Annotated in this window: 45 protein-coding genes and 3 pseudogenes; 5 read left to right on the forward strand and 43 right to left on the reverse strand. The window is 35.4% G+C overall.

Going from position 1 to position 53,240, the window contains the following annotated elements:
• Nucleotides 1-130: 130 nt before the first annotated feature.
• Nucleotides 131-298 (reverse strand): hypothetical protein, encoded by a 168-nt coding sequence (locus BUA89_RS23020; protein WP_228420667.1) that lies wholly within the window; start codon nucleotides 296-298, stop codon nucleotides 131-133.
• A gap of 393 nt (nucleotides 299-691) precedes the next feature.
• Entirely contained in the window at nucleotides 692-1,237 is a 546-nt protein-coding gene (locus BUA89_RS22025) for a peptidoglycan-binding protein LysM (protein WP_072964085.1), read from the reverse strand.
• An 865-nt stretch (nucleotides 1,238-2,102) separates the two neighbouring features.
• Here BUA89_RS22025 and BUA89_RS22030 point away from each other — a divergent pair.
• A complete protein-coding gene (locus tag BUA89_RS22030) occupies nucleotides 2,103-2,558 on the forward strand; it encodes an Hsp20/alpha crystallin family protein (RefSeq protein WP_072964154.1) in 456 nt (151 codons plus the stop codon).
• A 146-nt stretch (nucleotides 2,559-2,704) separates the two neighbouring features.
• Nucleotides 2,705-3,826, forward strand: coding sequence for a cation:proton antiporter domain-containing protein (locus BUA89_RS22035; RefSeq protein ID WP_394363800.1), 1,122 nt, complete (start codon nucleotides 2,705-2,707; stop codon nucleotides 3,824-3,826).
• Nucleotides 3,827-4,234: 408 nt separating this feature from the next.
• Here BUA89_RS22035 and BUA89_RS22040 read toward each other — a convergent pair whose 3' ends face one another.
• The 32 genes and pseudogenes from BUA89_RS22040 to BUA89_RS23595 form a co-directional block, all read right to left on the reverse strand.
• The gene (locus BUA89_RS22040; protein WP_072964089.1) at nucleotides 4,235-5,272 is read right to left on the reverse strand and encodes an aldo/keto reductase; all 1,038 of its coding nucleotides are present in this window, start codon (nucleotides 5,270-5,272) and stop codon (nucleotides 4,235-4,237) included.
• Between the two features lie 13 nt (nucleotides 5,273-5,285).
• Complete coding sequence (locus BUA89_RS22045; RefSeq protein ID WP_072964091.1) at nucleotides 5,286-5,843, reverse strand: DUF5661 family protein; 558 nt, start codon at nucleotides 5,841-5,843, stop codon at nucleotides 5,286-5,288.
• A gap of 2 nt (nucleotides 5,844-5,845) precedes the next feature.
• On the reverse strand, nucleotides 5,846-6,271 hold the full coding sequence (locus BUA89_RS22050; RefSeq protein WP_083531760.1) for a nuclear transport factor 2 family protein: 426 nt from the start codon (nucleotides 6,269-6,271) through the stop codon (nucleotides 5,846-5,848).
• Nucleotides 6,272-6,273: 2 nt separating this feature from the next.
• On the reverse strand, nucleotides 6,274-7,095 hold the full coding sequence (locus tag BUA89_RS22055; protein ID WP_072964093.1) for an aldo/keto reductase: 822 nt from the start codon (nucleotides 7,093-7,095) through the stop codon (nucleotides 6,274-6,276).
• Between the two features lie 18 nt (nucleotides 7,096-7,113).
• A complete protein-coding gene (locus BUA89_RS22060; RefSeq protein WP_072964158.1) occupies nucleotides 7,114-7,851 on the reverse strand; it encodes a 3-oxoacyl-ACP reductase family protein in 738 nt (245 codons plus the stop codon).
• A gap of 91 nt (nucleotides 7,852-7,942) precedes the next feature.
• Complete coding sequence (locus BUA89_RS22065) at nucleotides 7,943-8,818, reverse strand: AraC family transcriptional regulator (protein ID WP_072964095.1); 876 nt, start codon at nucleotides 8,816-8,818, stop codon at nucleotides 7,943-7,945.
• 952 nt (nucleotides 8,819-9,770) lie between these two features.
• Nucleotides 9,771-9,881: an SDR family oxidoreductase gene (locus BUA89_RS23355; protein WP_317043415.1), complete on the reverse strand. Its 111-nt coding sequence runs from the start codon at nucleotides 9,879-9,881 to the stop codon at nucleotides 9,771-9,773.
• A gap of 14 nt (nucleotides 9,882-9,895) precedes the next feature.
• Nucleotides 9,896-10,213 carry an SDR family NAD(P)-dependent oxidoreductase gene (locus BUA89_RS23360; RefSeq protein WP_228420669.1) on the reverse strand — a complete coding sequence of 106 codons (318 nt, stop codon included), beginning with the start codon at nucleotides 10,211-10,213 and terminating at the stop codon, nucleotides 9,896-9,898.
• An 82-nt stretch (nucleotides 10,214-10,295) separates the two neighbouring features.
• Nucleotides 10,296-11,207, reverse strand: a complete 912-nt coding sequence (locus tag BUA89_RS22075; protein WP_072964097.1) for a helix-turn-helix domain-containing protein — start codon at nucleotides 11,205-11,207, stop codon at nucleotides 10,296-10,298.
• Nucleotides 11,208-11,614: 407 nt separating this feature from the next.
• On the reverse strand, nucleotides 11,615-12,202 hold the full coding sequence (locus BUA89_RS22080) for a TetR/AcrR family transcriptional regulator (protein WP_072964099.1): 588 nt from the start codon (nucleotides 12,200-12,202) through the stop codon (nucleotides 11,615-11,617).
• Between the two features lie 89 nt (nucleotides 12,203-12,291).
• Nucleotides 12,292-13,734 carry an efflux transporter outer membrane subunit gene (locus BUA89_RS22085; RefSeq protein WP_072964101.1) on the reverse strand — a complete coding sequence of 481 codons (1,443 nt, stop codon included), beginning with the start codon at nucleotides 13,732-13,734 and terminating at the stop codon, nucleotides 12,292-12,294.
• 92 nt (nucleotides 13,735-13,826) lie between these two features.
• Nucleotides 13,827-16,998 (reverse strand): annotated as a pseudogene (locus BUA89_RS22090) (efflux RND transporter permease subunit).
• Between the two features lie 36 nt (nucleotides 16,999-17,034).
• Nucleotides 17,035-18,177: an efflux RND transporter periplasmic adaptor subunit gene (locus BUA89_RS22095; protein WP_228420671.1), complete on the reverse strand. Its 1,143-nt coding sequence runs from the start codon at nucleotides 18,175-18,177 to the stop codon at nucleotides 17,035-17,037.
• Nucleotides 18,178-18,363: 186 nt separating this feature from the next.
• Nucleotides 18,364-19,260 (reverse strand): helix-turn-helix domain-containing protein, encoded by an 897-nt coding sequence (locus BUA89_RS22100; protein WP_072964103.1) that lies wholly within the window; start codon nucleotides 19,258-19,260, stop codon nucleotides 18,364-18,366.
• Nucleotides 19,261-19,920: 660 nt separating this feature from the next.
• Nucleotides 19,921-20,523: a hypothetical protein gene (locus tag BUA89_RS22105; protein WP_143152421.1), complete on the reverse strand. Its 603-nt coding sequence runs from the start codon at nucleotides 20,521-20,523 to the stop codon at nucleotides 19,921-19,923.
• 7 nt (nucleotides 20,524-20,530) lie between these two features.
• Nucleotides 20,531-21,109 (reverse strand): hypothetical protein, encoded by a 579-nt coding sequence (locus BUA89_RS22110; RefSeq protein ID WP_072964107.1) that lies wholly within the window; start codon nucleotides 21,107-21,109, stop codon nucleotides 20,531-20,533.
• Between the two features lie 69 nt (nucleotides 21,110-21,178).
• On the reverse strand, nucleotides 21,179-21,835 hold the full coding sequence (locus tag BUA89_RS22115; RefSeq protein ID WP_143152422.1) for a hypothetical protein: 657 nt from the start codon (nucleotides 21,833-21,835) through the stop codon (nucleotides 21,179-21,181).
• A gap of 215 nt (nucleotides 21,836-22,050) precedes the next feature.
• Nucleotides 22,051-22,176, reverse strand: a complete 126-nt coding sequence (locus tag BUA89_RS23430) for a hypothetical protein (protein ID WP_262487554.1) — start codon at nucleotides 22,174-22,176, stop codon at nucleotides 22,051-22,053.
• 11 nt (nucleotides 22,177-22,187) lie between these two features.
• Complete coding sequence (locus BUA89_RS22815; RefSeq protein WP_083531761.1) at nucleotides 22,188-23,174, reverse strand: hypothetical protein; 987 nt, start codon at nucleotides 23,172-23,174, stop codon at nucleotides 22,188-22,190.
• 18 nt (nucleotides 23,175-23,192) lie between these two features.
• Nucleotides 23,193-23,405, reverse strand: a complete 213-nt coding sequence (locus tag BUA89_RS22125; protein WP_072964111.1) for a glycoside hydrolase family protein — start codon at nucleotides 23,403-23,405, stop codon at nucleotides 23,193-23,195.
• Nucleotides 23,383-23,706 carry a hypothetical protein gene (locus BUA89_RS22130; protein WP_072964113.1) on the reverse strand — a complete coding sequence of 108 codons (324 nt, stop codon included), beginning with the start codon at nucleotides 23,704-23,706 and terminating at the stop codon, nucleotides 23,383-23,385. The genes BUA89_RS22125 and BUA89_RS22130 overlap by 23 nt, the downstream gene beginning before the upstream one ends.
• Before the next feature lie 238 nt (nucleotides 23,707-23,944).
• Nucleotides 23,945-24,433 (reverse strand): hypothetical protein, encoded by a 489-nt coding sequence (locus tag BUA89_RS22140; RefSeq protein ID WP_072964116.1) that lies wholly within the window; start codon nucleotides 24,431-24,433, stop codon nucleotides 23,945-23,947.
• A 22-nt stretch (nucleotides 24,434-24,455) separates the two neighbouring features.
• Nucleotides 24,456-25,094, reverse strand: coding sequence for a hypothetical protein (locus BUA89_RS22145; protein ID WP_072964117.1), 639 nt, complete (start codon nucleotides 25,092-25,094; stop codon nucleotides 24,456-24,458).
• Between the two features lie 3 nt (nucleotides 25,095-25,097).
• Nucleotides 25,098-29,441, reverse strand: coding sequence for a PAAR-like protein (locus tag BUA89_RS22150; RefSeq protein WP_072964119.1), 4,344 nt, complete (start codon nucleotides 29,439-29,441; stop codon nucleotides 25,098-25,100).
• Between the two features lie 2 nt (nucleotides 29,442-29,443).
• Entirely contained in the window at nucleotides 29,444-30,247 is an 804-nt protein-coding gene (locus BUA89_RS22155; RefSeq protein ID WP_143152423.1) for a hypothetical protein, read from the reverse strand.
• Between the two features lie 231 nt (nucleotides 30,248-30,478).
• Complete coding sequence (locus BUA89_RS22160) at nucleotides 30,479-30,940, reverse strand: hypothetical protein (RefSeq protein ID WP_072964123.1); 462 nt, start codon at nucleotides 30,938-30,940, stop codon at nucleotides 30,479-30,481.
• Entirely contained in the window at nucleotides 30,924-32,108 is a 1,185-nt protein-coding gene (locus BUA89_RS22165; RefSeq protein ID WP_072964125.1) for a hypothetical protein, read from the reverse strand. Before BUA89_RS22165 ends, BUA89_RS22160 begins: the two co-directional genes overlap by 17 nt.
• A gap of 12 nt (nucleotides 32,109-32,120) precedes the next feature.
• Complete coding sequence (locus BUA89_RS22170) at nucleotides 32,121-32,570, reverse strand: hypothetical protein (protein WP_143152424.1); 450 nt, start codon at nucleotides 32,568-32,570, stop codon at nucleotides 32,121-32,123.
• A gap of 4 nt (nucleotides 32,571-32,574) precedes the next feature.
• A complete protein-coding gene (locus BUA89_RS22175; protein WP_072964129.1) occupies nucleotides 32,575-33,504 on the reverse strand; it encodes a DUF3289 family protein in 930 nt (309 codons plus the stop codon).
• Nucleotides 33,505-33,554: 50 nt separating this feature from the next.
• A complete protein-coding gene (locus BUA89_RS22180) occupies nucleotides 33,555-35,480 on the reverse strand; it encodes a type VI secretion system Vgr family protein (protein ID WP_072964131.1) in 1,926 nt (641 codons plus the stop codon).
• Nucleotides 35,481-36,574: 1,094 nt separating this feature from the next.
• Nucleotides 36,575-36,760, reverse strand: a pseudogene (locus tag BUA89_RS23590) (IS982 family transposase); the annotation flags it as partial.
• Nucleotides 36,752-36,951: pseudogene (locus BUA89_RS23595) on the reverse strand (IS982 family transposase); the annotation flags it as partial. The pseudogenes BUA89_RS23590 and BUA89_RS23595, both read right to left, overlap by 9 nt.
• Nucleotides 36,952-37,149: 198 nt before the next feature.
• Here BUA89_RS23595 and BUA89_RS22190 point away from each other — a divergent pair.
• The gene (locus BUA89_RS22190) at nucleotides 37,150-38,379 is read left to right on the forward strand and encodes a YaiO family outer membrane beta-barrel protein (RefSeq protein ID WP_072964133.1); all 1,230 of its coding nucleotides are present in this window, start codon (nucleotides 37,150-37,152) and stop codon (nucleotides 38,377-38,379) included.
• Nucleotides 38,380-38,384: 5 nt separating this feature from the next.
• On the opposite strand, the gene BUA89_RS22195 is transcribed toward BUA89_RS22190, so the two are convergent.
• From BUA89_RS22195 to BUA89_RS22215, 5 genes are all read right to left on the reverse strand, one after another.
• A complete protein-coding gene (locus BUA89_RS22195) occupies nucleotides 38,385-41,810 on the reverse strand; it encodes a sulfatase-like hydrolase/transferase (RefSeq protein ID WP_072964135.1) in 3,426 nt (1,141 codons plus the stop codon).
• Nucleotides 41,804-42,868: a HEAT repeat domain-containing protein gene (locus tag BUA89_RS22200; protein WP_143152425.1), complete on the reverse strand. Its 1,065-nt coding sequence runs from the start codon at nucleotides 42,866-42,868 to the stop codon at nucleotides 41,804-41,806. Before BUA89_RS22200 ends, BUA89_RS22195 begins: the two co-directional genes overlap by 7 nt.
• 5 nt (nucleotides 42,869-42,873) lie before the next feature.
• Nucleotides 42,874-43,230: a response regulator transcription factor gene (locus BUA89_RS22205; protein ID WP_072964138.1), complete on the reverse strand. Its 357-nt coding sequence runs from the start codon at nucleotides 43,228-43,230 to the stop codon at nucleotides 42,874-42,876.
• Nucleotides 43,231-43,241: 11 nt separating this feature from the next.
• Nucleotides 43,242-47,153, reverse strand: a complete 3,912-nt coding sequence (locus tag BUA89_RS22210; RefSeq protein WP_072964140.1) for a response regulator — start codon at nucleotides 47,151-47,153, stop codon at nucleotides 43,242-43,244.
• A gap of 349 nt (nucleotides 47,154-47,502) precedes the next feature.
• The gene (locus BUA89_RS22215) at nucleotides 47,503-47,985 is read right to left on the reverse strand and encodes a winged helix-turn-helix transcriptional regulator (RefSeq protein WP_228420673.1); all 483 of its coding nucleotides are present in this window, start codon (nucleotides 47,983-47,985) and stop codon (nucleotides 47,503-47,505) included.
• Between the two features lie 27 nt (nucleotides 47,986-48,012).
• Here BUA89_RS22215 and BUA89_RS22220 point away from each other — a divergent pair, with 27 nt between their 5' ends.
• On the forward strand, nucleotides 48,013-48,804 hold the full coding sequence (locus BUA89_RS22220; protein WP_072964142.1) for an SDR family oxidoreductase: 792 nt from the start codon (nucleotides 48,013-48,015) through the stop codon (nucleotides 48,802-48,804).
• A gap of 25 nt (nucleotides 48,805-48,829) precedes the next feature.
• On the forward strand, nucleotides 48,830-49,147 hold the full coding sequence (locus tag BUA89_RS22225; protein WP_072964144.1) for a nuclear transport factor 2 family protein: 318 nt from the start codon (nucleotides 48,830-48,832) through the stop codon (nucleotides 49,145-49,147).
• 165 nt (nucleotides 49,148-49,312) lie between these two features.
• On the opposite strand, the gene BUA89_RS22230 is transcribed toward BUA89_RS22225, so the two are convergent.
• From BUA89_RS22230 to BUA89_RS22250, 4 genes are all read right to left on the reverse strand, one after another.
• Nucleotides 49,313-50,890, reverse strand: coding sequence for a Na+/H+ antiporter (locus tag BUA89_RS22230; RefSeq protein WP_072964146.1), 1,578 nt, complete (start codon nucleotides 50,888-50,890; stop codon nucleotides 49,313-49,315).
• Between the two features lie 83 nt (nucleotides 50,891-50,973).
• Nucleotides 50,974-51,507 carry a dihydrofolate reductase family protein gene (locus tag BUA89_RS22235; protein WP_072964148.1) on the reverse strand — a complete coding sequence of 178 codons (534 nt, stop codon included), beginning with the start codon at nucleotides 51,505-51,507 and terminating at the stop codon, nucleotides 50,974-50,976.
• Nucleotides 51,508-51,796: 289 nt separating this feature from the next.
• Nucleotides 51,797-52,789: a YhdH/YhfP family quinone oxidoreductase gene (locus BUA89_RS22245; protein WP_072964152.1), complete on the reverse strand. Its 993-nt coding sequence runs from the start codon at nucleotides 52,787-52,789 to the stop codon at nucleotides 51,797-51,799.
• Between the two features lie 20 nt (nucleotides 52,790-52,809).
• The coding region (locus BUA89_RS22250; protein WP_143152426.1) for an acetolactate decarboxylase at nucleotides 52,810-53,240 on the reverse strand (431 nt) is incomplete at its 5' end.

Raw genomic sequence — 53,240 nt, forward strand, 5'->3', positions numbered from 1 at the left:
TTTGAGGAAGTTTGTCATTATATCTTTTTTACTGAATATCAGCCGCTGTACTATATTTTGTGATCTGCATTTGAATAAGAAAGAAGTACTTTATTGATATTTCTAATTAAAATCTGCTGCAGTAGCACAGTTAATTAACTGTCTTACCAATTGCGGTACTCCCCGCATCAATAGAAATAACATCGTTCAGGGTAATATTTACGGTTATTGTTGCGGCAGTACTCTGCGCCTGAACATTGTTGATTCCTGATATAATGGCTCCGATAGTTAAGACTGCGATGGCGACCTGTTTTATCATGATTGTATTATTTACTTTTTATTCTTTTATTTAGTTGTCCTCTTCTGACATTACAAATCTACAGCGGCGGTAAAAGTTTCTTTGTAGTGTAAAATGTAAGTTCATGTAGTAAAATAACTACACGTACCGGTTAATAGAAAAGCCCCCAAAACTTGCTAAGTTTTGAGGGTCTATATAAACTGCTGTTATTTCTATTATAAAGCTGTCGTAATATAAATTACCGTTTGCTTATAATTTGTTTTAAGGTTTTACAAAAAATATTTATGGGTTGATAAATTTGCTACCATCTTTTTGAATTTTCTCCATAGCGGAATCAGTACAAACAAAATCAAAGGCCTCCTGCAGGAAGCCTTCGAAACACCAAATCACAAAATATTAATATGAAAAATTTATTTATAAAGCTGTTGCTGTATAAGTTACTGTTTGAGTATACGTTCCGGCCGGTTTACCTAAGATATCAGAAGATGACGATTTTGACGCTGGAATCATGTAGTCCAAATTCAGTGTTAAGGCACTTCCAAGCGGAGCATTTGATACCAAAGTCTGATCTGTTGCAGATAAAACAACAGCGCTTTTTGTTCCTCCCATGGTTCCTGAAGCTGTAGCTGCCTTGATGGTCAATACATTGACAGGGATCAGGTTGGTTCCATTCATGAAATTTGCGCCTCCTGCTTTTACTTTTACATTAAAGTTTTTTGTTGAAGTCACTTTTAAAGAGTTGGCTTTAGTAACCGTTTGATCAGAATTATAGTCTGCTGCAGTAACATAGTTGAAGTCAACCGTATTCCCGATTGCAGTACTTCCCGCATCGATGGAAATTACATCATTAAGGGTAATATTTACCGTTGTTGTTGCGGTAGTATTCTGAGCCTGAACATTGCTGGTTCCTAATATGATGGTTCCGATAGTTAAGACTGCGATGGCGATTTGTTTTATCATGATCGTATTATTTTATTTTTTGTTCTTGATTAATTGTCCTCTTTTGACATTACAAATCTACAGCGGTGAAAAAAGTTTCTTTGTAGTGGAACATGGAAGTTCATGTAGTAAAATAACTACATGGATTAGTTAATAGAAAATCCTTCAATACCTCTAAGGGTTGAGGTCGTATATAAATTGCTGTTATTTATAAGGCTATCGTAATATAAAAATGTTCTGGTCATATTTATTGCCTAATAAGACCTGCAAACCAAACAAAGGCTAAAACTAACAGTAATGCAGTAAAGGCAATACCTTGCTAATCTGATTCCTGTTTTCATTTTCTGGAGCCATCCGACGGATAATTTGTCTATTGAAATGAACTTTAAACCAACTGAAATTTAAAATTATTTCAATCGTGGCAATTTGAAATAGCTTTCACCATTAAGTTTGGTTTTCAATTGCTTAAATACTAAGTTTTAATTGTTAATTTCACAAATAGGGAAATGGCTCTTTTAAATTTTAAATGGAGTTATTTTTTGATTTCCTAACTTAACAAATCTATATGATAGTCGATATAAAGCTTATTTTACTAAAAAACAACTGTATTATCACGATGCGATGCTCAGAAATCAATTGAATTTTAATCCAACTGATAATGCGAAAGAAAAATTAAGAAAAACCGACTGAAAATATCGTGAATTGATTGATTCAAATATAAGATAACTTAGAAAACTGAAAGAATGTCTGATAATAAATTTCCTAATTCTGACATTTTTTCACTCAAATCTGACATTTTTTTCCAACACTTGTTTTGGTATATTGTTTGTAAATTTTCAAAATGTGATCATTTAATTTATTGTTTAACATTAAAAAAACGTTTGTTATGTCAATCGAAAAAAGAAACAATGGCAATTTGCTCCCTGCAAATCCACGTACACTGTTCGATGATTTTTTCAGTCGCGAACTTTTTAATTGGGGCAACAATAATTATTCTTCCACTCGTACCACTCTCCCATCAGTAAACATCATGGAGAATCCTGAAAATTTTGTGGTGGAAGTCGCCGCACCGGGTATGGAAAAACAAGATTTCCAGATAAGCCTGGAAGGTAACCTGCTAACGATCTCGTCTTCAAAGAAAAATCATACCGAAGACCAGAATGACAACTACACCCGCAGAGAATTTAGCTATCAGGCCTTTCAGCGAAGTTTTGAGCTGGCAAGAGATGTGGTGGATGAAGAGCATATACAGGCCAAATACGAAAACGGAGTCTTGAAGCTTATAATTCCTAAAAAGGAAGAAGCCAAAAAACGTCCTCCTAAGCTGATCGAAATTCAATAATACAACAGACAGTTATTATCATTGGTTTTCCTTTTTGGAAAACCAATTTTATATAGTAAAAGGTAAAATTAATTCATTATCAACTTTAATGGTAAAATGTTATGAATGGATTACTTTGGGCCATATGTTTATTGTGCCTTACTACCATGGGCATTATGCTCCTTTTGAAGAAACTGCACCAGCCTTATCTTATTGCGTATATCATTGCAGGTATAGTATTAGGGCCGTACGTCTTGGGGATCTTTACAAAACCGGATGAAATAGAAGTTATTGGTGAGTTCGGAATTCTTTTTCTGATGTTCTTTTTAGGAATGGAGATTAACGTACCGAACAACACGAGTTTGCTTATAAAACCTATTATTGCGCAGAGTATGAAAATACTTTTAAGTTTTATCTGTGCCCTCGCCATAGGTTATACAGCCGATTTTTCTCTGAATGATATACTTCTTATCACCATACTTTTCATATTTAATAGTACTGCTGTGGTGAGTGAGTTTTTGAAGAAACATAATACTTTAAAAACAATGTTCGGAATAATGATTCTTAATATGCTGATATTCCAGGACCTGCTTCTTGCCCCGGCGCTAACCCTACTGAAAGTCCAGGGTCAGGAAAGTTTTGATGTTCTTAACATCATAATACCTGTATTGGTCTGTATTGCTATTTTTCTACTTTTGAAAAGGATTAGAAATATACAGGAGATTAAGTTCCCTGTTGTTTCAAATTTTGTTGAAAATGATCACGATCTTCAGGTATTTTTAGGGTTGCTCATCTGTCTTGGGTTTGGATTACTTGCTGAAACTTCGGGTTTAAGCGGAGCACTTGGAAGTTTTATGGCCGGAGTTGTGGTGGGAAGGGTAAAATCCTTTAACTGGCTCGAGCATTCGCTACTGCCTTTTAAAGTATTTTTCACTACTCTTTTTTTTGTTTCCATAGGACTCCGCCTGGATCTTTCATACCTGTTCTCTAATTTCAAAATGGTTTTGCTGGGCACTTTTTTTGTGCTGGCAAGCAATAGTGTAATGTCCGCCCTTATTTTCCGAGTACTAAAATATAACTGGAAGGATAGCTGGTACGGCGGCGCCCTGCTATCACAAACAGGGGAATTCGGTATACTGGCACTATCTGTTGCCTATAAAACCGGAATCATTGAATATTCCTTATACAAGACAGGACTTGGAATTACCTGTCTGTCTCTGTTATTCTCCACAATCTGGATTTCGATGCTGAAAGGAATTATAATCTCTCCCAAAAAACGAGATATTTGAAAATATATTTTGTTTAATTTGAAAGACTATATAAAAAGTAAAATTTCAGAATTTCAGATTATTAAGATTTTATCTGAACAAAATAAAGCCTTATTCAGATGATTGACATGAACAGATAATTTCTCTGCAAAATCCGATGATGAACGCAAGCACAATGTTCCGACATCTTCAGCAGGGAGCTGATGCTATTGAAACCCGTTGTGCATTTTGCAAAATTTTGGTATTAGATCCGTCAGTTCAAGTGTTTTTCGTAACAAAGTGAAGAAAGAATGTATCGGGAACAAATTGATCTTCAAAATTACAAACTTCTCAATACGATTTTTTTCAAAAATCTACTCGAAGCGACGAAAAACAAATCAAAAAATGTGCAACGGGTTTATTGAATTATTATTTAGCACTTTTTATTCCTTATTTATACAAATCAGCCACAGCATTTAACATCGGAAAATTTTTCTGATGTGAATAAGGATAAATTGGATCCACATCACTGACTTTATCTAACATTTTAATCTGTTCTAAAGTTAATGACCAGCCAACAGCTCCGAAGTTGGAGACCAACTGCTCCTCGTTTCTAGCTCCAATGATTACATTAGAAATTGTAGGACGCTGTAATAACCATCTGATGGCAATCTGCGCCGGCGTTTTACCCAGCTCTTCTGAAAGCTTTATCAACACATCAACAATATCATACATTCTTTCTTTGTCTGTATCATTTAACTTTAATGGGCTGCCTCCTTCTGCAATTCTCCCATTTTCCGGTTGAATTTCACGGCGGTATTTGCCGCTAAGCAGACCACTGGACAGTGGGCTCCAAACCATCGTACCCATATTTTGATCAATACCCAGCGGCATCAGTTCCCACTCAAATTCCCTGTTCAACAACGAATAATAGACCTGATGGACAACATATTTGCTCCAGCTGTTCTTCTCCGAAACAGATAAAGATTTCATGAGATGCCAACCGGAAAAATTAGAACAGGCAATATAACGGACTTTACCACTCTGTATAAGCCTGTCTAAGGTTGAGAGGGTTTCCTCCACCGGCGTGTTCGCATCAAAACCATGCATATGGTAAACATCAATATAGTCCGTTCCCAGCCTTCTAAGACTCTCATCACAGGCTTTCATCAGGTGAACTGCGGACGAACCATAATCATTAACACCCTGACCCGTAGGAAAGGTAGCCTTCGTGGATAAGACAATATCTTTTCTTTTTGCTCCCAATGCTTTTCCTAAAATAGACTCTGCTAAACCATCAGAGTATACATTGGCCGTATCGAAAAGGTTAATGTCCTGATCAATACAAATGTCGACAAGTCTTTTAGCTTCATTATCCTGGGTATTTCCCCAAGCCTTAAAAAAATCATTACTGCCCCCGAAAGTTGCGGTTCCGAAGCTTAATTCAGAAACCTTAAGGCCTGTATTACCGAATCTTCTATATTCCATTTTATATTTTTTATTAATGATTAACCTGATCTAAAAACAAAAGCTTTGGCTGATCATTTTCGACTCTCCCTTTCAGGAATTCCAGAAATTTTTTAGTATGATCAGCATTAACATGATAATCAAATGACTCCTGTGATTTAAATACTTCCAAAAAGACAATTTTTAATCCGTTTTCTTTATTAATGTTAAAAGAAAAGGTTTCGCATCCATCTTCTTTAAGCGTTGCCTGCCATACTTCTTTTGCTGCACCATAAAGTTCATCATGATATCCATCCAGTACATTGATTTCCGCAACGATCGTAACTTTTTCACCGTTCTCTTTTTCATCTTTACCGAAACAGGCAAGCAATCGGGTGTAATAGTCCGGAAATTCATTGATATGAGCCAGGGCGATTTTACCTGTCAAAACAGGATCGTTTCCCGTGACATCAGTTGCCGGATCCTGAAAGCCATGTTCCAGTTCTATCTCTAAACCAATGATGAATTCTTGTAAATCTGTCTTAGTCCAATCAATACCGATCTGATCACCGATAGCCTTAGCTTGTGATTCAGTAAAATGTTTTAAATCCATATTTATTCTATTGTGAAATTATTTTCTGAAACTTTTATAAATAACCTTTCCAATATTATACTTGAAATACGCCAATTGCCATCTGTGAAAGTGTACTCTTCATGATAATAACCGTAACCTTCTTTAATAACAGAGTCATCAGTTACCACAACATCATTCATAAACCATATCCCTATAGCACTGTTGTCACCTGTAATTACGATCTGAGGCATTGATCCTGTATGGGCTGTTTTTGTTTGTCTGTGCCTTGATTCAAAATTATTCAAAAGATCCTTTTTCCCTTTAATATGGATGTTCCCCGGATCATAGTCAAATGTTACCTTATCGGTAAGGCAGTCAGCTAAAGCATTCCAATTTTTTTTATCCAGATGCTGAAAATATCTTGCTTTAAGATTCCTGATGTCCTCGATAGCTTCCAAATGATTCATTTCTAAATGCTTTTTAAATATTCAACAATCTTATTTCTGGACACTTCGGTTAAAAGTTCTTCCGATCCTGCTTTAACATTTTCTAAAATATGCTGCTTACTGGTTGTAGCAGGAATCACGCACGTAACGGCCGGATGCGAAATAATATATTTAAGAATAAGACCAGCCCAGGAGGAACACTCTAAATCCGCTACCCACTCCGGCAGTGGTGAACGGGACAGATTTCTCAGTACGGAACCTTCTCCGAAAGGACGGTTGATGATCGTTGCAACACCACGATCTAAAGCTGTATCTAATAGTTTTTTTTCTGCATTCCTGTTGAACAGGGAATAATTAAACTGGACAAAATCAATATCCTCACTTTTTATAAGTTCAACCAGCTGGTCATGCGAGCGGTCTGTATAATGGGTCAAACCTATATAACGTATTTTTCCTGCCTGCTTTAATTCTTTTAAAAAGGGCAGATGCGTTTTCCAATCTACCAGATTATGGATCTGCAGAAGATCAATTGTTTTTCTTTTCATTTTAATAAATGAATCTTCTATCTGTTTTTCTCCTGCTTGTCTTCCTTCCGCCCAGACCTTTGTTGCGTAGAATAATTCCGAGCCATATCTTGATTGGTGAGTAATATCACCTATGGCCTCTTCTGCCTTTCCATACATTGGCGAAGAATCAATCAATCTCCCACCGTGTTCAGCCCAGGCAGAAACAATTTCACTTAGATTGATTATATCTGAATCGTGCTTCGTATCGAAAGACTGCCAGGTCCCTAACCCTATGACAGGAAGCAGTTCCCCACTGGATGGTATCGTTTTGTAAATCATAACATCAACTTTATTTGATCAGCTCATGTACCAGCCTCCGTTAACATTAAACGTCTGACCGGTAATGTAACCGTTATCCACCAAGAGAAGAACGACAGAGGCTACTTCATCAGGTTGGCCAAAACGTTTTACAGGGATGAGATCCGGCGTTATTGACGGATTGTCTTTGATCATATCGGTTTCGATTAATGCGGGGGCTACAGCATTAACGGTAACTCCGGATTCCGCAAGGAGTTTTGCATAAGAATGGGTCAGTCCGATCATCGCCGCCTTAGACGCGGCATAGTGAGGCCCGATCACACCGCCTGTCTGCGCAGCAATGGAAGAAATATTGATGATGCGCCCATACTTCTGTTTCTTCATATGAGGGATCACTGCCTGCGAGGTTAAAAATGCAGAGTTTAAGTTGATATTGACACAATTCTGAAAATCACTGAAAGTGATATCTTCCAGGGAAAACGTAGGATTAATTCCTGCATTGTTGACCAAAATATCGACATATCCAAGATCCTTAAATATCTTTGAAAACATTTCATTAACATCTGCTTCCAGAGAAACGTCTGCCTGCAATGCGACGGCATTACCGCCCATTTTCTTTATATGGTCAACAAGTTCTTCCGCAGAAGCGGCATTACTCTTATAATTGATGATGACGGTCGCTCCGGCAATGGCCAGATGAATGGCAATTTCCTTTCCCAATCCTCTGGAGGCACCGGTTACCAATGTAACTTTACCTGATAATTTTTTTGTACTCATAACAATTTTACCATTTCTATACATTAAATGCATAAGTTGTTTTATTATGACAAAATTGATCAAAAATTAAGGTAAACCTTTAGGAGCATCGTTATAAATTTTGGTACTTTTCGGACATCTCTCTTCTGTACGCCAATGGTGTCATCTTTTCTTTTTCACGGAATTGACGGGAAAAATAGGATACATCCTCAAAACCTAAATAATCTGATATATCTCCTATGGGCCAATCACTATGAATCAACAGCCGTTTGATTTCCAGAAGGATACGCTCCCGGATAAATTCACCTGCAGGCTTACCTGAAACCTGCTTACAAATTTGGTTCAGGCGGTGTGAGGTCATTGCCATCTGGTCAGAATAAAACTGTAAGTTTTTGTGTATTTTAAAATTCTCTTCCACCAGTTTTTTAAAATTTTTAAATCTTATCACATTCGAATGCTCGTAAGTTTCCCTCTTTGAATCCGCGATCCGCTGAATTTTATTCAAGAGTACAAAAAGCAAGTGTCCAATAATAACTGAAGATTTCTCTTTGCGTTCAGCTTCGTTCTCCATCATTTCTATAACCTTCAATAGTTCATTGCGGGATTCATCACTTAACTGCAGACTGGGCAGACCAACACTGTTATCCAGAAAACTTAGAGACAAAAGTTTATCTTTGTTATTCGCTGTCAACATCAGAAATTCCTCTGTAAAAGTGATACTGTACCCTTTTACGTCTTTTGTGGAAGACATCTGGTGCAGTTGTCCCGGTGAAATAAAAAACAGCGTATTAGGTTCAATTTCATTTTGATGATAATCGATTACCTGTGTGGCTATACCGGAAGTGAGCCACAATATCTCATAGAAACTATGCTTATGGGGCCATTCAAGATTAGGAGGTCTTTTCAAATATTCGAACCGTTCCAAGGTAAACATACCTTTAACGCTATTTTCCGATGGAAAATCCGTGATATTATAAGTAGTAAACATTCCTAATTATAGCTTTTTTATATATACAACCTTTTCCATATAAAATTGATTGTAAACCCTCTTTTATATCTTAAAGTAATCTGAAGTATTAAAGATAGTGATTTTGACACTATATTATTTTTTACTGTCTCTAATTAAGCCAGGATTATTACGGTCTCAGCAATTATCTCAAGAGCTTTGGTAAAATGTTGTGACAGTAGGATTGATTAGGACAAAAACTAATGAATATACGTATCTATCGTTTGGGGCTTTAATTTTTAAACGATTGAATTACTTATTATTACTGAAGATATTGTTTAAATGGCAACTTATTCCGAATTATTTCAAACTTCGTTATCAGTCTAAACCATTCCATCTACTACAACTACATTCCAGCGTGCTTCCATAAATTTTTCTATTTGAGGATGAGCAATTTCTTTTCACACTGCAAAAGAGAGCAAAATTCGTCGGCACGGAATACCCGACAAGCAACACTTAATTTAACCCAAACTTACAGCATTTGGTAGACCAGTGATAATGTCAGAATTTGATAAGTGGTATTATTTAAGGAAATTAAAAATTAAATGCCAATACATTATAAAAATTATCACATATAAAAATTCACAATAAACCGTAGTTTGGACTTACTGTTAACTGCGACACATTTTGAAAAAGTATAACAAATGGGAAAAGAAAGAACTATTTTATCTGCAAGCATTGTTCCTGGAAATGCTTTGCAGATAAAATAGTTATTGATCATTGATAAAGATATTACAAAATCCAAGACGGGACCAGGATAAGTGAGACTTTTTAATTAAATGAGAAAGAGTGTAACACCAATTGTGTCATTGGATTAAAATCACAAAACCTCTTTCCAATTCGAGCTTATCCCCAAATCTAATATGAGTCAGTAAAATAAACAGTGCCACTTTTCTTAAAATGGCACTCTTAAAACAAATTTGATATTCAGCAACTACTGAATGCTCATCCCGCCGTCTATAACCTGCTCTGTTCCCGTAAGAAACGATGATTCGTCAGATGCTAAAAACACTACCAGGTCACTAACTTCACTTGCATCTGCCATTCTGCCCAGAGGTGTCACATCTGCTGCTCCGCCTCCATCTTCGCGGTTTTTATCGGACCTAAAATTCCTGCGTTGTTGACCAAAACATTGATGTGTCCAAACTTTTCTTCTCCTTTCGCTACAACATTTTTCCATTGTTCTACATCCGAAACATCGTGCTTTATAAACAAAGCGTTTTCACCTAATTCATCAGCAATCTTTTTTCCCTTTTCTTCATTAAGATCAGTAAGTATGACCTTGGCTCCTTCTGCAATAAATTTTCTTGCGTGTGATTCTCCCATTCCTTGTGATGCACCGGTAATAATGGCTATTTTTCCTTTTAATCGTTCCATACTAATTGAATTTAATTATTAAATAAAATTAGTGATTGATCATCTCCTATTGCTTACCAGAAGTTGGACAAACTTTATCATTTTATGGATTTGTCAAAATATTGTATTTGCGAAATGAAGTGGGCGTACTACCTGTCTGCTTTTTAAAATAGCGGCTGAACGATTGAAGATTGGTAAATTGAAGATGATCGGCGATTTGACTTATTGACTCGCTGGAACCTGACAAACGCTCCTTGCATTCAGACAGGAGCGCCAAATTGATGATCTCTGCAGGAGTCTGATAAAACTGGTTTTTTACAATTTTATGCAGGTAATTGGTTGTGATATTCAGCTCTTGAGCATAAAATTCAATATTTCTAAAGGTTAAATAGTGTTTTGAAACAAGTTTTTTGAAACTGTATCCTATCTCTTCCTCACGAGGCTGATGAATGATGTTTCTGTTTTCGATGTACCTGTTTACCAAAAAATCGCTTTCGTTGATCAATGCGAGAAGAATGCTTTTGGCGGAATAGATCCACCGTTCGTTGTCTGCCTCTGATGCAACTAAAAAATCCAGTGTGCGTGTAAACAAAGTATTCATTTTCGAGTGATCTTCCTTGGAAAGAACGACCTGAGAACCGAATTTGTTTTTCAGAAAAGAATTGGGCGCAATGGAGAAGAAACTCTCAAAAAGATAATCCATAAACTTTTTTGTAAACAGAACAAACATTCCTTTTGTACCAGCTTCTATCTTAATAACTTTTACATTTTGTTCAGGACGATAGATCAATAATGAACGTTCATCTATCAGAAATTTCTGGTAGTCTACTTTGATCGTGATGCTACCGGAATTGATAATTCCATAGGCAAAATAATGCGGCTTCATCTCAAAAGGCTCGAAGATCTCGGGTACATCTGTAAGATACAGAAAATCATCTGAAATACTCCAGTCGAGTTTTCTATAGTTGATGATATTCCTTATGGTATATTGCTTAATTTCATCCTTCCTTTTCATTGATTTAAGTTATCAAATTTATCGTAATGATGCTACATTTTTCAAAACATTTATTACATCAGAAATTTTGATGCAGGTTTAAATGACGTAAATAACTAAAAATATAGCTGAAAATGTTTTAATCTGATCCTATTTTCTCTCTTCGAGAATTCCTTATCATTATTGAGTGTATCCTTATTTTGATACTGTGACTATATGAACGGAGTAGAATATTCTATTCTGGATGTGATATTTCTCATTGTTATTCTCTCACTTACTTCCGAGTTCAAAATTTCCATTACTACTTCGATAATCAAACTGGAGATTTAGGCTTTTTCTTTAAAATATTTTCTTTACTTTACACAATATCAATTTATTGCCATCAATTTTCCTTCAACTTATTAGTATAATTGCCAATGTGTGATATATTAATTCCTACCAAAAAGGATATCCAAAATTCTTTCGTTCTTATTCTTACAGTCATCAAAAATCGACTTGCGATGCACAGGAAGGTCTAAACTGCGGAAAAAATTGCTGAAGATGTATGAAAAGGAAGAAAGTGAAAACAGATCACTTAAAAACACTTGTGCATCGGGATAATTGACCTCTTTCCGGTCGATCGCTTCCTGGACTTCTGAAATCAGATCTTTAAAACTATCTAACACATCCTGAAAATATTTTTGCAGATCATTGCTGACTTTGAGCCTTACCATCAGAAAAACATCGATGTATGGATACAGCCTGCAGATCTTATCCGACTCTTCTAAAAAATTGAGAATCTTACTTTTCAGATTGTCTTTAGAAATCAATGTTTCGTAACGAGGTTGTACTAGAATGTTAAGAATCTCTTTGGTAACAATAGCCTGAAGATTGTCCCTCGATCTGAAATAATAGTGAATGACCGTACGGCTTGCCTTTGATCTTTCAGCGACATCGTATAGCGTAAATCCGAAATTTCCCTCTTTTAACAAAAGATCTACCGTGGCAGCTTTTATTTTGTTTTCTGTATCACTCATTCTTTATAAATTTAAAATAGCAGCCAGCGGAATCCACCAACTGCTACAACAAGAAAAAAATTTAATTATAATAGTTCATATCATCGGGTCTATTGCCATCCTCCTCCGAGTGCCCGGTAAAGATCAACCACAGCATTGAGCTTCTGAACTTTGATGGTTGCCAAGCTAAGTTCAGCCTGTAGTTTATTATTCTGAGCCGTAATTATGTCAAGATACGTCGCCATATCCTGCTGAAATAATTTTGTTGAAGTATTAACTGCTTTTTCAGATCTGGTTACCAATTGTGTCGTCACTTTATCCTGTTCATCGGCAGATTCTATGGTCGCCAGAACATTTGAAACTTCTCCTACTGCATTCAGAACGGTTTGTTTAAAGGTAAGCTCAGATTGTTCCATCATTATTTTAGATTGTTCGTACTGAGTTTTTAGCTGTTTTCCATTCAATAAAGGCATAGCCAATGATCCCATTGCTGTTCCAAACAAAGATCCCGGAATATCAAACCAGTTTTTAAAATTCAAAGAGTTCAATCCGCCTTGCGCTGTAATATTCAAAGCCGGATACATACTTGCTTTGGAAACCTTTACGTTGGCAAAAGCTCTTCTTACATCCATCTCACTGCTCTTTACATCGGGTCTGTGGCTCAATAATTCAGATGGAAGCCCTACAGCGTTATAGTTCGGTGTTTTTACGTCGACAAGTTTAGATTTTCTTATAATTTCGCCAGGCATTTTTCCTGTTAAAATACTTAAAGCATTTTCCTGAATGATAATCGATTGCTTGATCTGAGGAATTGTCGCCAGAATCTGATCTCTCGTATTTTCCTGCTGTTCTACAGAAAGACTGGTCGTGATACCCAATTCCTGTTGTTTGGTTATCATTTTAAGGGTTTTGTTGACCAATTCTAGATTGGAATTAGTAATTTCCATCTGCGTATCGAGCATCAAGAGATTATAATATCCCTGAGCAATCTGTGCCACCAATTGTGTCTGAACCGCCTTTGCCGCCTCCTGAGTCTGAAGATAACTTGCCAAAGCCGTTTCTTTTCTTCCCTTTATCTTCCCCCAAATATCTGCTTCCCACGAAATGGATACACTTGAACTATAATCTTCGATGAAACTTTTTCCAGTGATAGCCGGTGCAAATGAACCGTTCAAACTGTTTTCTGATGGTCTGTTGATGGATGCAGCCCCAAAAGTGAGATTAACATTAGGAACATTACCCCATTTTGATTGCTTGTAGCTTAAGGAAGCGATCTCAATCTGTTTTACGGCAACTTGCAGGTCGTTGTTATTCGTTACTCCGGCATCTATAAGTGCGAGTAATTCCGGATCGGAAAAGAACTCGCGGTATGGAATCTTCGCGATACTTTCTGTTGTAGAATCTTCTGCCAAATCAATCGCTGTATTGTTTCTGAAATTTTCTGGCAACTCGACTTCCGGCTTGTCATATTTAGCAACACTGCAAGAGGTCAAGCTAATGAAAAGTACCGCTGCTGCTGCATTTATATAAAGTTTATTATTGTTGAATTTCATTGGATAGATTTTTATCATTGATATCAGAGTAAGCTATTTTTACATCAGCCCACCCTGAATATCCTGATAATTAATAATTGATTATTTAAAACTTAATGCGCTTTCTTCAGTTTTGAAGGCTCATAATCCCAAACACTCTCATCTAATGGTTTTCCTCTTAATTTTTCCTGTAAAAACTGGAATACTACAAATAAGACCGGTGTGATGAACACTCCTAAAACAGTTCCGAACAACATTCCGAAAACGGCTGCATATCCAATCGAATGATTTCCAATCGCTGAAGGTCCTGATGCAAACAGTAGCGGCATCAGACCAGCGATAAACGCCAAGGAGGTCATCAAAATAGGACGCAATCTGGCTTTCGCTCCTTCCACAGCGGATGCGGTTAGACTTTTCCCGGCTCTTCTTCTTTGGATGGCAAATTCCACAATCAAAATTGCATTTTTTGCCAAGAGACCAATCAACATAATGAGGGCAACCTGAACATATATATTGTTTGAAATATCCGCAATCTAGGGAGATCCCGACAAACACGCCTAATAAACCAGTCGGAATACCCAATAATACAGCGAACGGTACAATGTAACTTTCATACTGGGCAGAAAGAATGAAATACACAAACACGAGACACAAACTGAAAATCATTGCAGACTGACCGCCCGAAGACTGTTCTTCACGGCTCATCCCTTTCAGGTCATAGGTAAATCCTGTAGGTAAGGTCCGGGCACTTACTTCTTTCACTGCTGCCATTGCCTGACCTGTACTGAATCCCGGAGCCGGCATTGCAGTAATATTAATGGCATTAAACAAGTTATGATGATCTACCACATCTGGTCCTGCCGTTTGTTTCAGAGAAGCAATTGTGCTTACAGGCACCATTTCGCCCATCGCATTTTTAATATTGATACTGTTCAATGAAGCGGGATCAGCACGGAATTCCGGGGCAGACTGAATCACTACACGGTAATATTTTCCGAACCGGTTGAAGTCTGAGGCCTGCATACTTCCGTAATATCCCTGCATTACAGCCATTAGATCAGAAACATTTACTCCTAATTGCTTAGCTTTTACTTCATCTACAACCAATTCATACTGAGGAAAAGATGCGTTGAAGGTAGAAAATGCCATTGCAATTTCGGGTCTCTGCATCAATGCGCCCATATAGGCATTGGCAGTTTCGTTAAATTTGGTCAAAGAACCAGAAGTACGGTCCTGTAATACGAGTTCCATACCGCTGGTATTACCAAAACCTGGAACTGTCGGCATTCCCAGAACGAAGAAAGAACCTTCTTTGATTTCACTCAATGCCCCTTGAAGCTGCCCTGCAATTTCTGTAATTGCAGCTCTTTCTTTCGGCTTTTTTAATTTAATCATAAAAACACCGCTTGAAGAAGAGATACTGAAATTCAGCATATTCAGACCATTTACAGATACCACCCTGTCGACTGCCGGATTTTTTGATATCAATTTTTCTGCCCTTTCAATAACATCGGTTGTTCGGCTTTGTGTAGCTCCCGCCGGAAGCGTGATCGTAGCCATTAGGAAAGATTGGTCTTCATCAGGAATAAATCCTGTAGGTGTCTTGGTAAACATCCACGCAAAAAGCGCAACAACAATCGCTAAACCAGTAAATGCTACCCATTTTCTTTTGATTAAAAACAAAACAGATTTACCATATCTAAAGGTCATTTTATCAAACGAAGCATTGAAGCCGGCAAAGAATTTTTCTTTGAACGTCATTTTTTTAACTTCGTGCTTATGTCCTGGTTCGTGATGCTGCTTTAAAAGAATTGCACAAAGCGCCGGACTCAAAGTCAATGCATTAACTGCCGAAATTACAATTGCAATTGCCAGCGTTAAGGCAAACTGCTGATAGAAGATCCCTGTTGGGCCTTCCATAAATGCCACCGGAACGAATACTGCAGACATTACCAATGTAATCGAAAAGATCGCTCCTGTAATCTCGCTCATCGCAGACATTGTAGCAGCTCTAGGATTCAGTTTTCTGTGATCCATCTTGGCGTGAACGGCTTCTACCACCACAATCGCATCATCCACCACAATACCAATCGCCAATACGAGCGCAAACAAAGTAAGCAGGTTGATGGAGAACCCGAAAACACTCATAAAGAAGAATGTTCCCACAATCGATACCGGTACCGCAATAGCCGGAATTAAAGTAGACCTGAAATCCTGAAGGAAAATAAATACCACAATGAATACCAAGATAAATGCTTCGATCAAAGTATGAACCAGCTGATCGATCGATTGATCGAGTGATTCTTTTGAGCTGTGCATAATATTGTATTTCACCCCAGTTGGGAAAGACTTGGAAAGTTCTTTGATTCTCGCCTGTGCTGCAACTTCGATTTCATTCGCATTAGAACCCGCAGTCTGAAACAATGCAACCATTACCCCTTGTTTTTTGTTGAATAAGGTAGAAACGCCATAATCATAAGACCCGAATTCTACTTTTGCAACATCCTTCAATCGTAAAGTACTTCCACCATTATCCGCTCTCAGGATAATATTTTCGTATTGAGAAGGCTCTGTATTTTTACCTTTATATCGGATGACATAGTCCAAAGCTTCTTTACTTCTCTCGCCTAACCTTCCCGGAGCCGCCTCTACGTTTTGCCCTTGAATTGCACCTGCAACTTCCTGCGGAGTGATATTGTACGCGGCCATCCTTTGAGGATCAAGCCATACTCTCATCGAATAATCTTTGTTACCAAAAACCATCGCATCACCTACCCCTTTGATACGTTTCAACTCGGGTACGATGTTGATTTTTGCGTAGTTTTCTACAAAAAGGTCATTTACATTAGGATCTTCACTATAAAGGGTGATCATAGACAAAATACTGCTTTGTCTCTTCATCGTTGTGACACCAATCTGAACGACCTCAGTAGGGAGCTGACTGGTCGCTTGAGCCACACGGTTCTGAACGTTTACCGCTGCCTGATCCGGATCTGTTCCTAATTTAAAAATCACATTCAGCATCAAAGATCCGTTACTGGAAGTCGATGTGATATAGTCCATATTTTCTACCCCATTGATGGCGTTTTCGAGAGGTGGCGCTACTGAACGTGCAATCACTTCAGAACTCGCTCCCGGATAGGTTGCTATTACAGTAACGCTGGGCGGCGCAATTTCGGGAAAGGTTGTGATTGGGAGGGTTTTCATCCCCACAAGCCCCAAGATCACAAGTATGACAGAGATCACTGTAGCGAGTACAGGTCTCTTTATAATTGTTTTTAACATTTTACTGGATTGTTTAAAATAAATAAGGGCTAAGAATTAGCTTTTGGTGGATGACTTAGCATCGGATTTGCTGGCTTGCTGTGTAACTGATTTATCCGTTTTAGGCTTTACAACCATCCCTTGTTGTAATCTTTCAAATCCTGAAACAATAAAAGTTTCACCGGGTTTTATTCCTTGGCTTATCATATAGTTCGTCCCTGTTTTTCCGGCGACTTTCAAAGCTTTTTGAACAGCTTTATTATCCTTATCAAGAGAAAAAACATAAACTTTGTCCTGAATATTCATTGTAGAAGCAATAGGAATAAGCGTTACACCATCGTAATTTTGATCAATCACAATTTTCCCTGTATTCCCTGCTCTCAAAATACTTTCCGGATTATCAAATTTTGCTCTGAAGGTTACCGAGCCTGTATTGCTGTTGAACTGACCTTCAATCGCATCAATCTTTCCTTTTTGCCCATAGGAATTACCATCGGTAATTTTCAAACCTACCATTTCAGAATTTTTAATCTTTTCCTGAATCGTACTGCCCGGATATTTGTTTTGAAACTGCAGGAAATCAAATTCACTCATACTGAAGTAAACATTTACCTGATGAATATCTGATAAAACTGTTAAAGGTTGAGCTCCTGTAGGCCCTATAAGACTCCCCAACCTGTAATTGATTCTGCCCAAATAGCCACTTACCGGAGCTTTGATAGTACAAAACTCATAATTAATTCGTGCCGCCTGTGCAGATGCTTCTGCTTGATTTAGTGATGCCACTGCGGCATCATAGGCTGCTTGAGATTGTTGAGTTTGAATGTCTGAAACAATTTTTTCTTTCACCAGTTCTTTTCTTCTCTTCAAATCAATTCTAGCTGTTGCAAGATTGGCACGTGCTACGGAAATGGCAGCTTTTGCCGTGTTGTATTGTTCTGCAAAGATCCGGTCATCTATTTTAAAAAGCGGCTGTCCAGCTTTTACATATGCACCTTCATCCACCATAATTTTCTGTAGATATCCTGAAACCTGCGGACGAATCTCTACATCGGTTACCCCTTCCACGCTTGCCGGATATTCTTTAGACACCAGACCATTTCCTTTTACTACGGTTGAAACCGGAAGCTCCATCGGAGGCATCTGCTGTGCCTGCTGGTCATTTTTGCTACAAGATGCCATTAACAAGAAAAACGCCACAAATCTTTATAGAATTTGCAACGAAATTCCTGTTTAGATTGCTCATAATTTTTTAAATATTTACTAAATTTTCGTTAGCAAATGTATTGACGAAATTGTCAGACTACAAGGTCAGAAAGATTCTTAAATATGTAAAAAAAGAACATTTGAAAAGAAAAAGCTATTAGAATTTATAAAACAAAAAAATTACAATGCTTTTCTATAAAAACCAGGAGAAATGCCGGTATGTTTTTTAAAAAATTTACTAAATGCCGTCTGATCATCAAAGCCAAACTCCCGCATTACCTCTGCAATACTAAACTCTTTTTTCATCAGAAAAATTTTAATTTCTGCAATCAGTTTTTCCTCAATAATCTGTTTTGGATTTTTATTAAAAACATCTTTAATCGTTCTTGTAAGATGTGTTCGGGTCACAAAAATGGTATCTGCATAATACTGAACATCCTTATGATACCGAAAATACTGACCTACCAAACTTACAAACTTCACCGCAATATCTTCTTTTCGGGATGTTTTAAATTCACCTTTTGCAGATTGGGTTTGGGTATAATTGGCGAGAGAATACATAATGAGCGAAAAATGCAGTTTGAGCATTTCCAGATTAAAACTATTGGCATTTTCAGGATTATTCAACCCTTGAATACTGTTGATATGATAAATGATTGAAAACATCGTCTCATTATCTAGGGTAACCTGCTTAAGGTAATTATTCGAAAGAATATCAAAAGCTTCCTGTGAATTGATTTCTAAGTTAAGTTCTGAGAAATAGTCAATCGAGATCAGGATAAATTTTAGCCTGGCATTCTTAGAAATGTCCTTAAATTCAATAATATTATTAGGAAATAAATTGACAATATCATTTTTTTTCAATTGAATCTCCTGAAAATCAACATTAATTAAAATTTCCCCCCTTTGAACAAGAAACAATCCAAAACAAATGACTTTACTTGGAAAATTCAGTTCTACAACTCTAGAATTTGAGGAATTAATATCAAAAGCCCAAATGTCAGGGTTGACAAGCTGAACATTTTGCCAATCAATAATTTCTCTTAAAGTATAAATCGGAATGATTGGTTTCTCCATTGTAAACTATTTTAAACAAAAATATAGAAAAACAACTCAATTTAGTAAAAAAAGAACTTTACAATGAGTAACAAATACTATTTACTGTTGAAGTTGTTTAGAGTTATTCAGAAAAAATCTTCCCTTATTAAAAGGATTAGCGAATTCTTCTAATAAAAATGTATCAACACGAAGCAAAAGACGATTGGGATTGGGCTGAGAATTATCTGACTTACAAAAACAGCTTATTGCCGGAAGCTTTACTGTGCGCGTAGATTTCAACAATGGACTTGGGGAAAAAATGGAAATATCAATCAGGGTGCAAAATCTACTGTCAGTTATCTGATGGCAAGGCTTTGTTTTACTTATTATTGGGATCTTATTTTTTTGGTTGACAGAAACTTCAACTATAAAAAATACTTAATGAAGATGGGCTTTGCAATTCCGGTTTAATTTGACTTAATCGAACCAAATCATCAATAAAAATGTTTAAAGATACGCTCGTCAAGGTCACAAATACCCAAATGGCCCCAATTTAGACTAAATTGGAGCCATTTTTATAAATTTTATTTACTTACCTAATCAATTATTGACAAAAATTTGATTTATCTCTTCCCCCTTTTAGACCCAAATCATTTTGGATATAATTTAACTTTAAATCTCATTGAACTTTTTCAAGTTTTATTTTTTCCGAATATTACCATTATTGTCAATCTGATATTTTTCAAAAGCTGTTGAATTTTCATTATTTCCGTGATATTTTTCAATGCTAAAATCTTGGCTAATTTTAAAGGTCACCGGGTTTTCATCACCAATGGCCCCGATTTCTTTATAATCAATAATTTTATGATTTGCCGAGGTTATCAAGATGAAATATTCGGAATCTCCACGAGCCATACTGACGAGTAAAAACTCAAAATCATTATCGGAACGAATGACAAAGCCTTTGTAAGTTTCCCCATCGTAATTTTTACTTTTTAGGAAGTCTATTAAATTTTCATTCAATTCATAAGACGGATATTTCATTTCAGAATATTGATCTTTAAAATATTGATGAAAACTCAATGGCAAATCAACTGTTGAAGGATTATCTTCACTAATAAAACTGCTTTTTGCTGTCTTTTTATTTTCTTTTTCGATTGTATTTACTTCGCAATTCTTGATAGGAGAAGTTTTGTTACAAGAGACACAAATAATTAATAAAATATAAATGGATAACCTACAGCTATATATTGGGGTGTGCATAGTTTTTTTTGAGCGTATAGCAAGAAAATTATCTTTCAAAATGTTATTATTTCAAATGGTCTAAAAATTCATAAGTTGTAGTATTGAAATTTATAATTCCAAAATTATTTTCATTCCATGCTTTTATAGGTAGCTTTTTATTCGCTTTAGCATCGTATGTTTCTTGGCTAAACTTATGTAAAATAAAATTATTATCTCTTAATTTGAATGTCAGATAATTATAGATATTATATTTATCTTCAAGGTCTCGTGTATATTCAAGAGTGAAGTAATTTCCTTTAGTTACAGTTTTTTTATATTCTTTTTCTCCTAAAATAGGGGAAGAGTCATTTTTTGCCCACAGAGAAAATGAGCCTTTATTATTTTTGAATATTAATATTTGAAGTTCCATCATCTCTTCTTGTGATGATGCTATGTAAATTTTATCGGGATAGGAGTCTCCATCTAAGTCGGCATTAATTTCATCAATTACATGGAATCCTTTTTTAAGGTTATCTTGAACATCAGTAGAATTTAATTGATTCGAAATAGATCTTGTAGAAGTATAAATTGTCTTAATTTCTTCACTTATTCTTGTCTTATCATTGATGTTAATTATTGATAGAGCGTCTAAAAAGAAAGGCAAAAGCGTTTTGTCTCTATCATAATAAGCAATTCTTGAAAGAAAGTCTTTATCAATTGCTTTTTTATTTCTTTAAAAAAGCAGTTTTATGTATTCAGCTTTGTATTTTTCGGGAGACCTTTTTAATTCCTCAATTATGTATTTAAATATTCTATCTTCATAATAAAAATGAAAATCTGTCACTAAAAATATAAAAATTTCTTTTAACTGCTCATCTTTTAGCCAAATGTCGATTTCTTTTTGATTAGGGTTAAATAAAAGCTTATTAATTACATTATTATAATCCTTACTGTGATCTAAATTTTTGAAATCAGAAGAATTATAGTTTTCTATACTTTCCTTGTCCAAAAGAGGCAATTCAGATTTAAAGGAAATTATTTTTTCTTGAGGGAAAATAACCAATTGTGAATATGTATTGTCCAAGCTGTCGGTTTGGAATATGTGATGAGGTACTATTTGATATACTTTATCTGTATTTATTGAAATATTTAATTTTTCTCTCAATATTTTTGAAAATTCTACCTCTGTTGGAATTTTATAATTATCATGTAATAAGAACTTTTGAAGTAAATTTCCTGCTTTTTGATAATAATCTTCCTTTTGCTCAGTGCTCCAACCATCCATAACATATGAATCATCAGAATCTTCTATTTCATAATTATATTTTTGAGCTTTCTGGTTACATCCTATAAACAGAAATAGAGATATCATTAAAATATTTATTTTCATAAATTTATAATGTTTTATTTATATCCAAGGTGAAAGTAATCTTAATGTACAGATGTCGCTTTTCCCTTAGTATTTTCAAAAGGTGCTTTATAATGATAGTTGTTTACAAAATCCCAATCTTTTGCTATAGAATAAATACTTTTTCATTATTTCATCTAGTTTTGAAGTCTTTTTGAGTAGTATAAACTTGAAAAGCATCTCTATAATTTTTAAAGTTATATCAGCCTCACATCTAGGACATTTTCATTATTCCCTTTCCCACTCAATTCTTCTCTTCCCACTTTCACCGTCCCTTTGTTCTCAATCATATCAGGGAATATTCCATTTATATATCGCTTCATAAATATCTTGATTATTTATTGACTATTTTACCTTCTTTTGTAATTACATATTTTTTCTCCTCATTTTTACCCTGAAATTTTTTATTAGTTGTTGTGACAGTAAATACAGACTCTTTATCAATATTAAAGCTTGCAGTTTCGGGTATATTATTTCCTTCGGGTTCATAAAGATTACCTTCCACATATAAATTGGAAACAACAGTATTATTAACAATAGATAACAAATAATATCTATAGGGAGCATCACCACAGTCCATCGGAAGAAGAATAAGATTGATATTTTTTGTATTTTCTAATGGAATATACCTTATCTCATTTTCTCCACAAGAAAACTCTGAAAGCCCAGAAATATTTTTTACAGATAGATGGTCGTATTTTACACTTTTGTAATCTATATTTTTCTGATAAGGAAGAGTAAGATTAGAAAATTTAAAATGTTTTGTATCTGCAGATCCTCCAGTAATTTTTTCGGAAACAAAAGAATGATAGCCATCTTTATAAAAAAATAAATATCCATCTACAATAAACATTTCATTAAAGGGAAATTGGCAGCCTTTCTTTGAGATATCTCCATCGGTATTCATAATCGTTAATAAATTATCAGTAGCTTTAATTGAAAAATCTTTCCTTAATTGCTCTCTAATTCCGTCACCCGTTTTAGAACTTTTGAAATACTCTGCAAAGGTAGTTTTTTCTTTTACAATTTCACCTGAACAAATAATTTGATTAGCTTTTAAAATCTTAATTGAATCATCACTTATATGTAATGTAATGTCTTTATACTCCTGATTTTTATTATTAGAGGCAAACCTCCATATTTTATAATGATCATCGTTAATTATATTTTTATTGGTAATACTATTTTTTTCCTTTTCGGGAATAAAAGTGTTGGGTACTGTATCTTTTTTCTTACAATTTAGACCTATAAAAGAAACAGCTATTATAGGTAATAAAAGTTTAATGTGCCGAATCATAATTTCCGTTGATAAACATTTCATAGTTTTGTTTCTTCTTGTTTAATTTTCTATATCTAAAAACTCTTTGGCAGCATCTTCATATTTTTCATCCAATAGGTTTTTGTATAATTTAGGTGCTTTATTTGTACTTAAAAAATAGGCTCCACAACTAAATAGCAAATCTACTAGTGCATCAAATTCTTTTGGATATAACTTAACTGTTACATCCCTCTGAACTTTTTTTAAAACTTTATTTTTTTCGAATATTACCATTATTGTCAATCTGATATTTTTCGAAAGCTGCTAAATTTTCATTATTTCCGTGATATTTTTCAATGCTAAAATCTTGGTTAATTTTAAAGGTCACCGGGTTTTCATCACCAATGGCTCCAATTTCTTTATAATCAATAATTTTATGATTTGTCGACGTTATCAAGATGAAATATTCGGAATCTCCACGAGCCATACTGATGAGTAAAAACTCAAAATCATTGTCGGAACGAATGACAAAACCTTTGTAAGTTTCCCCATCATAATTTTTACTTTTTAAGAAGTCTATTAAATTTTCATTCATTCATAAGACGGATATTTCATTTCAGAATATTGATCTTTAAAATATTGGTGAAAACTAAATGGCAAACTAACTGTTGAAGGATTATCTTCACTAATAAAACTGCTTTTTGCTATCTTTTTATTTTCTTTTTCGATCGTATTTACTTCACGATTCTTGATAGGAGAAGTTTTATTACAAGAGAAACAAATCAATGATAAAGCAGAAATTAGTATTATGTAGCTGTATAATAATCTGGTCATCAATTTTCTTTGGTTATTTTAAATCCTTTTTTCTCAGGTTTTGTAATAATATCAGAATCTATCCATTCAGATTGTATATAAAAAAGGCCGTTATCTTCTATTAAGATAAATTCAGGATTCATGTCTTCTCCAAGAGTATATCCGTCTATATTTTTTTTATGTTTAAGTACTAGTTTATTTCCTTCTGCTGTCGCTGTTAATTCATCTTTGAAACCTATTTGGTATCCATTTCCCGAAGCAATAATTTGATTTTTATTTATCAGAATCTCTAAATCCCATCCAGCATTTATACCTCCTATTTTTCCATATTCAAAACGTATTCTATAGGTACCATACCATTTCTGATCTATCTCCAAATTCTTTAGTACAACTTTATCCTGTAGTTTACTTATGGGTGAAATTTGATTATTAGAATTTGTGGTTTTAATATCCTGGCATGAAAATATACAGGATAACAGTAAGAGCGCTATATATGATAATTTTTTCATTTATAATAATTTAAAAGGAATATTATTTTAAAGATTTATTTAAATTTTGTTGTTGTTCATTCAAAAAAACTACACCTTCTTCATCAATACTAAAAGACTTCGTGTATAAAATGCCAAATTTATTTAGATAGCCTATGGTTAATTTTTTTGCAAAAGGGTAGCTTACAGCAGAATAAATATTAATCTTTTTGAATAATTTATTATCTTCATAAACTAATAAATCAATCCTTTTCTCTGTAGGAGGGAAATCATATTCTTTTTGATATATTGTTTTATAGGATTTAATATAATATAATTTTTTATTTTCAAAATTAGATGTTCCTATTTGAAAAACAGAGTCTATTTTTTCTTTAGTTGTATATAATAAATCGCTTTCAAATTGTTTATTAATAACTTTTTTACCCGTAATAGAATCAAAAAAATCTAAATTTTCTAATTGTTTTTGATTTAAAGAATCGCTTTTAGACATTGGGTCTGATTCATTATAAATCTGAACATACCATTTTTTTGCAAATTTTGTAGATGGTAAAAGACTGTTTCCTATTTCTTTAAAGGAATAGATATTCTTATTAGTGATATTTATATTTTCGGAAGGATTATTTTTAATCTTTGTACAAGCTATAGAAAATGTAGCTAATGTAATAATAAGATAACTTTTCATATTTTATTTCTCTTTTATTTCTATTACTTTTGAGATATCAAATTCTCCACAATGTAAGTGAGAGTCATGAAGATCTCCACCATCCGAAACATTTTTTAATTTCTTGAAGTAAATATCATTTCCTACTTTTCTTTCTTCAAAATGAAAAAACTTCATGGCATCAATAAATTTTTGATCAGTTTCTAATTTCCAAAAATAAATAGTGTCAATACTTTCTCCATTTACATGGAACTGACTTGGAAAACATGACCCTTCTTTAAAACAAGATCCTGTAGTGGTAATCGAAAGTCCTGTAGTTGCCAATGCACCAATAAAACCAGCAAAATAGTTCGGACCAGTATATATTCTTTTTGTTCCTGAAAAACTATACTTTATATAATCAACAGAATCTGGCATTTTTATTAACTCTATTGTCTCTTTTGTGGCAGAATAGAGCCTCCAAAATGTATCTCCATTATTACTTCCATACTCTGCAATATCCCCATTTTCATAAATGACTCTTCTTCGTGTTTGCCCTTCATTGACATTTTCATCACTTATTATTTTTGAATGAGTTGGTTTCTTGTATAGTTTTCGTTTACTAGGTAATTTTTTACTTGTAGTATGCCAATCAACAATACAAATATCGTGTTCCTTTCCTTCTTTATCATGAAAAATATACTTATATTTTTGTTTATACTCTTCTTTAATTGATTTGGGAGTATGTTTTTCTATTTTCCCATCAGCATAAATACGAAAAGTTATAATATCTTTTGCATTTATATTATTAGTAGAATTGTCATTTCCACAGCTAAATTTGGATGCTTTATATGCCTCTCCTTCAGATTTGGCAGCAATAGCTCTAGCAGCGATTTCTTTTTTTGTAATTCCATTTTTTCCATCAGTATCTACACTTTTATTAGCAATATAGTAATCAGTACCATCTTTATATAAAGTAGTATCATCTGATGAACCAAAATAATTAGGAGCAAAAACTAACACATAAAGATCAGATAATGATATTTTTCCGGTAATATTTTTCGTTTTTTTCCAAAGCTCAATATATTTTTCGACGTAATCAAGTTGATCTAATTGTGACATTAAAGCTAATTTTCTTTTAGTCAATGATAAATTATAATTTTTATTTAATGAAGTAATTGCTATAGGTGTAAATTGTATTAAACCAACAGCGCCACTAAAGCTTTCAGATAGTTGCATAATCTCCTCTTTGGTCAACCCTCTGTATTCTTTTTTAAATTTTCCATCTTTCCGTTTTTCTGTGGTTTCTTTTATTTCAATTTTAGATGCTGAAAAAGTTCCAGAAGTTTCCACATTCATAACAGCCATCAAATCATTGGGATCAAAATTTTGTCTTTTACTAATATCAATAACTTTCTTTCGGAATTCACAAGTTATATTTTTATGCCCCCCCCAAACTAAACCATAATCTTTACAGATACAAGTTCCATTTTTTCCGCCACTCAACTCCTCTCTTCCCACTTTCACCGCCCCTTTATTCTCAACCATATTAGGAAGTTTTGCTGTGGCATACAAAATTGCTAAATCTGTTTTCTCAAAATAAACAGATTTTTCTTTAGTCTTTACACCTTCACCTTCTGTCATTTTAATAACGGCGGCGATTTTAAAAAAGTTTTTAGGTTTTCCGAGTTTGGAAGGATCAACTTTTACGATGAGTTCTCCTTTTTTATTGATGATTCCTTCTACTTTATGGAAAAACGTTTCTTTGGAAAATTTTTCCTGTACATCTTTCCAGTCTTTCCACTGTTTAGCGCTCCAAGCCAATCCGAAATAAGGATCAGATTGTGTCATAAAATGAACCTCCACTTTTTTATCCACCATATTGATGGCATAGATTTTAAAATACAAAGGTTTATCAATAGGGGAATTGTACATTTTTTCTGTATCACCGACATCACAGAAATAGCCGTCAATAATTTTGGGAATACTGGATACCTCTAAATATTCACCCAAAGATTGATTACCGTTAAGAATTTGTAATGATGCATCTTTTGGTACCAGCTTAAAATGAAGTTTACCAGCCTTAGTCAGTCCTCGGGCTTCAATTTTCTGCTTAATACTGTTATCAAGGGTAAAAGGCCAATAAACTCCGCTACTGGTTTCAGATAACGTTCCTTCGATATTGTGAACAAGATTCACTCCGTTGCTGTCATTATCAAAAATTTGCAATGTCATTGCTTCTCCCTGAAGTCCTTCGTATTTCACAAAAGCGCAGATTTCCTGTCCATATCCTGCCTCTTTTATAATATTTCCGCTATTTCCATCATTATCGATCCATTTAGAGGTTTCTGTTAATATTTTAGGTTGAATAATTTTAAGTTTTAACGGAGCTTGCGAAGGTCTGCCTCCCATCAGACAGTCAATGGTATATTCTCCAGGAAGAGTAAATTTATAATTAAATTTTTCTCCGCTTCCTGTTCCTGAAGAAGGTCCGGAAATTTTCCATACAAGAGTGCCATCTTTTGTAGCATCATAGTTGTTTAGAAGTGTTTTGCCAATTTCAAAAGGAATTTCTAAACCAGTTCTGGCTTTTTTTCCTGCTTTAATCTCGGTGACAATATTTTCTTTCACTTCAAAATGCCAGTCGTCTTCTTCTTTCTTTGCGTTTTTTCCGGTAGCGTTGGCCGTAATACTGTAAGCTTCGACCACATATTTTCCAGGAATCATCAGCCGGGATCCGGGAATGGTAATGTTCTTTCCGGTAGCCTGAAGTACTCCGTTAAGATTCCATTTTATTTCGGTGGATTCGTCTGAGATGATACCGTATGACGAATTTTCATCCCCCAATTTATATTTCATCTTTGAAACACTGAAAGTCATGGCAGTTCCTGGTCTTACCACTTCAGCACCATGGCTAATTCCCAAAACGGCATTACCTTCTGTTTCTCCCGACATCTTTTTTTCTATGATTTCTCCCTGATCATTGGTATATCTTGCAATGATCGTATATTTTGCCTTGCTGTTTTTTGGAGTAAAAGTTAAAGTATCTCCATTTATTTGAACACCTTCTGTAATCATATTTTCAGTTCCGTCTAATACGGCTAAGATGAGCTTTGACTTTTCTTCTGCAGTAAGATCTGAAATGAAAAATTTAGCCTTAAAAACAGAAGGAACACCTTTTCTGAATTTTCTGTTTTTCGAAGGATCAAGTCTGGAGGTAAAATCTGCTGAGGTACATTCTATATCAATTAAAGTGTTTTCTATAACTTCAACATCAATGGAGCAAGTAGGATCACATTTATCATATTTTCCTTTTTCAAACTCCTGAGTCTTAGGCTTTCCATAACCTTCAATTCTATATTTACCTAAAGCATCAAAACTTTGGGAAAATTCTGTCCCAATTTGTTCTCTTAAAAATACTCTGCTTTCTTTTTTACCCTGATGATCATTATAAACCATCCATGAACTAAATTGTTTGTTTCCGCTTTTTAAATTGGCTTTAAAAGATGCTTCTTCATCCTTACGTAGGTAAATGATACCATTTTTATTTTTAGAGTCAGTTTCTTTAAAGGATGCTCTGTTTTCAATTTTGATTAAAGTAATGGAAGTGACAACCGGATATTCTTCCTTTTTTTTAGGCTGTGCTATGGCAGGATTTACCATGGCAAGCTCCACAGGATTGGTGTTATCTGCATGGGCATTGCTTACAGAATCGGTTTGCCCGTGATTAAAAACCGTAATTTTTCCGCCCACAGTACATTGAAGTTCTGAAATCTCAGTGAGCGTATTTTTTCCCATTACCTGAGTGCTTTCATAAGTTTTCCCCCATTTTGGTGCCGGCGCCAAAGCACACGGAAGATAACCTCCTGAAGAAGGCTTTAGTGTGCATTTTCCGAATGTGGCAACAGGCGGATTAAACGTTTTATCTTCTTCAGTAGCGGCAAGTTTTCCTTGTTCGTCATTCAAAACAATAATAGAATGAGTAGTTACCTGAAGATTGGCGGTCTGTTTAGGGTTTTCAGCTTTATCACAAACACATTTGGCATTATGTACCACAAAATATTTACCATCGTGCTCACTTTTTGAAGCCTGTTCGTTTTTCTTTTCCTCTTCTTCCTTTTTCTTTTCCTGATCCTGTTTCTCCTGATTGTTTTTTTGTTCTTCGGCAGGATCTAAAGGCGGAGTTTCACCATTCATCGTATAGATTTCGTCTTTAGGTGGTGTCATCAGCCTGAAACCTGCGTATGGAGTTGTAGACGTTTTCTGATCCGAACCTGCCTGATTATTATGATACTCCTGAAGTTTTGTCCAGTCTTTAATCCCCAGTTTTTTGGCGATATCCTGCAGTGTCTCTCCGCTCTGAACGGTGTATTGGATAGGGGTTGACATATTTATTTTGTTTGAATGGTAATCGTGTGTTGGTAATAAAATTTTTCTTCTGCTTCTATACAGACATAGATTTCTGCTTCTTTTATTCTTCCTGTTTTTCCGGTATAGCTGATTTTACTTTGAAAATCTGCGTAGAGCGGTAATGTTTCTTCATCAAAACTGACGTAATAATTATGCTTGTGAATGTAACGGATAATATCATTCATTATCTCCTGAGCATTATCTATTTTAGGTTCAATTAACAATGTATTCTGTTCTTTATGATAATTTACTTTGCCTTTCCATTCGGTCATTCCAATAGGAAGTACTGTCCATGAAGTTTCAAATTGATTTTCAGGATTGAATTTCTGTAAGCTGTATTCCAGAACTTTTATAAAATGTAACTGAGCAATAAAATGTTTTAACTTTTCATCGGTCTGCGTAGCCTCAAAAAATTGTGTCTGGATATGTTCTACACCCTCCCCACTGTAGATTTCATGAATGGCAATATCCGCATTTTGAATCCTTTTTCTTATCTCGGGAATATTTTCAATGACGATGCTGTACCTATTGATTTTACAAATAAGAGGAAACAATGCTTCCATATAATTATTTGCGATTTCCAGGAATTTAGTGTCTATTTTCTGATCATTGACTTTTAAATTGGTTCTGTTGATCTGTATTGTATTGGCTTCCTTTTTATCCGTCTCCACATAGAGAGTATAAGAAAGTTTTGCTTCATACTCTTCCATGCCAATTTTTACCTTGCAATTATCATTTACAAAGTAAGTAGAAGTTGGGAATATGTCTGAAACCTGAGTTGTCATTTAGTGTTTTAGTTTTATTGAATACATTATTTTTTTAAATCAATTTTTAAAATATTATCTTCTCTATCATTGGATTCACAATTTATGTTGTAAAAATATTATTTCCTTTATTGCTTGATATTATCTTAAAATCATTAACCTTATATTGAATAGTAGATTTTAATTCATAACTTTTGTCAATTTGATACTGTTTAATCCTTGAATCGTAACAGTATAGTAAGGAATTTTATATTAATCTTTACCCAATGAGATTAAAACGGAATTACTTTTCATGACTTTACCATTAACACTATATTCTTGAACTTCACACAAATTTTCTTTCTGATAATTTGTCCCTACTTTTGATGGTGAAACCTTAAAATCTTTCAGAATATATTCTTTCTGATCAATTAAGACTTTAAACTTATCTGTAAAAGTATACGTCTTTTTTAACTCAATAGAATAATCTGAGCCATCCTTCGAAAAAGCATAATCAGCATTGTTCTTTTTCACCGCAATAAAACTCATGCTATCTTTTAAAACATTGTTTTTATATTGATATACTTTTATACTCCCGATTGTTTTTTCAGAATAAATATTGATAAAAGACAAAGGCCTATTGGGATTACATTTTTCCTTATTTTTGTCACTACAGTTGATCAAAAGTATCAGTGAGAATAGAATGATTAATAAAAATTTATTTTGCTTTAACATATCCGAAATAATTTGTTCTGAATACTTCATATCTTATTTTATTATAACTGTATTTTGTCTTAGGGTTTCTTCCCCAAGTATAGATGGTAATATCAATATATCCTGAATCTGTTTGAGCATGTGAAATATTTTCTAATACAATCCAATGTTGAGGAAAAGCAAAATCGCCAGAAATTTTATCATTAAAGAGCCCCATATTTACTAATAAGAATACTTCATAACCTTCTTCTTTAGCATTCATGAGTTCAACAATATCTTCTATAGTAGAGCCCCAAATCCAACCGGTTTTTCTAAAGTATAAATTAGTGTTATCCGTAACATCAGTAAAACCTAATAATTTTTCGCTCAACATTTTCATTCTCGAAGGAACTGTCATAGCAGAAGCCTCTTCTTTTGTATTTCCTTCAAAGTCGAAAAAAACATTTTCATCATCGGTAATGCAGGTATTAGGAATCCAATCGCAAGAGGCCATTGTAGTAGGAAAGTTTTCTTTTGTTTTAGGATTAGTATCTGCAATATCTTTCAAATCTCCATCACTGCTAATATCTATTTTATAATTATTAAATTGAGTATTGCCTTTTCTATGAAGATCAGAAATAAATGTGGCATAACTTTCTTTATCTTTTTTAGCAAAAGAATACATAATTGCACTGGGGCCACATGTATTGGTGTCATCTTGGTTGATGCGCCACGGTTCTCTTTTTCTTGCTTCTAATTCATTTAATAATTTAATTCGATCGAAAAAACGAAATCTGTTATGTTTAAACTGAGTGAGCTTTCCTTCGTTATCCGCATCATTAATATAAGCAATAATATTTAAATCATTCCCGCATCCATTAGAATCATTAAAGGTAATACTGATCTCGTCACCGGTGAACGTATCCTTCAGTACGTTTTTATAAAACTTTCCTGTTTCTTTATCTGTATAACTTACTGCCCACTTTATCAAGTTGACATCCTTGGGATCACCATTGGTATAGGACTCTACTTTAAAGGTATACGTCTCTCCGAATAGCAGACCGTTTTTTTCCACAATGGTTCCATTTCCGTCATTAGCTGCACCGTCATCCAAATCGGAGATAAGTTTAATACTTTTCACCTGCGTTGGCTCTATTCCTTTTCTTGAAATAGGAGTTTTACTGTCGAATATTACGCCCGGACCTGCCATTTTTCTATGTTTTTATTGATCAAATTCAAAATTTTCTTTCTTGCCGGAAACTGCATCATATACAACATTGGCTTTTTCAATCAGGTAAAAAATATCCATTTTTCCATCAGTGTATCTCACATAGGCAATAAGGTCTTCGTTGTGCCCATCGAATGCTTCTCTTTCTCCTTTGTAATCTTTGTTGATGACATTGGTTTCCTTGTAAATATAAACAGAATACAAATGATAGCTTTTAGTATTCACTGCAGCTATTTTCTCATCAATCTTCTGTTTTAGTTTTTCATATTCCTGAACGTTATATGAAAACTGACCTTCCAAATAAAAATAATCAATCCTATTTTTATTCTCTCCTGCCTTAAACTCATAAGTTTTGGGTGATAAGGCAATTAGCTGTAAGTCTTGCGACTTGTTTTGATTACATGCCACGAATAATATCAATAAAATAATAAGGTTTTTCATCATAATTTTAATCTCTGTCTGAGTTTCCTCCTAAATAAACGGTTCTTTCCATTTCTGTAATAAAAGGTTTTGCACTTCTATAATGTTGCAGAATGTACCACGCTTTGAAGAAGTCTCCGGTATGGTATTGCGGGATTCTGTCTTCACCGTGTTTTTTTATATCCTCCCAGTCGAGACCGAAGTGATCATAGAAAGTGTATTTTAGGGTGCCGCTCCACATTTTGGTACATTTATTATAAGAATAATCCAGAATTTCAGCTTTTGCACTCCAAACCTGATGTACAGTAATTCCTAATCCCGAAACTTTATCCCAAAAAGAAGAAAAGTTCAACAAATTCATGGGAATGGTTTTCATGGATGAAGGATCATAACTGTTTTTTTTAAGCTCTTCTTTTAATTCGGCGAGAAAGCTGTTGTGATAGGTTGTAAAAGCAGGATTGTTGGATATTTCCTTGTTTAATATATCACTTTTATAGGTGCCGCCTGTTCCATTTTTAAATCGGTCTGCCATCTCTAAAGCTACTGTTTCCATATCTCCAATGGAGAGTGATGTCATTAGTTGATCGAGATATGCGCCTAATGTAGCATCACTTAATTTAAATACTGGGTCGTTTTTAATAGAAGCTGATGATATAGGGCTGTCTGCAAAAAACATGTCTTCAGCTTTTGTTCCATCGTAGCCGAAACCCGGTTCTCTTTTAGCTTTTCCAATGAGCTTATTACCTACTTTTATTACCCCTTCCTTGCATCCGTCATCACCTTTTCCATCTTTTCCGAAACCTTGTAATATCGCTCGTTTCTGACTGGATAACTCAAGATTCTGTTTAGTTGCCTCAATAATGACTTCCCCCGATTCCTCATGAGAAATCTTACTCAACGAAGTATAATTGTTAGACACCTGTATGTTGATGTTGTTTGCTTTTTTAATAATAGCCATGATTTTGGTGTTTTTTTAAGCTCTACTTAAATTTTTAAGCTTTCATTTAACTAATGAGAATTTCCCTGCTCTCCGCTTTGGGATTTTACGGTTTTTTCGCTTTGTAAAATCATATTTTCTTTAGTACTTACAACTGTAACTTTTTCAGCATAAGAATCGCTTTTCTTAGCCTGAATATTTCTCTCGTTTTCGGAAATTTCAGATCTCATATCAGAAGATTCATGGATATTACCTGTGGCGGTCTGCATTAAATCTTTTCCGGCTGTATCAATCATATTGACTCCCGCATTGGAGACAATATTTACATTGGCCGTGGCAAACATGCTGTTCCCTGCGATTGAAGTAATGTCTTTGCCTGCTGTCATCTTAATGTTGTTGCCTGCAGTAAAAGTCATATCATTAGGGGCGTTAACGGCAATATTACCTTTACCGTCCATATAATAAGTATTTCCACTTGGGTCTTCAATAAAAATACTTCCCTCTTCATCATTAAAGATCACCTTATTCCCGCTACGGGTCTGGATTGATTTGATATGGTTGTTTACTCCACCGCCAAGTGCCACACCTCCATGAAACATTCCTCCCATGGCAAAAGGAAAGTCTGGATGATGGTATTCAAAGCCTACCATTACCTGGTCACCAACTTCGGGGATGGCTACAAAACCTCTGTTTTGAGTTATTACATCAGTACCACCGGCATCAGGGCTCATCATTCTGATGAAATGAGTGGTATCGTTCAGTTGCCAGTCGAAGCGAACCTGTATTCTTCCCTGATTTAATGGATCGGTATTAGATATTACTGTTGCTATTTGTGGCTCAGCAATAGGAACTGTAAATTCCGGTTTCGGCAAAAAGCCCGTACCTTCTGCGATTGCTTCAAAAGATCCGGTGTAAATCCCTCGGGTATTTACCTCGTGAGAAACTTCGGTAATCATCAATTTGGTGAAATAAGAAGTTTGATTGCTATCTGGCTTTCTCATTTCTAAATCTGCAAGACATCCAGGATATAAAAAAGGAACCGAGGTTTCTCCGGAAACTGTAAATACTTCCACGGCAGCACTTCCTGCAGCACTTTTTTGAGATTCATCTAAATCAACAGACAGATTTGCGTTTAGAGGTGCTGAAACAAGCGATTTGGAAATGAAAATATTATTGTTCAATTCGTATGCATTATTGGCAAGCTCACCTGGATTTTTTATTTCAGCTATAGCACTTTTAAACGAAACATGATCACTGCTGTTATAGCTAAAATATTCCGGTTTTGTATGGAGGGCTTTTATCTCTACTGAAATATCAGAGACATTGCTTCCGTACACTAATTTGATAGCATGCTCATTGGGCGGCAATTTTCCAAAGTGAAGCACTTCGCCATCATAATAAAACTGTTCACCATAGGCCTCTGCCAATCTTGCCAAATAATTGTAATGGGTTTCTTTATATTGTGCACTATAGTTGATGTAGCTTCTATTTTGAGCATTAATTTTGTGATCAAATTTATAAGATGCTAAAGTTTCTTTAATGACTTTCTCTGCAATAATAGAGGTATTAACAGGTCTTTCTCCACCAAAACTTTGGGTATGCGGAGCAGAATCCATAAGAATAGTAGGGCTGAAACCTTTTAGAATCACATTTCCGAGACTCATATTTTCCTGGCTGTAAGCTACCTTTGTAATGACACCCACGAAAATTCTTTCCGGGCCTTCGCTTTCTGCATCTTTGTATTTAAAAACAACCGTTAAGCGTTTTCCCAAGAATTTTTGGGCGTCCTGTAAATCGTGATTTTGTCTGTTTCCTATGGAGTCATGAGCCAAGGTTAGCTCAAACTGATGATGTTTTATGACACTTTGTGCGAGTTTAAAGTGCTTAAAGTGTTTTATAATTTTTCCTTCAATCACAATATCCAGATGTACCACACGCTGAATTCCAGCAATTTGATGTTCTGCAATCTTTTGTGCATTTGTGCTAATATTTTTCATAATGTGTTTTGGGTGTCGTTATAAAGATAAAATTAAAAAAGTTTTGTGGTACCTGTACAATAATTCCAAAGAAATTGAAAAATTGTCGTAGAACTACGATCGAGTAATGCCAATTACCTTATGAGTAGTTAAGAAGTTAAAATTATTTTTTGTACTAACTAATTATTTTAATTTATTGAAAATCTAAACATTATTGTATTCCAGCAGATTTAAAAAACGAAGTTGTTTAAACTTTTAATGTTTTAATTAATCTTCAACAAAATGCTAAAAAGTGCAGATTCTTCAAGGTAATATCCAACGTTTAAATCTTATCAGCCCTTAAAGCCGTCTAACCAAGCATTTTACTGCTTTATTTTAAATCTGTTTTCGTACAATTTTTCATCAAAACAGTAATCAGTATATACTGTTTTTCCATTTCGGAAATTTAATGTTCCCCACTATTTCCTGCCTGTCTAATTTCTGTCTTAAATTTTCACTGTCGAATCCCGAATCTGCATTTAAAAAAAGGCCTTTTTAGAGATTTCTGCTTCTGATAAAATTTCAACAATCTCGCCCATACATCTTCTATTTCATGTAGATCGTGATGATTTCCACCGCTGGAATTTCCCATCGAGAGCATTTAACCATCACTGTCACAAAGAAAAAATCATATTACCGGTTTTCGCAGATTTCATGCTTTGATATCCCGTTGATTCTCCGTCCATTCTGCATCGGGTTTGGCTTTCGTCAAGTTGTACACACTACATATCCAACAATCTCCCATTACGATTCAAAAGATGAACCCAAATATCTCTGAAACTGCCGTCCTTGATCAATTTATTAAAAAGATAATACACATTTTGCCAGCTTATTTTTCTTCTCCGAAATAATATTTTACAGAAGTTTCACTCCACTGGCAGCCGGTTTCAAACATCTTATGATCGTTTGAATTATTTTTATCCGGTCAAACTTCTTAGAAAAGCCTCTTTTTCCTTTCCTTAGATGGTAAAATCCATTTCACTATTTTATCTTTGCTGATGAGTTACAGATTATTGTTTTTTTTTAATTGCAATCCAAAATTGCTAATTTTCTTGAAACTTTCTTTCTAAATAAGTTTAAACAACTTCAATACTTACTTTTAAATTATTTATATTAAGTAAACTTTGTTAATAAATTGTAAAACGGTTAATGCTTTTATTTTAGCTAATAATCTGGGTTTAAATCCTCCAAAACTTTTTGCGTAATTACGCCAATCATAAATCGGTCGCAAAGTTGTGAGAAAAAGTCTCAATTCTTTTGCGTTGATTATAGACACTTCGATCTATTTTTGCATAAGTGTATCGGGTAGATGACGAAACAGATGGTTTTCACTATCAATCCCCATAAATTAGCGGTTAGCACAAAACTAACTAATTCCAAATCTTTATTTTCGGTACTCGTTTTTGATAAGACAGAAGATTTTCAGTTGATACTTTCTTAAAACTTCCAAGATTCTTTCTTAACTCGATCACAATGTTCTCAATTTCAATTTTTTGAATCAAAAATAATTTACCTATTTTCAATCAAATGAACAACTTATTCTTTTTATTCATAATGCACAACGAGTAATAACTTTATAATATTAGAAAATAATATCTTCTAAACTTGTAAAAGTTCAATATATTTGTTTAATATCATTCAGCTAATTTCAATGAGAAGACATTTTGGATTTTTGCTATTATTAATACTTCCCTTTCAGGCGTACAGTCAGGATCTTTCGGCAGACGAACTATTTGCGAAAGCCAGAACTACAGCATTCGAAGAAAAAGACTATTCCAAATCGATAGAGATCGCAAAACAGGCTTTGCAAAAAGCACCCGATTATACAGACATATCCGTTTTTTTAGGGAGATTATACACATGGAACAAAGATACAGCTGCAGCCAGAGCTGTTTTCCAAAAACTTTCTGATAAAAATGTTCAGGACGAAGATTATTTTATTGCGTATGCATCTTTGGAATACTGGAATGATGACAATATGAAGGCGGTAGAAATTATTGATAAAGGACTTACCTATCATCCTCAGTCTGAAGCGCTCTGGCTCCTAAAGGCAAAAGCATATTACGCTGGTAAAGAATACACAGAAGCCGAAAAAGCGGTTAAAAATCTTTTAGCGATTAATCCAAAGAATACGGAAGCCAACAACCTTGCGGTAAAAATTAGTGACTTCATATCTAAAAATGCTATAAATATTACCTACAACTATTCGCATTTTGATAAACAGTTTACTGATGACTGGCATATTGTAGGGGTAGGATACAAAAGGGTGACTCCCATCGGATCTTTTATTGTAAGAGCTAATTATGCAAATAAGTTTGCTGAAAACGGCACTCAGATTGAGCTGGAAGCCTATCCAAGATTATCTAAGATATTTTATCTTTACGTAGGTGGGGCCTATTCTAATAATGTTGGCATTTTCCCAAATTACCGCACCGGAGTTTCTTTGAATGCCAATCTTCCGCACAGTTTTGAAGCAGAAATCGGCTACAGACAGCTTTATTTCAGCAATAATATCTGGATGTACACGGCTTCAGTAGGAAAATATTACAAAAACTTCTGGTTTAATATCCGAACTTACCTTACGCCTGATAATAAAAATATTTCCCATTCTTATACGGGAACAGTTCGCTATTACACAAAAAGTGCGCAGGATTATTTTGCTTTTCAGATCGGCACGGGAATCAGTCCTGAAGAATCCCGAAACAATCTTCTGGAAAACGAAACCTTTAAGCTTAAAACTTTTAAAATAGGCGGCGAATACAATTTCTCGATTAAAAGAAATCTGTTTTCAGTCGGAACCATGTACTACAATCAGGAATACAGACCGAATGAAAAAGGAAATCAATTTGACATTACGTTGGGATATACCCGAAAGTTTTAATCCATTTATTTGACTTCTTTTTTCATAAAATGAGTGTATACGGAATCGGGGATCAGTTTTTTAGTCTGATAAAATTTAGAATTCATTCTTTTAAACTGATCAAAACGACCGCTGACCATTTTGAAAATCTTAGAGTTGTTCAGAACCTCTTCGTCCGAATTATTTAATACGAAAAGGTTTCCATCATGCAAATAATACTTTTCTGAAACGAAATCCGTTAAAAGACTCTTACTCTGCATAATCGGAATATCATTTTTATTGATCTCGGAATCCGGAGAAAGCCCTTTACCTATCCACGCTACCGTAGACGGAGTGTGCAGGTTGTAATTTTTTCGATAATATGCTAAAATAGAAGGTGCGATATCAAAATGGCTTACTGTTTTCTGGAATCTTTTCGGCTCTTTCAATAAAGGCGAATAAATCATCATCGGTACATGGAATCTGTCTATTTTAGACTGAAGAAGAATCTCCGGCATGCTGTGATCTCCCGTGATGAAGAAAATAGTTTTGGCAAAATCCGGTCTTTTACTGTAATTTTCGAAAAAGTTTTTCAAAGCATCATCCGCATTTAACACAGCGACCAATTGTTTTTTATATCCTGCGGCCCATTTCTTCTGTTCGGAGGTCAAAACATTGGATTTCATTCTTTCATCATATACCTTTTCATAATAATCTTTATTATTAATTAAAAAAGGCTGATGCGTAGAAAGTGTGAGAATCATGTTAAAATATGGTTGTGTCTGAACCTTCTGTTTTTCAAGCATTTTTCTGAATACGGCCTGATCTTCGTAGCCCCAGCTTTCATTATCATCATTTACAGGAAGCCTGCGGTAAGAGGCGCCATAAGAAGCGATATCCACAATATTATTTACTCTATTATATTCCAAATATTCTCTGTATCCGTCAAAAACAAGATTTCCACCGTAGTAAAAGCCCGTTTCGAAGCCGTTTGATTTTAGTACATTGAAAAGATTAAAATGATCAGGCGTTTCTTTAATCTCAAGGAAACCATTTTTTCCGAAAGGTAAAGATCCTGTAAGTGAAGGCAGTGCAGCAAAAGTTCTGCCGGCAGAGCTCAGTGCATTTTCCCAAAAAAGACTTTTTTGGGAAAGAGAATTTAGAAAAGGGGTGAAATTCCCGCTGTAGCCTTTAGGTGATGTATAAGCATGGCCAAAACCTTCCAAAACCACAAATACAAGATTAGGAGTTTCTTCAGACTTATTCAGATACTGACCCAGAAAATCCTGTGTATCTTCTTTTCTCCAGAAAGGATAGTTCTCATTCAGCATATTGCTGTTGGCTCCAAAGCCTTCTTCATCATTAAGGAATTCTGTAATTTCAGGATGATTGGTGATGAAATTTTCTTCATTGGCTTTAAAAAAATAAGCCCATTTGCTTTTGGCAGCGCTTTGATTAAATTCATTTAAATTATTTAATCCTAAAACATCTGTGGGAACAAAAAAAGCAATCAGTCCTAATGATAAAAAGCCGATTCCCGGATAAATAGATTTGAAACCCGAACGCCCCGACATAAATAAGGGAACTAATGATATTGCCAATAAAATTGCCAATAACGCGTAATTTTTTATAGTAAGCATTCCGCTTGCCTGAAGGATCTGTTTCAGTTCTGCCTTGCTGTAATAGATAAGATCTGCACCAAGCAAATTTCCAGATTCTGAAAAATACAGAAACAGAAGATAATGCACAACAACCACTAATCCACAACTGATTATGGCTAACGTTTTTGCCCAGCTTTCCTTGATGAAATTCAGGATAAGATAGATAATGCCGAAACCAAACATCAATTCAAACATAAAAAGTACATTACCCAGAAAAAGTGATCCGGCAATAGCAGATGAATCTACTTTTGTAAAGACAAACCGATACCAAAGCCACTCGGCAGTGATTCCCAAGAGGAAAAGAATGCTGAATACTGTTGCTAAAGCACCCCATTTTCTAAGCCGGTTTTTCAAAATTGCCCAGATCTTTTCTTTTAAAGGTAAATTCTTTGTGCTCTGGCTGAAGCCCTGTCTTGTCATCTCTCCCCAGCCATGAGATTTTTTAAAATAATCTATAAATCCATTCACTCCTGCCCTCACGGTAATCGGATGAAAGTAAAAAGGCTCCGAAAAAGCAGTGATAATTAGAGAAAGAAAATCTTTTCTCTTGCTATACACCTGATGGCTTACCATATCTACCAAAATTCCGTACACGGAATACAGAAAGCCCATAGAAATTACCAATGCGAATAAAATGAAAAAGAAAGACCAATTGATGATTCCTAAAAGAAGAAAAATGATAAAAACAATATAGCCTGAAAATTCTACCAAAGGACCCAAAAACTCAAAAAAGAACCAATACGGAATGCTTATCATCCCGAGCTTTTTGTATTTAGGATTCAGCATCAGCTTTCGATGTTTCCATAGCGTTTCTATAGTACCGCGCATCCATCGGTTTCTCTGTTTTTTCAGGATATCTTTAGTTTCCGGAACTTCTGTCCAGCAAAGAGGATCGGGAATGGTAATCACTTCGTAAGGCTCCTTACGTTCTTCCATGTACCGTCTCATTCTTACTACAAGTTCCATATCTTCGCCCACGGTACTTTTATCATAACCGCCACATTCCAGCACTATTTTCCGGTCAAAAACACCAAATGCACCTGAGATCAGGATTAATCCTGAAGCACGCGACCACGCCATTCTTCCCAATACAAAAGCCCTTATATATTCCAGTGCCTGTGTCCTTCCCAATAATGTTTTCGGCATATTTACACTAACAACTTTTCCGTCCTCGATGACGCAGTTGTTGGCAAGACGGATCACTCCTCCACAGGCAATAACTTTTTTCTCGGTCTGTTCCAGAAAGGGCTTTGCCAGTTTAAGAATTGCATCCTGCTCAAGAATACAGTCTACATCAATACACACGAGATAGTCTCCCGAAGAAACATTAATTCCCACATTTAAGGCATCTGCCTTTCCACCATTTTCTTTATCAACACAAATCAGTTTTTTAAAAGCCGGATTTTTACTTTTATAGATTCCCCTGATTTTGTTGGTTTCAATTTTTCCCTGCACAAAATAAGATATACATTCCAGATCGTAGGCTTCAATCAGCTTCTGCATAGAATCATCCTTGCTTCCATCATTAATGATGATAATTTCAAGGTTATGGTAATAAAGGGAAAGCAGAGATCTTACGTTTTCTACAATAGTCATTCCTTCATTGTAAGCCGGAGCCAGAAGACTAAAAACTGGAGCATCGGGATTGGAAGCAATGATGCTGTAGTCTGTAAATACATTTTCTTTTTTATACCGTAAAACCGCTCCAAATGCATAAACACCTATCCAGCCGTAAATAATGGCAACAGCCGCTCCATACAGGAGATAAAGCCAGATGACCGTTTCGTAGGCAATGTGTGAAAATTCTAACATACTTTTTCCTGCAGTGCGTATTTAACAATTTGAATTAATTCTTCCGACAATTCTTCCTGACCGGAAAGCTCCGATAAATATCCACTATATCCCAATTCGTAAAGTGCCTGAGCGGCATTAACCTTTATTCCAGAAGTATTGCCCTCGAAAAGCTCTTTCTTCAGCAAATCTGTACAGCAGTGATCTTTCGACCACTTTATGACACGAAGGATTTCAACCCGAACATCGTCCGGCTGCTCATTGTATATTGTAGAAAGGTAGGCAACCGTTTCAGGATTTTCGAGTGACATTAGGGTCTGTATGGCTTTTATCCTAATCTCCACAGAAGATGTGCTGAGCAATTCTTTAATTTTAGAATAAAAAGAAAGAAGCTGAAACTTTTTTATTAATTTAAGGGTAAAAATCACTACCGAATCATTGGTGCTTTCAAGCCACTTTCCTATTGCAAAATCAGCATCTGGCGGTAAAGAAGAAATGGAAAGAAGCAGCCTCAGCTGTTGCCATTCTGATATCTTTGCTGAAAGAATATCTAAGAAATATAGACCTTCAAAACCTTTCAGCCTTACCATCGCATATTGAGCCTCCAGATAAACCTGATAGGAAGGATGAGACAAAAACAGAGAAATCTTGGGTACCGCCTCTTTCTGATCCATTACCGCAAGCTCACCAATTCCCTGTGCTATCAGATGGAGTTTTTTCTGACTGAGCTTATCCATTGCAACATCACGGAGACTGTATTCTTTAAATAAATCTCTGATTTTATTTTTTGCAGCTCCCGAAAACTTTTTTTCTGAATCGACTAACCTTTGAAGAAAGAGATTCCTGAAAGGTTTTCTTAAAGCCAGAATATTAAATTGAGGATTAACCGGCATTTCATCTTTATCATAGACTATGGCATCAGATATTTTCTGGTTAATAATACCCGACCAAGTCGTTGTTCTTGCAGATTGTTTATATTCAACAAAATTATAAATAAGCACCACCATTACCAAGACCATTACCAGGGACAGCATTACCATAAAGACAATAAAAAGAAAATGTACCGAAGAAATTAGCATATATTCTATTTTGGAATGAATCTTTTAATTCTCAGCATTAATTCATTAGGGCTAAATGGTTTTACAATAAAATCTGAGGCTCCGAGATCAAAAGCGTTAAGCACCACCTCTTCCTGCCCCATACTTGAAAGCATGATCACCGGAATCTGTTTTCCCATCGACTGTATTGCAGAAAGAATCTCAATTCCTGAAGCAAAAGGCATCATAATATCGGTAATTGCCAGATCAACATCTTTTTCTTTTAAGGTTTCGATGGCTTCTTTACCATTGCGGGTTAAAATAACTTCATGCCCTTCTTTTAATAATTTATGCTCAATTGTTTTGAGAATCAGTTCGTCATCTTCGGCAATCAAAATTAACATAGCTTTTGATTTTATTGTATTAAACTTTTTATTATATCCAATCCTATTGTGATCTCTTCTTTTATTTCTTTCTCCATGGCTGAAAAATCTATATTTTCATCAGCTTTTTTCTCCCATTTCAATGCACATTCTGAAAGTCTGAAAAGACCCGCAGTTCCGGCAGTTCCTTTAAGCTTGTGAAGAATCATTTTGGCATCGGCTGTATTTTTTTCTGCCACCACATTCCCAATATTATCCTTTGTCTGGATCAGCTCGTTAATCACAAGATTTAAAAATATTTCTTTAAAATCTTCATCACCACCAGTCTGGTCGTTCAGCATATCCATATCGATGTATTTCTCCTTTACTCCTCCAGATTCTTCAATTATATCTTTATCTTCTTCAACAGCAATATATTTTTTGAGCATTTCTGAGAGATCTGATTGTCTGAGAGGTTTTGGAAGAAAATCATTCATTCCCGAGTCTATACATTTTTCTTTTTCTCCCAACACGTTTCCGGCTGTAACACCAATGATGGGTACATCTTTATATCCCGGTAAGAGACGAATCTGCCGCGTAGCCTCAATACCGTTCATTACAGGCATCTGCACATCCATCAGTATAATAGAGAAATTCTTATTCTTGCATGCTTCCAGTGCTTCAAGACCATTGACAGCTTCCGTTAAATTTGCATCGGGCACAAGAGATTTCATCATTCTGTTATTCAGAATCATATTTACAGGATTATCGTCTACCAAAAGAACATCAAGCTCTTTCATAAAAAGGAACTGGTCTTTTTCAGAATGCTTTTTAACAAGAACTTCTGTTACGCTACTCTGTGCAACACGTTTGAGTGTTTTATACAAATCATCAGATTTTATGGGCTTTAAGAGAAAATAAGAATTGTCTTCTTTACGGAAAGAATTAATGACATCGTGCTCCTCCGAAGAAGTGTGAAGAATTACCAATGGTGCAGTCTCATTTCGTTCTTTAAACAATGTCCTGATCTTCTCAATTGTTTCCAGACCGGAAATCACCGGCATATGATAATCCATCAGGATGACATCGAAACGTTCTCCTTTCAGCAGTATCTGTAAAGCTTCCATTCCGTTGGAAGCCAAGGTAGCTTCTATATTTTTATAGGTAAGCATATGCTGAAGAATAACTCTGTTGGCTTCATTATCATCCACCACCAGCACTTTCTTTATCGTGAGATCATCATCTTCTCTTATTTCTGATATTTCGTAAGGAATTTCAATGTCGAAGAAAAACACAGAACCTTTTTCAGGGGTGCTGATCAGCGACAGCTGACTTCCCATATAGCCCAGAATATTGTTTGATATGGTAAGACCAAGACCGGTTCCTCCATAACGTTTGCTGATGGAACTGTTTTCCTGAGTAAAAGCATCAAAAATATGCTTCTGTTTTTCGACAGGGATGCCTATTCCCGTATCTCTTACAGAAAACCGCAGAGTAATATTTTGACTATCCATACGAAGCTTTTCGACTTTCAGCTCAATCTCGCCCTCTTGTGTAAATTTAACGGCATTACCGAGAAGGTTGATAAGGATTTGCTTTAATCTGGATTCATCGAGTAACAGTGCTTTCGGAAGTCCGGGTTCTATATTAAGAAGAAGCTCTATATCTTTTTTCTGAGACTGGTACAGAATGACATTAATAACCTGGCTCACCATATCATAAACATCGCTTTTCTCTATCAGAAGATCCATTTTACCGGATTCTATTTTAGAAAAATCCAGAATATCATTAATAATACTGAGAAGATTTTCCCCGGATTCATTAATATAGTTAAGATATTGATTCTGAATTTCATTGAGTGGAGTTCTTAAAAGAAGATCAGAGAATCCTATGATTCCGTTTAAAGGAGTCCGGATTTCATGGCTCATATTCGCAAGAAACTCTGATTTTGCCTTGCTTGCGGTATCAGCGGTTTTTTTTGCATTTTTAAGCTCTTCATTAATATGTACAGCGTTGGTAATATTCTGTACAGACACAATGACCCCTCCTATTTCATTATCCGAAAGATACCAAGGGCCCACCTTAAGATCAAAATGCTGTATTTCTTCCTTACCATCAATACTGATTGCAAAATCTTCATTAATGTAAGTTTTTCCCTGCAAAGCCGCACGATAAATTTCTTTTCGTTCTTCAGGAACATTGGGAGATATTACAAAAAGATTCTTTCCGATAATATCCTTTTCATTCATGTTGAAATCATCTCTCCATTTACTGCTTACAGAAATATAATTAAGATCTTTATCAAACATCGCCACAGCAACCGGAACATACGTAACAAACGACTGCATCATCGCTTCATTTTTGGTAATTTCAAGGAACATTTTTTTGAAAACATCTATATCCTGAATAATACCAAAAACCCTGTTGCAGACTCCATTTTCGAACTCCGGAATTGCTTTCACCCTTACCCAGATCATAACGCCGTCGTTACGGATAAGCTGAAATTCCTCATCGTACGGAATTCCCTCTGTCACCGCTCTGTTGAATAAGAATCTTACCCTTTCCCTGCTTTCTTCTTCATAGAAACCGATAGCATTTTCGAAATTCGGCTGAAAATTATCTTTTATTTTATGAATCTCTTTTGTACTTTGAGACCAGAACACCGTGTTTTTTACAAGATTGACTTCCCAGCCGCCTACCTGTGCTACCGAGCTGGTCTGCTCCAACATTTTCTTAGTATATATCAAATCCTTTTCAAGAGTCATCCTTTCGGTGACATTCAGTGCTGTGCTTACAACATAAGGTTTACCCTCCTCATCCAGCTCAACAAGGTTATGATACATCCAAATAAGTTCTTCCCCTTCTTTGGTTTTCAGAATCATATTTCCAAAATCCTCTCCGTTCTTTTTGATGCGCTCCAGATATTGTTCTAAAGCCGGCCAGTTCTGTTCGGGAACCAGATCTTTAAGATTAAGATCTTTAACCTCATTCTCAGAATAATGCAATGTTTCTCTTCCTTTTTCATTAACAGCCAGAATATTGCCTTCCATATCATGCATACTCATCAAACCGATGGCATTTTCAAAGAAACTCCTGAAACGTCTTTCGGAGCTTTCCAACTGACGTTTCTCTTCCGTTTGCTCAGTAATATTGATTCCGAAGCAGAAAATCTCAGAAAGTTCCTTATTGGGTTTCAATACCCATTCTACAATCACAGAACTGCCGTCTTCAATGATTGTAGAGGTAGTAAAAGATACTTCGTTGGAACTTTTCGGAAAACCTTTAAGCTTTGAAAGTTGTTCGTTATTGTCTTCGCCGAAAATCTGGCTGAAACCGAGCCCGAACGCATCTTCTTTTTGTAAAGAGAATATTTTTTCGACTACGGGATTGAAATCTTTAAGTTTCAATTCTTCATCCAAAACACAGATCAGATTATTGGATATATTAAAGAGCTGCTGAAAATATTCTGCATAAATGGTCTTTCTCTTAGCCGTTAAAAGCTTACCAATAACATCTGCAAGCTTTTTAAGTGCTGTAATCTGACTGTCTGTTATAGTTCTGGGTTTATAGTCAATCACACAGATTGTTCCCAGCGCAAAACCTTCGTCATCAATAAATGGTATCCCTGCATAAAACCGTATTCCTCCTTCAAGAATTAAAGGGTTGTTTCTGGATCTGTCATCCAGCAGGGTATCATTAATGATCACAACCTCTCCGCTTGCTATTGAATACTGGCAAACCGTATTTTCTCTTTCTACAGAATCGATCTCCATGCCTATACAACTTTGGATAGTCTGTGTCTCGCTTTCCATGATCGAAATTAGAGATGCGGGACAATCGGCGATAAGACATGCGGTTTCTACAAAAACATCAAATTGAGGGTCTTTGCCAAAATTCAGGAGATCGAAAAATTCTAATTTTTTCAATCTTCCTATCTCATTATCAGGAATGATATACTTTGTCATAATAACGACTAAAATATTTAAAATAAAATAAATATCATTACAATATTTTTAAAAATATTTTTTTAAAAAAATGATTTTATCGATACTGCAAAATTACAAATATTATATATCACTACTTATAGAAAATTTACTTAAAGTAATTTCTTTAAGTCATTTGCTTATTCAAAAAAAATTATCAAATCATAGAATTAAACAGAAGTAACATCAGAAATAAATACAAATTATTCATTTTTAATAATTTATATAAAAATCAAATCTCAGAAACGAACACAGAGGTGTTTTTTGTATAAAATAAGAGAAATCTCAGAAAAAAATAATCTCGATTGAATAAAGTATCGCAAAGAGAACTTTAATCTTCCTCCGGATCCACCGATCCCTGGATTCTCTTTAAAATTAAGGTTCTTAACCGTTCTTCATGCTGATCTCCCCACTGTCCCAAAGCGCCTACAACTGGGATCAGACTTTCACCAAACTCAGTTAAGCTATATTCTACTTTTGGGGGTACAACAGGGTAGATTTTCTTCGTAACCAACTCATGATCTTCCAACTCTTTTAGCTGGATATTTAAAACTCTTCGCGATGCATCAGGAATTTTACGCTGTAATTCGCTCGGTCTTTTATGTCCCTGATTGATAAACCAAAGAAGACGGATTTTCCATTTGCCGTACAGCACTTCACCGATCAGGTCAAGACCACAATTCAGATTCGGAATTATTTTTCTCTCATACATAATGTAAAAGTAAGCGTATGTTCCGATTTGTGCAATAGGGGAATAATTTATCCCTATATGAATCGTAATTCCGTACTTGTATGAACTGTTTTTATACCCCAATTTTGTCCTATAAAACAAATCTAAAAAATGGAACAATTTAATTACAACAATGAGTTATCAGGCAAAATTGCATTGGTAACAGGAGGTACGAAAGGAGCAGGAAAAGCCATTGCAGACAGACTGCTACAGGCTGGCGCAACGGTTATTATTACCGCAAGAAATGCCCCTGAACAAGAAAACAGCAATCTGCATTTCATTTCAGCAGATCTGAGTACAGCAGAAGGCACCCAAAAAGTAATCAGCGAAGTGCTTTCGGGCTACGGAAGACTGGATATTCTGGTTAACAACCTTGGGGGATCATCTACTCCTGCAGGCGGGTTTGCCGTGCTTAATGATCAAGATTGGGAATCAACACTACAGGCTAATCTTTTGGCTCCGGTTCGGCTGGACAGGGGATTTTTACCGCAAATGATCGAGCGAAAAACGGGTGTTATTATTCACATCGCTTCTATCCAAGGTAAACTGCCTCTATACGATTCTACTTTGCCTTACGCAGCTGCAAAAGCAGCACTGAGAAACTACAGCAAAAGCTTATCAAACGAAGTTACGCCTAAAGGTGTTCGTGTACTGGCGGTTTCTCCAGGATGGATCAATACCACAGCATCGGAAGCCTGGCTGGGTGAAATTGCAAGAAATTCGAACAGTACGGTAGAAGAAGCGCAACAGGGCGTAATGGATGCATTGGGAGGAATTCCTTTCGGAAGACCTGCTGAGCCTGCCGAAGTTGCAGAATTTGTAGGCTTTCTGGTTTCACCAAGAGCCAGCTATTTAACAGGAACAGAATATGTAATCGATGGCGGAACCGTACCAACCATTTAATAATCATTAAAAAAAAATAGAAAATATGAACTTACCAAATGTAATCAGCGAGTTAGTAAAAACACAGAATAATTTTGATAGTGCTGCTTATGCACAATGTTTTGCAGAAACAGCCGTAGTTTTTGATGAAGGCAAAACCCATACAGGGAAAAAAGAAATCGAACAATGGATCGACAAATCCAACAAAGATTATAAAGCGACTATGGAACCTGTAGATTATGATGAAAAAGAAAATATTTTATCAGCAAAAATTTCAGGAACATTTCCGGGCAGTCCGATTATTTTAAAATTTCATTTTGAAATTGCGGACGGAAAAATCCAGCACTTAAAAGTGACAGAATAAAATACACAAAAATGTATTTCTAAAACCTGATGGTATAAGTCTGAGAATCGTTTATCAGAAAACTTTTCTCTGAAAATAAGGATCGACAATATCAAAAAAAGTCCGTTCACGAGTGGTGAGACGGACTCTTTTTATTCAAAAACTTAAAATAATATTACAACGAAATTAACCTTTCATATTCAGTCTTTCTTCCTGCAAATCCAATAGTCTCAGGTGCTTCCTGATAATATTTTCATCCAGTAAAAGTTCTTCGCGGTTTTTGTTGATAAGCCAGCTTCTTTGAGCGTCGAGTATGTCAATATAAATACGTCTGTATTCCTCATAATTCAGAATGATTTCAGAACTGCTCAACTGGTTTTCGTATTTCTGCAATTGATCTTTCAAAGCCGGAAAACTTTCTATTTTGTCTGCATAATCACTTCGGATTTTATCAATGGCTACTTTTGCCAGATTGTTTAGAATTTCATAATCGATCTCTTTTGCACTTCTTATGAAATCCCTGTCTACCGGCGGAAATCTTTTAAGTAAAAAAGGAAGAGTAAGTCCCTGTAAAAGCAGCGTCAACAGAATCACGATAAAAGTAATAAAAAGGATCATATTTCTTTGTGGGAACGGAGAGCCGTCATCTAAAGTCAAGGGAATGGAAAGCGCTGCCGCTAAAGAAACTACCCCTCTCATCCCGGTCCATCCAATAATTAAAGGAGTCTGCCATCCTGGTGACTGCGGATCGGCAACAGTAATAAAATTTCTCATCACTAGGGTTGTAATGAGTGCCCCATACCCAGCTAAAATCCTGACAATAATAAGCACTACGGTGACTGCAATTCCGTAACCGATGGCAGTGTAAATATCTGTTTCGCCCAATCCTGAAACAATTTCCGGCAGGTCTAAACCGATCAGCATGAAAACAATCCCGTTCAACAGGAAACAAAAACTTTCCCAAACCGTTACCGTACGTATTCGCGACGCACTGCTTAAAAAATCATGACTGCGGTAAGAAAGAAACAACCCACCAGTAACCACTGCCAAAACTCCGGACGCATGAAGCTGTTCTGCCGCCAAATACATGGAGAATGGTGCAATAAAGGTCAGCAGTATATCTATATTGGCGTCAGTAGGCAATATTTTATGCATTTTCAAAAAAACATACGCAATACAAAGTCCGATTCCCAAACCTCCGAAGCACATCCATACAAAACTTCCGGCTGCTTCATGCCAGACAAACTGTCCGGTTGCAGCAGCAATCATTGCAAACCTGAAAATGATCAACGAAGAAGCATCATTCAGCAAACTTTCACCCTCAAGAATGGAAGCCAGCCTTTTCGGAACTTTTACAAACTTTAAAATTGCTCCGGCGCTCACTGCATCCGGTGGCGAAACAATACCACCCAGCAAAAAACCAAGAGCCAGAGAAAATCCCGGAATAAAATAATTGGCAAAAACAGCAACTGAGAGTGCCGTAAAGAAAACGACTACGAAAGCAAAGCTGAAGATAATCCTGCGCCATCGCCACAGTTCTTTCCAAGAGGTTGACCATGCCGCTTCATACAGTAACGGAGGCAAAAAAATGATAAATAATAATTCGGGTTCTATCTTAATAGGTGGTACTCCGGGAATAAAACTTATGACTAGTCCTGCCAAAACCAGTAAAACCGGATATGCAACTTTAATCTTATTAGCCAGCATGATGAGCATCGTAATTAAGAAAACCAGGAAAAGATAAAATTCAAAGTCTTTAAGCATGTACAAAATTTTAGATACTAAAATATATATTAAATTCTTAAAAATTTTACACTTCTACGGAATTTTCCCTCTTAGAAAATTAATTATTTTCTTCGTTCATATTTCAGCTGTACCAATCCTGTTTCAAATGTTTTTGCTGTAATGAATTCAAGCGCCTGTTCCGGTCTTCCGTCTTTAAAAAGCCTTGTTCCGCCACCTAATAAAATCGGGATCACCGAAATTGTAAACTCGTCGATCAGATAATGTTTCAATAGCTCATTTATAATTTGGGCACCACCGTCACAATATATATTTTTTCCTTCTTCGGACTTTAGATGGTTGATTAATTCTGTTATATCTCCTGTATAGAAAGTCGTTCTGCCCACTTTTTGTCTTTCAGTTCTTGTGATAACGTAAATATCCCGCTGACCATTGTCATAATGAGATGGGCCGATTTCTTTAAGTACATAATCATAGGTTTTTCTGCCGATTATTACTGTATCAATTTGGGAAGTAAAGTCCGCGTAACCGTAATCTTCCCCTTCTTTTTCTACAATTTTCAAAAAACTCAGGTCATCGTTTGGTTTTGCTATGTAGCCATCTAAACTCATAGCAATGAAAAGTGATAATTTTCGCATTGATTTTAATTTTAATATTTCTGCAAATTTACTTTTACTCAACTACCTGTACTTTGTAAAAATGCGACAAATTAAAGTAAATAAGATTTTTAATAGATTTTCCAAAATGATAAGAGCTTTTCAATTCTTGTTTAATTTAGCTCTAATCAAATCATCTGTAAGAGTGTTCGAAGATGTGCTGGTTAAGGTCACAAATTTTTAAAATGGCGCCAACAGTCTTCAGTTGGCGCCATTTTTAGTAATAATTTATTGGATTACCAATTAATACAAAATTAAAACGATTATAATCTTAAAGTTTCACCACCGCTCTCCCCTGCATTTTCCCACTGTGTATTCTATCAATATATTCGGGCAGTTCTTCAAGACTTATTATTTTTGCTAAATCGTTGAGCTGTTGAGGTTTCCAATCAGTTCCCAGATTTTTCCATACAGGAATTCTCTTTTCCAAGGGAATTTCCACACTGTCAATTCCGATGAGTTGAATTCCTTTAAGAATAAAAGGAAAAACGGTTGTATTAAGTTCCCCACCGCCTACCATTCCGCAGGTTGTCGCCACTCCTTCATAATGGAGACTTTTGATTAAAGTTGCCAAAATATTTCCTCCCACTGTATCAATAGCCGCCGAAAAATGGGGTTTAAGCAACGCTTTACCGCTTTTATCTTCAAAATCCTGTCTTGAAATAATCTCAGCTGCACCCAACGATTTCAAAAAAGGAATTGCTTCTTCTTTTGAGCTGATTGCCGTCACCTGAAATCCTAATTTTGCTAAAATAGCAACTGCCACCGAACCGACTCCTCCGGTAGATCCACTAACTGCAACAGTTCCTTTTTCTGGCGTGATTCCATTGCGAAGCAATGCCTGGACAGAAAGACCTGCAGTAAAACCAGCAGTACCATAAATCATCGCTTCTTTAGCTGTAAGACCTTCCGGTAGTTTAATAATCCAGCTTTCAGGAACAACAATGTACTGCCCGAATCCTCCGTTGGTATTCATTCCCAAATCAAAACCTGTTACCAACACCTGATCTCCACTTTTCCAGAGTGACGAAGAGGAAACTTCAACCGTTCCCGCGGCATCAATTCCCGGAGTGTGGGGATAGTTTCTTGTCACCCCTTTGTTTCCTTTGGCAGATAATGCATCTTTGTAATTCAGAGAACTGTATTCGACTCTTATCAATACTTTCCCATCAGGAATATCCTCAATTTGCTTTTCTACAATTGTTGAGCTGTACGTGCCATCTTCCTGCTCTGCAGTTTCTAACGCCGGATATGTTTTTGCCATAATAATTATTTTATATAAAGTTAGTAAATAGCAGAAGATTCTTTACCTTGAAACTTCAACTGACGGAAGCGATTGTTTTCACGTAGTAATTCGATATCATAACCGCTTTTTTCATTAAGATAAATTCTAATTTCCGCGTTTACAAGATTTCCCGACATCAGATGCCCCGCAAATTTTCTATCATCCGAAATAAAATGAAAATGAAACGGTGAAAGATCAACGTTACTTAATAAAGATGGCGTAAAATAACCCACCATTGTTCCTTTAACATTTTTTGCCTTGTACTGAGGTCTCACTTTCATTAATGTTGCAAGCTCAGTCGTATCTTCCGGAGAAACGGGATCTGCACCTCCCAAAGTGATCTCTGCCCAAGTTCCCTCAATTTTGATCGCATAAGGTACATTTTGAGTGGTCAATAACGACTGAACTTTATCTTGTAATTCCTCGAAAC

The organism is Chryseobacterium arachidis (genome assembly GCF_900129245.1).
Classification (GTDB): Bacteria; Bacteroidota; Bacteroidia; order Flavobacteriales; family Weeksellaceae; genus Chryseobacterium; species Chryseobacterium arachidis.

Excerpts from the sequence above, each read along its gene's own strand:
- BUA89_RS23020 (WP_228420667.1), bottom strand. The coding sequence starts at position 298 with ATGATAAAACAGGTCGCCATCGCAGTCTTAACTATCGGAGCCATTATA.
- BUA89_RS22025 (WP_072964085.1), bottom strand. The coding sequence starts at position 1,237 with ATGATAAAACAAATCGCCATCGCAGTCTTAACTATCGGAACCATCATA.
- BUA89_RS22030 (WP_072964154.1), top strand. The coding sequence starts at position 2,103 with ATGTCAATCGAAAAAAGAAACAATGGCAATTTGCTCCCTGCAAATCCA.
- BUA89_RS22035 (WP_394363800.1), top strand. The coding sequence starts at position 2,705 with ATGGGCATTATGCTCCTTTTGAAGAAACTGCACCAGCCTTATCTTATT.
- BUA89_RS22040 (WP_072964089.1), bottom strand. The coding sequence starts at position 5,272 with ATGGAATATAGAAGATTCGGTAATACAGGCCTTAAGGTTTCTGAATTA.
- BUA89_RS22045 (WP_072964091.1), bottom strand. The coding sequence starts at position 5,843 with ATGGATTTAAAACATTTTACTGAATCACAAGCTAAGGCTATCGGTGAT.
- BUA89_RS22050 (WP_083531760.1), bottom strand. The coding sequence starts at position 6,271 with ATGAATCATTTGGAAGCTATCGAGGACATCAGGAATCTTAAAGCAAGA.
- BUA89_RS22055 (WP_072964093.1), bottom strand. The coding sequence starts at position 7,095 with ATGATTTACAAAACGATACCATCCAGTGGGGAACTGCTTCCTGTCATA.
- BUA89_RS22060 (WP_072964158.1), bottom strand. The coding sequence starts at position 7,851 with ATGAGTACAAAAAAATTATCAGGTAAAGTTACATTGGTAACCGGTGCC.
- BUA89_RS22065 (WP_072964095.1), bottom strand. The coding sequence starts at position 8,818 with ATGTTTACTACTTATAATATCACGGATTTTCCATCGGAAAATAGCGTT.
- BUA89_RS23355 (WP_317043415.1), bottom strand. The coding sequence starts at position 9,881 with ATGGCAGATGCAAGTGAAGTTAGTGACCTGGTAGTGTTTTTAGCATCT.
- BUA89_RS23360 (WP_228420669.1), bottom strand. The coding sequence starts at position 10,213 with ATGGAACGATTAAAAGGAAAAATAGCCATTATTACCGGTGCATCACAA.
- BUA89_RS22075 (WP_072964097.1), bottom strand. The coding sequence starts at position 11,207 with ATGAAAAGGAAGGATGAAATTAAGCAATATACCATAAGGAATATCATC.
- BUA89_RS22080 (WP_072964099.1), bottom strand. The coding sequence starts at position 12,202 with ATGAGTGATACAGAAAACAAAATAAAAGCTGCCACGGTAGATCTTTTG.
- BUA89_RS22085 (WP_072964101.1), bottom strand. The coding sequence starts at position 13,734 with ATGAAATTCAACAATAATAAACTTTATATAAATGCAGCAGCAGCGGTA.
- BUA89_RS22100 (WP_072964103.1), bottom strand. The coding sequence starts at position 19,260 with ATGGAGAAACCAATCATTCCGATTTATACTTTAAGAGAAATTATTGAT.
- BUA89_RS22115 (WP_143152422.1), bottom strand. The coding sequence starts at position 21,835 with ATGAAAATAAATATTTTAATGATATCTCTATTTCTGTTTATAGGATGT.
- BUA89_RS23430 (WP_262487554.1), bottom strand. The coding sequence starts at position 22,176 with ATGAAGCGATATATAAATGGAATATTCCCTGATATGATTGAGAACAAA.
- BUA89_RS22815 (WP_083531761.1), bottom strand. The coding sequence starts at position 23,174 with ATGAAATGTTTATCAACGGAAATTATGATTCGGCACATTAAACTTTTA.
- BUA89_RS22125 (WP_072964111.1), bottom strand. The coding sequence starts at position 23,405 with ATGGTAATATTCGAAAAAAATAAAGTTTTAAAAAAAGTTCAGAGGGAT.
- BUA89_RS22130 (WP_072964113.1), bottom strand. The coding sequence starts at position 23,706 with ATGAATGAAAATTTAATAGACTTCTTAAAAAGTAAAAATTATGATGGG.
- BUA89_RS22140 (WP_072964116.1), bottom strand. The coding sequence starts at position 24,433 with ATGAAAAAATTATCATATATAGCGCTCTTACTGTTATCCTGTATATTT.
- BUA89_RS22145 (WP_072964117.1), bottom strand. The coding sequence starts at position 25,094 with ATGAAAAGTTATCTTATTATTACATTAGCTACATTTTCTATAGCTTGT.
- BUA89_RS22150 (WP_072964119.1), bottom strand. The coding sequence starts at position 29,441 with ATGTCAACCCCTATCCAATACACCGTTCAGAGCGGAGAGACACTGCAG.
- BUA89_RS22155 (WP_143152423.1), bottom strand. The coding sequence starts at position 30,247 with ATGACAACTCAGGTTTCAGACATATTCCCAACTTCTACTTACTTTGTA.
- BUA89_RS22160 (WP_072964123.1), bottom strand. The coding sequence starts at position 30,940 with ATGTTAAAGCAAAATAAATTTTTATTAATCATTCTATTCTCACTGATA.
- BUA89_RS22165 (WP_072964125.1), bottom strand. The coding sequence starts at position 32,108 with ATGGCAGGTCCGGGCGTAATATTCGACAGTAAAACTCCTATTTCAAGA.
- BUA89_RS22170 (WP_143152424.1), bottom strand. The coding sequence starts at position 32,570 with ATGATGAAAAACCTTATTATTTTATTGATATTATTCGTGGCATGTAAT.
- BUA89_RS22175 (WP_072964129.1), bottom strand. The coding sequence starts at position 33,504 with ATGGCTATTATTAAAAAAGCAAACAACATCAACATACAGGTGTCTAAC.
- BUA89_RS22180 (WP_072964131.1), bottom strand. The coding sequence starts at position 35,480 with ATGAAAAATATTAGCACAAATGCACAAAAGATTGCAGAACATCAAATT.
- BUA89_RS22190 (WP_072964133.1), top strand. The coding sequence starts at position 37,150 with ATGAGAAGACATTTTGGATTTTTGCTATTATTAATACTTCCCTTTCAG.
- BUA89_RS22195 (WP_072964135.1), bottom strand. The coding sequence starts at position 41,810 with ATGTTAGAATTTTCACACATTGCCTACGAAACGGTCATCTGGCTTTAT.
- BUA89_RS22200 (WP_143152425.1), bottom strand. The coding sequence starts at position 42,868 with ATGCTAATTTCTTCGGTACATTTTCTTTTTATTGTCTTTATGGTAATG.
- BUA89_RS22205 (WP_072964138.1), bottom strand. The coding sequence starts at position 43,230 with ATGTTAATTTTGATTGCCGAAGATGACGAACTGATTCTCAAAACAATT.
- BUA89_RS22210 (WP_072964140.1), bottom strand. The coding sequence starts at position 47,153 with ATGACAAAGTATATCATTCCTGATAATGAGATAGGAAGATTGAAAAAA.
- BUA89_RS22220 (WP_072964142.1), top strand. The coding sequence starts at position 48,013 with ATGGAACAATTTAATTACAACAATGAGTTATCAGGCAAAATTGCATTG.
- BUA89_RS22225 (WP_072964144.1), top strand. The coding sequence starts at position 48,830 with ATGAACTTACCAAATGTAATCAGCGAGTTAGTAAAAACACAGAATAAT.
- BUA89_RS22230 (WP_072964146.1), bottom strand. The coding sequence starts at position 50,890 with ATGCTTAAAGACTTTGAATTTTATCTTTTCCTGGTTTTCTTAATTACG.
- BUA89_RS22235 (WP_072964148.1), bottom strand. The coding sequence starts at position 51,507 with ATGCGAAAATTATCACTTTTCATTGCTATGAGTTTAGATGGCTACATA.
- BUA89_RS22245 (WP_072964152.1), bottom strand. The coding sequence starts at position 52,789 with ATGGCAAAAACATATCCGGCGTTAGAAACTGCAGAGCAGGAAGATGGC.